Annotated in this window: 67 protein-coding genes, 1 tRNA gene and 1 other RNA gene (1 of these 69 only partly in view); 9 read left to right on the top strand and 60 right to left on the bottom strand. The window is 42.6% G+C overall.

Going from position 1 to position 54976, the window contains the following annotated elements; all coding sequences use genetic code 11:
• The 21 genes from HMPREF9624_RS01225 to HMPREF9624_RS01115 all read right to left on the bottom strand — a co-directional run.
• Positions 1–1136: the 5' portion of a terminase TerL endonuclease subunit gene (locus tag HMPREF9624_RS01225; RefSeq protein WP_009536178.1), read on the bottom strand. It extends 538 nt beyond the left edge of the window; only the first 1136 of its 1674 coding nucleotides appear in the window; its start codon is at positions 1134–1136; its stop codon lies off the left edge, out of view.
• A complete protein-coding gene (locus HMPREF9624_RS01220) occupies positions 1133–1498 on the bottom strand; it encodes a hypothetical protein (protein ID WP_009536177.1) in 366 nt (121 codons plus the stop codon). Before HMPREF9624_RS01220 ends, HMPREF9624_RS01225 begins: the two co-directional genes overlap by 4 nt.
• A gap of 35 nt (positions 1499–1533) precedes the next feature.
• A complete protein-coding gene (locus tag HMPREF9624_RS01215; RefSeq protein WP_009536176.1) occupies positions 1534–1782 on the bottom strand; it encodes a hypothetical protein in 249 nt (82 codons plus the stop codon).
• 14 nt (positions 1783–1796) lie between these two features.
• A complete protein-coding gene (locus HMPREF9624_RS01210; RefSeq protein ID WP_036594515.1) occupies positions 1797–2474 on the bottom strand; it encodes a toxin glutamine deamidase domain-containing protein in 678 nt (225 codons plus the stop codon).
• A gap of 1 nt (position 2475) precedes the next feature.
• Positions 2476–3525, bottom strand: a complete 1050-nt coding sequence (locus HMPREF9624_RS01205; RefSeq protein WP_009536174.1) for a DUF4417 domain-containing protein — start codon at positions 3523–3525, stop codon at positions 2476–2478.
• 76 nt (positions 3526–3601) lie between these two features.
• The gene (locus HMPREF9624_RS01200) at positions 3602–3991 is read right to left on the bottom strand and encodes an HNH endonuclease (RefSeq protein WP_009536173.1); all 390 of its coding nucleotides are present in this window, start codon (positions 3989–3991) and stop codon (positions 3602–3604) included.
• Between the two features lie 82 nt (positions 3992–4073).
• Positions 4074–4520, bottom strand: a complete 447-nt coding sequence (locus HMPREF9624_RS01195; protein ID WP_195891120.1) for a hypothetical protein — start codon at positions 4518–4520, stop codon at positions 4074–4076.
• 213 nt (positions 4521–4733) lie between these two features.
• The gene (locus HMPREF9624_RS01190) at positions 4734–5099 is read right to left on the bottom strand and encodes a hypothetical protein (RefSeq protein WP_009536171.1); all 366 of its coding nucleotides are present in this window, start codon (positions 5097–5099) and stop codon (positions 4734–4736) included.
• A complete protein-coding gene (locus HMPREF9624_RS01185; RefSeq protein WP_009536170.1) occupies positions 5092–5337 on the bottom strand; it encodes a hypothetical protein in 246 nt (81 codons plus the stop codon). The genes HMPREF9624_RS01190 and HMPREF9624_RS01185 overlap by 8 nt, the downstream gene beginning before the upstream one ends.
• Before the next feature lie 12 nt (positions 5338–5349).
• On the bottom strand, positions 5350–5583 hold the full coding sequence (locus tag HMPREF9624_RS01180) for a hypothetical protein (protein WP_009536169.1): 234 nt from the start codon (positions 5581–5583) through the stop codon (positions 5350–5352).
• A gap of 28 nt (positions 5584–5611) precedes the next feature.
• Positions 5612–5860: a hypothetical protein gene (locus HMPREF9624_RS01175; RefSeq protein ID WP_009536168.1), complete on the bottom strand. Its 249-nt coding sequence runs from the start codon at positions 5858–5860 to the stop codon at positions 5612–5614.
• On the bottom strand, positions 5844–6038 hold the full coding sequence (locus tag HMPREF9624_RS01170; protein ID WP_009536167.1) for a hypothetical protein: 195 nt from the start codon (positions 6036–6038) through the stop codon (positions 5844–5846). Before HMPREF9624_RS01170 ends, HMPREF9624_RS01175 begins: the two co-directional genes overlap by 17 nt.
• A gap of 16 nt (positions 6039–6054) precedes the next feature.
• Positions 6055–7299, bottom strand: a complete 1245-nt coding sequence (dcm, locus tag HMPREF9624_RS11355) for a DNA (cytosine-5-)-methyltransferase (RefSeq protein WP_009536166.1) — start codon at positions 7297–7299, stop codon at positions 6055–6057.
• An 85-nt stretch (positions 7300–7384) separates the two neighbouring features.
• Positions 7385–7795: a single-stranded DNA-binding protein gene (locus HMPREF9624_RS01155; RefSeq protein WP_009536165.1), complete on the bottom strand. Its 411-nt coding sequence runs from the start codon at positions 7793–7795 to the stop codon at positions 7385–7387.
• Positions 7796–7798: 3 nt separating this feature from the next.
• Entirely contained in the window at positions 7799–8068 is a 270-nt protein-coding gene (locus tag HMPREF9624_RS01150) for a hypothetical protein (RefSeq protein ID WP_009536164.1), read from the bottom strand.
• Positions 8065–8640, bottom strand: coding sequence for a replicative helicase loader/inhibitor (locus HMPREF9624_RS01145; protein ID WP_009536163.1), 576 nt, complete (start codon positions 8638–8640; stop codon positions 8065–8067). Before HMPREF9624_RS01145 ends, HMPREF9624_RS01150 begins: the two co-directional genes overlap by 4 nt.
• The gene (locus HMPREF9624_RS11350; RefSeq protein ID WP_009536162.1) at positions 8637–9371 is read right to left on the bottom strand and encodes a DUF6291 domain-containing protein; all 735 of its coding nucleotides are present in this window, start codon (positions 9369–9371) and stop codon (positions 8637–8639) included. Before HMPREF9624_RS11350 ends, HMPREF9624_RS01145 begins: the two co-directional genes overlap by 4 nt.
• A gap of 10 nt (positions 9372–9381) precedes the next feature.
• The gene (locus HMPREF9624_RS01135) at positions 9382–9564 is read right to left on the bottom strand and encodes a hypothetical protein (RefSeq protein WP_009536161.1); all 183 of its coding nucleotides are present in this window, start codon (positions 9562–9564) and stop codon (positions 9382–9384) included.
• Positions 9565–9570: 6 nt separating this feature from the next.
• Positions 9571–10092: a hypothetical protein gene (locus HMPREF9624_RS01130; protein WP_009536160.1), complete on the bottom strand. Its 522-nt coding sequence runs from the start codon at positions 10090–10092 to the stop codon at positions 9571–9573.
• A 200-nt stretch (positions 10093–10292) separates the two neighbouring features.
• Positions 10293–10532, bottom strand: a complete 240-nt coding sequence (locus HMPREF9624_RS01125) for a hypothetical protein (RefSeq protein WP_009536159.1) — start codon at positions 10530–10532, stop codon at positions 10293–10295.
• 205 nt (positions 10533–10737) lie between these two features.
• The gene (locus tag HMPREF9624_RS01115) at positions 10738–10941 is read right to left on the bottom strand and encodes a hypothetical protein (protein WP_009536157.1); all 204 of its coding nucleotides are present in this window, start codon (positions 10939–10941) and stop codon (positions 10738–10740) included.
• 112 nt (positions 10942–11053) lie between these two features.
• Here HMPREF9624_RS01115 and HMPREF9624_RS01110 point away from each other — a divergent pair, with 112 nt between their 5' ends.
• The gene (locus tag HMPREF9624_RS01110; protein ID WP_009536156.1) at positions 11054–11269 is read left to right on the top strand and encodes a hypothetical protein; all 216 of its coding nucleotides are present in this window, start codon (positions 11054–11056) and stop codon (positions 11267–11269) included.
• Here the strand turns inward: HMPREF9624_RS01110 and HMPREF9624_RS11685 are convergent.
• The 4 genes from HMPREF9624_RS11685 to HMPREF9624_RS11680 form a co-directional block, all read right to left on the bottom strand.
• A complete protein-coding gene (locus tag HMPREF9624_RS11685; RefSeq protein ID WP_009536155.1) occupies positions 11262–11435 on the bottom strand; it encodes a hypothetical protein in 174 nt (57 codons plus the stop codon). The genes HMPREF9624_RS01110 and HMPREF9624_RS11685 overlap by 8 nt on opposite strands.
• A gap of 136 nt (positions 11436–11571) precedes the next feature.
• Positions 11572–11766: a hypothetical protein gene (locus HMPREF9624_RS01105; protein ID WP_009536154.1), complete on the bottom strand. Its 195-nt coding sequence runs from the start codon at positions 11764–11766 to the stop codon at positions 11572–11574.
• 15 nt (positions 11767–11781) lie between these two features.
• Complete coding sequence (locus HMPREF9624_RS11830; protein ID WP_009536153.1) at positions 11782–11958, bottom strand: hypothetical protein; 177 nt, start codon at positions 11956–11958, stop codon at positions 11782–11784.
• A gap of 243 nt (positions 11959–12201) precedes the next feature.
• Positions 12202–12378: a hypothetical protein gene (locus HMPREF9624_RS11680; RefSeq protein WP_009536151.1), complete on the bottom strand. Its 177-nt coding sequence runs from the start codon at positions 12376–12378 to the stop codon at positions 12202–12204.
• 172 nt (positions 12379–12550) lie between these two features.
• Here HMPREF9624_RS11680 and HMPREF9624_RS01095 point away from each other — a divergent pair, with 172 nt between their 5' ends.
• From HMPREF9624_RS01095 to HMPREF9624_RS01065, 7 genes are all read left to right on the top strand, one after another.
• Positions 12551–12940, top strand: a complete 390-nt coding sequence (locus HMPREF9624_RS01095) for a helix-turn-helix domain-containing protein (protein ID WP_009536150.1) — start codon at positions 12551–12553, stop codon at positions 12938–12940.
• 26 nt (positions 12941–12966) lie between these two features.
• A complete protein-coding gene (locus tag HMPREF9624_RS01090) occupies positions 12967–13356 on the top strand; it encodes a helix-turn-helix domain-containing protein (protein WP_036594667.1) in 390 nt (129 codons plus the stop codon).
• A gap of 392 nt (positions 13357–13748) precedes the next feature.
• The gene (locus tag HMPREF9624_RS01085) at positions 13749–14612 is read left to right on the top strand and encodes an Abi family protein (RefSeq protein ID WP_009536148.1); all 864 of its coding nucleotides are present in this window, start codon (positions 13749–13751) and stop codon (positions 14610–14612) included.
• A 248-nt stretch (positions 14613–14860) separates the two neighbouring features.
• Positions 14861–15046, top strand: coding sequence for a type II toxin-antitoxin system HicA family toxin (locus HMPREF9624_RS01080; RefSeq protein ID WP_009536147.1), 186 nt, complete (start codon positions 14861–14863; stop codon positions 15044–15046).
• Between the two features lie 25 nt (positions 15047–15071).
• Positions 15072–15458, top strand: a complete 387-nt coding sequence (locus tag HMPREF9624_RS01075; protein ID WP_009536146.1) for a type II toxin-antitoxin system HicB family antitoxin — start codon at positions 15072–15074, stop codon at positions 15456–15458.
• Positions 15459–15462: 4 nt separating this feature from the next.
• A complete protein-coding gene (locus HMPREF9624_RS01070; RefSeq protein ID WP_009536145.1) occupies positions 15463–15759 on the top strand; it encodes a type II toxin-antitoxin system HicB family antitoxin in 297 nt (98 codons plus the stop codon).
• A gap of 59 nt (positions 15760–15818) precedes the next feature.
• On the top strand, positions 15819–16844 hold the full coding sequence (locus HMPREF9624_RS01065) for a site-specific integrase (protein ID WP_009536144.1): 1026 nt from the start codon (positions 15819–15821) through the stop codon (positions 16842–16844).
• 145 nt (positions 16845–16989) lie between these two features.
• Here the strand turns inward: HMPREF9624_RS01065 and HMPREF9624_RS11675 are convergent.
• The 10 genes from HMPREF9624_RS11675 to HMPREF9624_RS01020 all read right to left on the bottom strand — a co-directional run bounded on the left by HMPREF9624_RS11675 (position 16990) and on the right by HMPREF9624_RS01020 (position 26439).
• Positions 16990–17074, bottom strand: a tRNA-Ser gene (locus tag HMPREF9624_RS11675).
• 161 nt (positions 17075–17235) lie between these two features.
• Positions 17236–17703 carry a Fe-S cluster assembly sulfur transfer protein SufU gene (gene sufU / locus HMPREF9624_RS01060; RefSeq protein WP_009536143.1) on the bottom strand — a complete coding sequence of 156 codons (468 nt, stop codon included), beginning with the start codon at positions 17701–17703 and terminating at the stop codon, positions 17236–17238.
• Positions 17693–18925: an aminotransferase class V-fold PLP-dependent enzyme gene (locus HMPREF9624_RS01055; protein WP_009536142.1), complete on the bottom strand. Its 1233-nt coding sequence runs from the start codon at positions 18923–18925 to the stop codon at positions 17693–17695. Before HMPREF9624_RS01055 ends, sufU begins: the two co-directional genes overlap by 11 nt.
• The gene (locus HMPREF9624_RS01050; RefSeq protein WP_009536141.1) at positions 18925–19983 is read right to left on the bottom strand and encodes a SufB/SufD family protein; all 1059 of its coding nucleotides are present in this window, start codon (positions 19981–19983) and stop codon (positions 18925–18927) included. The genes HMPREF9624_RS01055 and HMPREF9624_RS01050 overlap by 1 nt, the downstream gene beginning before the upstream one ends.
• A 13-nt stretch (positions 19984–19996) precedes the next feature.
• Complete coding sequence (gene sufB, locus HMPREF9624_RS01045) at positions 19997–21412, bottom strand: Fe-S cluster assembly protein SufB (protein ID WP_009536140.1); 1416 nt, start codon at positions 21410–21412, stop codon at positions 19997–19999.
• A gap of 3 nt (positions 21413–21415) precedes the next feature.
• Complete coding sequence (gene sufC, locus HMPREF9624_RS01040) at positions 21416–22159, bottom strand: Fe-S cluster assembly ATPase SufC (protein WP_009536139.1); 744 nt, start codon at positions 22157–22159, stop codon at positions 21416–21418.
• 385 nt (positions 22160–22544) lie between these two features.
• On the bottom strand, positions 22545–22901 hold the full coding sequence (locus tag HMPREF9624_RS01035; protein WP_009536138.1) for a DUF1667 domain-containing protein: 357 nt from the start codon (positions 22899–22901) through the stop codon (positions 22545–22547).
• Between the two features lie 17 nt (positions 22902–22918).
• Complete coding sequence (gene glpK / locus HMPREF9624_RS01030; RefSeq protein ID WP_009536137.1) at positions 22919–24421, bottom strand: glycerol kinase GlpK; 1503 nt, start codon at positions 24419–24421, stop codon at positions 22919–22921.
• Positions 24422–24437: 16 nt separating this feature from the next.
• On the bottom strand, positions 24438–25511 hold the full coding sequence (locus HMPREF9624_RS01025) for a pyridoxal-phosphate-dependent aminotransferase family protein (protein WP_009536136.1): 1074 nt from the start codon (positions 25509–25511) through the stop codon (positions 24438–24440).
• 28 nt (positions 25512–25539) lie between these two features.
• Complete coding sequence (locus HMPREF9624_RS01020) at positions 25540–26439, bottom strand: radical SAM protein (protein ID WP_009536135.1); 900 nt, start codon at positions 26437–26439, stop codon at positions 25540–25542.
• Positions 26440–26564: 125 nt separating this feature from the next.
• Between HMPREF9624_RS01020 and HMPREF9624_RS01015 the strand changes: the two genes are divergently transcribed.
• The gene (locus HMPREF9624_RS01015) at positions 26565–27050 is read left to right on the top strand and encodes a peptidylprolyl isomerase (RefSeq protein ID WP_009536134.1); all 486 of its coding nucleotides are present in this window, start codon (positions 26565–26567) and stop codon (positions 27048–27050) included.
• 67 nt (positions 27051–27117) lie between these two features.
• On the opposite strand, the gene rnpB is transcribed toward HMPREF9624_RS01015, so the two are convergent.
• From rnpB to HMPREF9624_RS11465, 25 genes are all read right to left on the bottom strand, one after another.
• An RNA gene (gene rnpB / locus HMPREF9624_RS11400) (RNase P RNA component class A) lies at positions 27118–27450 on the bottom strand.
• A 33-nt stretch (positions 27451–27483) separates the two neighbouring features.
• Positions 27484–31368 carry a UvrD-helicase domain-containing protein gene (locus HMPREF9624_RS01010; protein WP_009536133.1) on the bottom strand — a complete coding sequence of 1295 codons (3885 nt, stop codon included), beginning with the start codon at positions 31366–31368 and terminating at the stop codon, positions 27484–27486.
• Entirely contained in the window at positions 31361–35011 is a 3651-nt protein-coding gene (locus HMPREF9624_RS01005) for a PD-(D/E)XK nuclease family protein (RefSeq protein WP_009536132.1), read from the bottom strand. Before HMPREF9624_RS01005 ends, HMPREF9624_RS01010 begins: the two co-directional genes overlap by 8 nt.
• A 38-nt stretch (positions 35012–35049) precedes the next feature.
• Complete coding sequence (locus HMPREF9624_RS01000) at positions 35050–36003, bottom strand: nucleoside hydrolase (protein WP_009536131.1); 954 nt, start codon at positions 36001–36003, stop codon at positions 35050–35052.
• Between the two features lie 2 nt (positions 36004–36005).
• Positions 36006–37121 (bottom strand): ABC transporter ATP-binding protein, encoded by a 1116-nt coding sequence (locus tag HMPREF9624_RS00995; RefSeq protein WP_009536130.1) that lies wholly within the window; start codon positions 37119–37121, stop codon positions 36006–36008.
• Entirely contained in the window at positions 37115–37621 is a 507-nt protein-coding gene (locus tag HMPREF9624_RS11910) for an ABC transporter permease (protein WP_242822601.1), read from the bottom strand. Before HMPREF9624_RS11910 ends, HMPREF9624_RS00995 begins: the two co-directional genes overlap by 7 nt.
• A 293-nt stretch (positions 37622–37914) precedes the next feature.
• Entirely contained in the window at positions 37915–38745 is an 831-nt protein-coding gene (locus tag HMPREF9624_RS00985; protein ID WP_009536128.1) for an ABC transporter permease subunit, read from the bottom strand.
• A 1-nt stretch (position 38746) separates the two neighbouring features.
• Positions 38747–40060: an ABC transporter substrate-binding protein gene (locus tag HMPREF9624_RS00980; RefSeq protein WP_009536127.1), complete on the bottom strand. Its 1314-nt coding sequence runs from the start codon at positions 40058–40060 to the stop codon at positions 38747–38749.
• 25 nt (positions 40061–40085) lie between these two features.
• Entirely contained in the window at positions 40086–40805 is a 720-nt protein-coding gene (locus HMPREF9624_RS00975; protein ID WP_009536126.1) for a TVP38/TMEM64 family protein, read from the bottom strand.
• Positions 40805–41602, bottom strand: a complete 798-nt coding sequence (locus tag HMPREF9624_RS00970; RefSeq protein WP_009536125.1) for a rhodanese-like domain-containing protein — start codon at positions 41600–41602, stop codon at positions 40805–40807. The genes HMPREF9624_RS00975 and HMPREF9624_RS00970 overlap by 1 nt, the downstream gene beginning before the upstream one ends.
• Positions 41603–41760: 158 nt before the next feature.
• The gene (locus HMPREF9624_RS00965) at positions 41761–42846 is read right to left on the bottom strand and encodes a phosphotransferase (protein WP_009536124.1); all 1086 of its coding nucleotides are present in this window, start codon (positions 42844–42846) and stop codon (positions 41761–41763) included.
• Positions 42812–44410 (bottom strand): TIGR04283 family arsenosugar biosynthesis glycosyltransferase, encoded by a 1599-nt coding sequence (locus HMPREF9624_RS00960; protein ID WP_009536123.1) that lies wholly within the window; start codon positions 44408–44410, stop codon positions 42812–42814. Before HMPREF9624_RS00960 ends, HMPREF9624_RS00965 begins: the two co-directional genes overlap by 35 nt.
• 69 nt (positions 44411–44479) lie before the next feature.
• Positions 44480–45451: a (Fe-S)-binding protein gene (locus HMPREF9624_RS00955; protein ID WP_009536122.1), complete on the bottom strand. Its 972-nt coding sequence runs from the start codon at positions 45449–45451 to the stop codon at positions 44480–44482.
• The gene (locus HMPREF9624_RS00950; protein WP_009536121.1) at positions 45448–46167 is read right to left on the bottom strand and encodes a TVP38/TMEM64 family protein; all 720 of its coding nucleotides are present in this window, start codon (positions 46165–46167) and stop codon (positions 45448–45450) included. The genes HMPREF9624_RS00955 and HMPREF9624_RS00950 overlap by 4 nt, the downstream gene beginning before the upstream one ends.
• Complete coding sequence (locus HMPREF9624_RS00945) at positions 46157–46636, bottom strand: hypothetical protein (protein WP_009536120.1); 480 nt, start codon at positions 46634–46636, stop codon at positions 46157–46159. The genes HMPREF9624_RS00950 and HMPREF9624_RS00945 overlap by 11 nt, the downstream gene beginning before the upstream one ends.
• A 66-nt stretch (positions 46637–46702) precedes the next feature.
• Positions 46703–47833 carry a sulfurtransferase gene (locus tag HMPREF9624_RS00940; RefSeq protein WP_009536119.1) on the bottom strand — a complete coding sequence of 377 codons (1131 nt, stop codon included), beginning with the start codon at positions 47831–47833 and terminating at the stop codon, positions 46703–46705.
• A 403-nt stretch (positions 47834–48236) separates the two neighbouring features.
• Positions 48237–48587: a 50S ribosomal protein L20 gene (gene rplT / locus HMPREF9624_RS00935; protein WP_009534473.1), complete on the bottom strand. Its 351-nt coding sequence runs from the start codon at positions 48585–48587 to the stop codon at positions 48237–48239.
• A gap of 25 nt (positions 48588–48612) precedes the next feature.
• Positions 48613–48816, bottom strand: coding sequence for a 50S ribosomal protein L35 (gene rpmI / locus HMPREF9624_RS00930; protein ID WP_009428972.1), 204 nt, complete (start codon positions 48814–48816; stop codon positions 48613–48615).
• A 17-nt stretch (positions 48817–48833) separates the two neighbouring features.
• Positions 48834–49355 (bottom strand): translation initiation factor IF-3, encoded by a 522-nt coding sequence (gene infC, locus HMPREF9624_RS00925; RefSeq protein WP_009429444.1) that lies wholly within the window; start codon positions 49353–49355, stop codon positions 48834–48836.
• Positions 49356–49625: 270 nt separating this feature from the next.
• Positions 49626–50261, bottom strand: coding sequence for a ribosome biogenesis GTP-binding protein YihA/YsxC (yihA, locus tag HMPREF9624_RS00920; RefSeq protein ID WP_009536118.1), 636 nt, complete (start codon positions 50259–50261; stop codon positions 49626–49628).
• A 1-nt stretch (position 50262) separates the two neighbouring features.
• Positions 50263–51579, bottom strand: a complete 1317-nt coding sequence (gene clpX, locus HMPREF9624_RS00915; protein WP_009428977.1) for an ATP-dependent Clp protease ATP-binding subunit ClpX — start codon at positions 51577–51579, stop codon at positions 50263–50265.
• A gap of 3 nt (positions 51580–51582) precedes the next feature.
• Positions 51583–52221 (bottom strand): ATP-dependent Clp endopeptidase proteolytic subunit ClpP, encoded by a 639-nt coding sequence (gene clpP / locus HMPREF9624_RS00910; protein WP_009536117.1) that lies wholly within the window; start codon positions 52219–52221, stop codon positions 51583–51585.
• A gap of 207 nt (positions 52222–52428) precedes the next feature.
• Positions 52429–53763, bottom strand: a complete 1335-nt coding sequence (gene tig / locus HMPREF9624_RS00905; RefSeq protein ID WP_009428012.1) for a trigger factor — start codon at positions 53761–53763, stop codon at positions 52429–52431.
• A gap of 192 nt (positions 53764–53955) precedes the next feature.
• A complete protein-coding gene (locus HMPREF9624_RS00900; protein WP_009536116.1) occupies positions 53956–54435 on the bottom strand; it encodes a CYTH domain-containing protein in 480 nt (159 codons plus the stop codon).
• Positions 54436–54540: 105 nt separating this feature from the next.
• Positions 54541–54976, bottom strand: a 436-nt coding sequence (locus HMPREF9624_RS11465; RefSeq protein ID WP_009536115.1) for a group II intron maturase-specific domain-containing protein, incomplete at its 5' end; no start/stop codon positions are given.

Genomic DNA, 54976 nt, shown 5'->3' with positions numbered 1-54976 from the left:
TCTATCGCAACCATAGAAACAGATGTATTATCATTTGATTCTGATAAATCCAGTCCTAAATAGACCTCTTTACCGGTCCAATCAATAGATTCCACCCTGCAAGCTTGCACATCTTTAACATCTATATAACTTTCCGTCCCTACCCCTTGGTAAATGATATTGCAATGCTTAGTAACGAAATTTTCTCTTGCCTTTGCCGTTGCTATTGCCCTTGTGCGCTTTTTAAGCAAATCCTCCCATATCTCAGGAATTTCCAGGGCTACCGGATTCGCTTGCTTTAGAATTAAGTCATTTGTTTCCCATTCCTTCGTATTGTCCGGTTCATACAGGAGTGAAAACCATGTTTCGTCCTCAACAAGTCCATTTAGAACTTTCTTAGAATAGCTAACCTCCTCCTCAAATGGATTATCTATTGTCGGGTACTTCGTAGAGATAACAAATCCCAACTTGTTCAAGATATTTAGTTGACCAGAACGCATAGCCTCCAAAGGATAGATTGTAGGCAGAGCTCCCACCTCATCCGCACAGAAAGCATTAGGCAGACGCCCATCCATTCTGCTTGTGGAAAAGGAAAGAGGTGTATAAACCGAGCTAAAAGGCTTAAAGCTGATATAATCTCGCAAAAGCTTGAATCGCTTCACGCCTTTATAGATGTACACTTGGGGAGAAGAACGTACAGTCTCCGATATAGCCTCCCTTATCTCTCTTGATAAGCTACCATCCGGTGCCACGCTAAAGAATTTTGAAAACTGCGGTTCAGTGAGAAGCAACAAAATAAAGATTGTTGCCACCGTGTAAGTCTTAAAATTCTTACGACATATCTCCAAAAGCCCGGTTTCATATCGCCTTTTCTCCTCATTCTCACGGTAAACAACGCAAAAAATCGCAATATAAAAAAGCCATTGGTAGCCACAAGTACATTCGTACAGAGACTGCCCGGCTTTTAGACCTTTTGGCATATTTAGGAGTTTCAGAAGTCTGCTCAGTTGTTTTAGCTTCTTTTCACTAATTTTATACTTCTTATCTTTCCCTTCGCATATTCGCATGAAGTCCTTCATCTGGAGCTTCACAAACTTAGGGGTAGTGTTCTCTTTGACTGCCTTCTTGCAGTACAGATACGCTTTGTTTTCTATCATTCATTATCACCACCATTTAACAACTTCATAAGTGGGTCTTCTTCCTCTTCATCATCCTGCTCTTTTCCTAAGTCCTTAATAATCTTCATAAGGGTTTGTACTGTTCTGTTTGCTGAGTCAGTTGTTCGATTGTACTCTGAAACTGCAGGATGCGTGTAAACATTTTCCCGTCCTTTTACATACTCTTTCGTCACCAAAGAACCATCGTCTTTTATGGTGTTCTCCAAGTCACTCAAAATACTAAGTTGCACTTGATATCTCTTAAATGTTGTAAGGAAAAAAAAGTGAGATTGCACTCCACTTTCCTCCGCTATTCGAAGTATTTCTTTTGCTTGTTGCTCTAAATTAAGTTTCTGTCCCATATAATTCTCCATCAAAAAAGCACCCCTGGGGATGCTTAAAGCTTAATCTCTTTTATAAACTTCTCGTCCAGAATCCCTCCGTAACCTATAACATAAGCCGGCATAGAAATTGGTTGTCCTGTCTCCTTCAAAACCACAACTGGAGAGTGATTCCCTCCTACGTGTATGACTCCTTCCGGGAAAGTCTCTGCAAATACATACGCATCTGTATACTCAGTGCACTTTGTTATCGAATGAGTCTTAACACTTTTTGCAATAGCTAAAGCATCTTCGTACTTTATCATTCTACGTCCTCCTTCTACCATTTATCTTTAGTAATTGACTTTTTAGCTCTATCTGAAAATCTTAAATTATCTGTTCTGAAAAAGAATACCTTATCGGTTTGAATGTTTTTGTATAAATTAGTCGCTTCGTACTTACCCCCTATTTGAGAATCTATATACAAGGTCTTACCTTTTACCTGCTCAACATTGAAGACATGTCCCGCACTACCATCTTTCCATACGACGGATACAATTCCACGAGTACCATCTCCATAGGAGCTCATTTTCTTTTCCAATTTTCTTCTTGCAATCTGTGGACTATTGGAACTTACATTCTCAGACTTCATATTCTGAAAAGCCCCTTGCCAATTTCCAAAATGCTTGTCACCTACTGCGAAGGAGTGACTCAAGGTATCACCTTCATAAGTAGGCTGAGCAGTTACATCATATCCTCTACGTCTTCCTTCATAAGCAACAACGCACCTCTGGCAATTTAAGTTAAATTCTTTATACGTTAGAGAATTATCATAGTGTGGATTAGCCCCTTCAGCACTGTCCTCAATACTAAACGGGCGTCCTTTTACTCCTAGCGCATCCTTTAAAGAATCATAATTTTGGAACCCTAGTCCCTTAGAAAACTGGCTTGCTCCGGATGAACCTCCACCTAAGCGCACAGTCCTTAACGAACTTCCTGCACCTCTCCCTCCCATCATTTTACCTCTTTATTTTCCAATTTTCAGTAACTTTATTATTAAAATAGATTGTCTCTCTATCTCCAAAATCAAAAGGAATTTTTCCGCCGTATATAAGGATTGTTTTAGGATTAAGTACCTTCAACATTTCTTTTACACCCTCTAACCAAATCCTCATAGCGTCCTTATTCTGCTTCACTCCTATTGTGCTGATGGATAAGATAGATTCTCTCGGGATTCCCTTAAAACAAAAATCAAAAGTTTCCTTTTCCGCCCACGATATTGTAGGAATAACCGGTATCCCGTTAGATTGGTAATATGCTCCAAGAAGTCTTGATCTATATACATTCCAGACTTTCATAGCTAGTGGCATATCAGAATACAGGCTAAAATCAGGGCTCAATATGCAATCGTACTCCTTGAACATGTCAACATACTTTTCCGGACAGTTCCAAACCCTTTCAAACTGATAATCATCTAAATAGAAATGTATTCCAAGATCTTTTTGCTCCGATGTTCTTGCATAGTTAAAACCTATCAAATCGTCCGGAACAAAATCATTATTATAAATTATTGGCATCTGCCAGTAGTCTTTTGTAAAATCGCATCTACTTTGTAAATCAAGATTATACCCTCGATTTGTTCTTTCCCTCTCATCACCAAAATATCCCTCTTCGCTAATCTCTGTCTTTATCGGTTCCAGTTCAATTTCCGGAACTTCAATACCAAAATCTGTAGCATTAAGACTAATATCTTCTAACTCAATCCTTAGTAAGTCCTCATTCCAAGTAGCTATTTCAGATACGGAGTTATCTGCTATGCGAAATGCCTTTACCTGCTCATCTGAAAGATTATCAGCTCTTATGCATGGTACTTCTGACATTTTCAAAAGCTTTGCGGCTTTTAGACGTGTATGCCCGGCTACAATAACATTGTGTTTATCTATTACTATCGGCACCTGAAAACCAAACTCTTTTATAGAGTTCGCAACATATTGAACAGCCTGGTCATTATTTCTCGGGTTTTTTTCGTACGGTATCAAATCATCTATTTTAAAACTGTGTAGTTCCACAAAATCCCCCTGAAATAATAATTGTTGTGAAGAAAGGTGGGGCGTCGGTGCTTAATTTTTAATAAATTTATTATTGTCAACCCCAGGGGGGTACCCCTTCACCGTGCTCCACCTTGTTAACTAAGCTGTATAACTCCTCTTTACTTATCATATTCTTCTCTGCCATCTCGTGATGGTATCTGCAAAGTGTAATAAGATTCTCATCCTTAAGCTTACCTTCTTCACTAGCAGATATCTTTACTATGTGATGAACTTCTAAGCTGTCTCTAGTAATTACTCTGTCCACCTGCAAACAATACACACATAGATACTTGTCTCTTTCTTTAATCTCCTCTCGCTTCTTCTTCCATGCAGTAGAGTTTCTGAACCTTCTCTGCTCTGTCAGCTTATCCGTCATACGAACATACGGCTTACAAGTTTCTCCTAAGCTGTGAAGTTTACCGCATATAGGGCATAGCTTTTTCATGGCTCCTCCTTCCGGGTATAAAAATTGGAGCCATCCTTTTGTTTGCAAAGGACGGCCCCATATGGATATAAAGGAGGTTTGTTCAGTCAACTTCTCCATTGTTATTGTAATCCGAATTTTCCGAATAAACCGAATTTTCCGAATTATTTTTATTCCTTTCAAAGTATTTGTCATGAATCATTATCCTCACATAGTCTTCTGAAACACTTGAAAGTTTTTTTGCTATCCATTTCCATGACCTATCCTCTGAATACCTGCTGCGGATTACAAACCTAAGCCGGTCATCCTCCAAGGACTCAATCCACCTTTCCGTCTTTTCTACTCTTTTTTTTATCTCAGATAGTCTTGCAAGTCTCTGATTGTAGAGTTTCTGATTGAAACCCTCAAGATGGATGATATGTTTGAATCCCTTCGTATAGTCGTATCCGTAGTCATGGACTGTTTCTCCGCACATCTGTTCTAGTTCATCTGTAAGAAGTTTAATACTGCTTTTTTCTCGACTATACTTCTTGAGCTGTTCTTTAGTCACGCTCACCTCCTGATATTGATTAAAAACCAAAAACTCAACAGCGCTAACCCCGATAATAGGATGCATAGAGAAATCAATAAAGCATAATCATCAAGTGTCATTTCTCCACCTTTCTTACTTGTTAAATTCTAAGTAAAAATTCGAATCGATGTTTAAATATTTTCTAATCCTGCTGCAGTTTTGCTCTTTTCATTTCATCAGCATTCCATTCTATTACTCGTAAATCTTTTCCGTATTATCCGGAATATTTACTATCGGGGTTTCTATGTGTACTATGATTGCTTCCAACCAGTCTAGTTCATCAAGATACCCGGTTAGCTTTTCTATGCTTTCCTCTCTCGTTAGTCCTTCGGTCAGCCCTTCAAGTTCTAGTGCCTCTACAGTTTTAATGGCGTTTTTATCCTCTCGAAAAACCACATTTTCCCCGTATATGCACATCTTCTTTACTTCCGCTTTCCCGAAACTTGCCACCCATTCGCCTGTACAGTCAGCGACTATATCTTGCCCCACTACAGGGATAACGGGTAAATCGGGATGTTCTTCTATCAATCTTAAAAGGTCTTTTATATTCTCATTCATGATTACCCCCATAAAAACTTTCATCCGTCAGTCTGCTATATTGATACACGGCCGAAAGAGAAGGTTCTTCACTCGCCACTGTAACAAATTCAGGAAATCCATATTTATCGTTTTCGCTATATTCTTTTCCCGCTACTCTAAGATTTTTCTTGTGTCCTCGTTCACACGCTTGCGCTTGTTTCTTGTCTTTATATTCCGTTCCGCATAGCTCGCATTGATACGTCTCTATTTTTTTCATTCTTCCACCTCTTTAGTTCTTGCCTGTATTGCGTGAATCCATGATTCCGATTAAGTTATATCTCGCTTTAATTGTTCCATCCGCATTTTCAACATACACATACTTAGGCATTACCATGCCATACACATACTCAAACTTAGTAAGTTTTACATTCTTCTCGTGTAATGCTTCACATCCTTCTGCCTCTTCCTTTGTGGAATATCCAGTTCCACACATTTCGCAAATATATCGCATTCTTTTTTTCATTTACCCCCACCTCGATTCCTTGTTTTTATCAAGGCATTTTGTATAGCTTCGCCAGTCGCCTTTCCTCGCTTATAACCTCAATCAGCTTACTAAGTTCTACCCTTCGCTTTTCAAGCTTCCTGTACTCTTCGCTATCGGATTCGTGGATGTTTCTACGGTCTAAAAGTTCATCCATATAGTCATCCAAGCATTCAACAAGGCATCTTCTGCGGAAGTCGTTGTTCGAAGTGTCAGTTCTCTGCTTCAAATAGTCCTTAAATTCATTGTAGTTTCTCATTGGCTTGCACCTCTTTTCTTCTCCACCAATCAAGAGTCTTTTCTTTGCTCCACTTCCACTCGTCCTCCATGAATAGCGGTTCTCTCAAAGACACTTGCTCAAAAGCCTTCTTCACGGCCTTTGCTTCTTCCTCTGTGAATGGCGTTGACAGCCACTTGAACTCTTGAAAACTTCTCATGTTTCTCCTTCCGCAATCAATTAATTCGGACAAGTTTCTTTAGTATCTCCTCAAGAACATTTACCACAATACTATTTCCTGCCTGCTTATAAAGTTGTGTGTCACTACAAACCGCCCGTGCCTTATCAAAATCACTATCAGTAAATCCCATAAGTCGCCAGCACTCTCTAGGCGTTAATTTCCGCACGCCATGATTCGTAAGCGTTCCAATCTGCGGGGAAGTGGTTATCGTGTGTGCCCGTTCTTTGTCAACCCGTGCCCTGCGCTTGTTTTGATTGATATAGGCTATATCTATAGAATCGCCCTTTTCTGCTACGGCATAGCCTTTCTTTGTGGCTTCCGGAACAATGATTTTTACCTCTTGCCCCCCACCGGTACAAGTTGTTAGAGTTGGACAAAGCGAATCAGTTCCCCATACACGGCTCGATCGTTCATGTTGCGTTTTCCACTTGTCCCCCACAAGCTTCCCTACTTGCTTACAAGTCTTTTCCTGAATGAAATTATCATCCATTCTTATCTTTCCAATCTCTGTAGTAATTGTTTTTGCAATCTCACATTCATCTCTTACGACAGGAGAAAACCGAAACCCATAACCTTTTCCTTTGCACTCTTCAGAGTGGCTTTTTAGATATTCAAATGTTTCCGATTTTAGGAAATACTTTTCCTCTACTTCTTCCTCCAATAAATCTCTGAATTTCTTTTCAAGCGGCATAGGTTCCGGGAAGCTGTACCCCCCCCTATCCTTTCTTACAGATACTGCAAACACTCGTTCTCTTCTCTGTGGAATCCCATAATCAGAAGCTATAAGCACTTTCCACTCAGTCGTATAACCAAGGTCAGAAAGCTTGTCTATCCATCTTTGGAAATCCCCTATAAACTTCTTTGACACAAGATTTTTCACATTCTCCATTATCAAGAACTTAGGCAGCGTACCTTCTTCCTTCGCCACTTCCAAAAGCCTTTCCACCTCATGGAGCAGACCGCTTCTCGTCTCTCCCTTGACTATACCTTTCATATCTCCGGCCAAGGATATATCTTGACAAGGAAAGCCATAAGTCCATAGATCCGCATAGTCCAGTCGTTCTATCTTGCTTATATCCCCGTAGTTCCTCGTTTCTCCGTACATCGCTTCGTATGACTTAATCGCATACTTGTCTATCTCGCTTATCCCAACAATTTCATGCGGGATATTTTGATTGATTAATGCCTTTCGGAATGCTCCGATCCCTGCAAACAATTCATTTACCGTTAATTTTTTCATGCCTCAAAAGGGGAACTATAGTATTGCGGCGCCAACCCTGCCCCTTTCTTTTTGAACTATCAACTATTGGTTTACACTTGTTAAATTAGTTAAACGGTAGTCCGTCATCTTCCAGTCCGTCGGGAATCGACATAAAGCCGTTCTCATCCGTGGTGATGGATTTTGAAGGTGCATTTCCTGCACTCTCGCAGAAAGAGTGATGATTTACGATTACATCCGTTGTGTAAACCTTTTTTCCATCTTTGTCGTCATAGCTTCCTGTTTGAATGCGCCCCTCTAAAGCGATCTTATTCCCCTTATGGAGATACTTTTCAGCAAATTCTGCAGTATTTCCAAAGGCCACGCAACGAATGAAATCAGCAGCCTGCTGCCCTTCTGCTCTCCTCGGTCTATCTACAGCAAGGGTATATCTTGCCACAGCCATAGGCTTTTCTCCTTGCGTGTACCTAACCTCCGGATCCGCAGTAAGTCTGCCAATTAAACAAATATGATTCATGTACTACCTCCAATTTTTTTGAAATATCTGCATGAATTCCTCATGACTATATTTACTTTCAAATGCTTCTTGTGCCAGTGCCTCCAGTTCCCTGTCATATCTTCCCTTGTCATGCAACAGCATGTGGCAAGAAACACATAAGTGCACCGTTAAACCGTATTTATCTGCAAGCCATCTATATGGGCCATGCAAGCAATGATGGACATGTTCCGGCCCGTATTTCTGGCAGATAAAGCATCTCTTGTCATCTTCTCCCGGAATTATGCTTTTCATCTTGCCTCCAGTTCACACATAGGTCTCGTTTCAAGCGCTCTTTTCTCAGATATGGCTTTATCTATCAAGGCTTTGATTTCGCTTGGAATCTTTGAATCCTCACGTTCACGCTCCTTGTAGGTGTTGTACGCCTTTATAAAATTCGACTGTTCCACAGTCTCCACAACCTCAACTTTCAGCTGTCCCATTTCCCGGAGATTGCTTGCACTCCCTATCGCCCTTTGGCAAGCCTTTGGCAATTTTTCAAACTCTTCTTCGGCGTTGTACGCACTGTTTTGCATGGCCTTTCTGACTACGCTCCAGGCTTCCATGCCATTGAGCTCGTACACAGGCGGACTGCTAATCTTCAGGATGTTGTCAACTATCTGCCCGGGAGAAGGTGGAAAACCTTTCGTATCGCTCGACAAATACACCTTAAGCCCTGCCGAAGCTTGCTCGTATGTATAGTCTGACATGACCATAATCCATGCGGATATCATGTTTTCAAGGTCCTGCGTTGTGTATTTTTGAAATGGCGAAGGATACGTCGCTTTTACGACATAAATCAGTTTCGCAACCTCTGCCTTTGTCATGATGCACTACCTCCCTCGATGATTCCAAGCAAATAATCATTCGTGTCTATTGGCTTTGCCCTCGGTGCAGCACGGTTATCTCGTTTCTCCCACGTTCGGACTGCTGCCTTCCAGTCCTTCATAGGCGCATTCCCTACCTTCCAGCCTTTTGAGGCATAAAAATCCACGAAGGTTTCAGCATCCACGCCATTCCCCCTCTCAAAGCAGTATTCGCGAACCTCGTCGACAGAGGGAGTGGAGGAGCGTTTACGCGCCTCTCTCTTTTTTGGTACCGTAGGTACCTCCTCTACCTCTTCCTTATCCTCTTCCTCTTCCTCTATAGCCATTTTTGCCATTTCGTTTTTTTCCTCGGTATGGCGAAAATAGCACTTGCCATTTTTGCCATCTTCAGAATGACACTTGCCATTTTTGCCATTCTCTGAATCATCTGTATTTTCTTCTGTTTGGCACTTGCCATTGTCCTGCCATCTACTTTCTGCTCCCTTTTTCCCGTTTTTGGCTTTTGCTTCACACTTTTCCTTGTAGCTTGCTTCATCCTTTTGAAACTGCATTAGCACCATTTCAAACACGCCCTTAATCAACGGATTCTCTATCGTGTATTCTTTTCCGCTCTGGTAACAACAAATCGCATAAAACAACTCCCCAAGCTGTTCCTTTGGCAGGTTCTCAAACAAAGGATTCCAGCCCCTATAAAGCATATAAGATTCTTTTTCTATCGTTGTTATTGCCATTTGCTACCCCCTAGCATTTCTTCGCTTTATCCTTGATATAATTTAAAGTCAAAATTTCATTTTCACTTAGTTTAAGTTTTGGCCCTAGACCGTTTTCCCATCGCCTAAACTCGTACTCCAGTTTCTTTATGGTTAAATAGTCGAGTCCGGCTATGATTCCTTTGAATGCTTCCTCAAAGTTTTCGATTTTCAATGATTTCTACCTCTTCCTTTCCAATTCAGCAATGAGCGCTCTCATTTCCTCCGAAGGCGGCGTTTCTAACCCCATTTCTTTCATCTCGGATATTACTCCGTCAAGTAAGCTGGCAAACTCCGCACTGTTATATGTGCTTGAACCGAAGTAACAAAGCATTTGTATCATTGGGTTTCCGTCTACTGTTGTTTCTCCTACTATTTTTGTCTCCCTCCACTGAGCTCTGACCGCCTCTACCACCTCCGGCCTAACAAGGATATGAGTGAATTTTCCATACCTCTCAATCATAAGGAGGTAAACTTCCCAAGCGTCTTGATGCAGCACCTTTGCAATGTCTCCGATACAAGCCCAAAGACAAGCATTTGCATCAAGGCTACGGTGTCTTCTGTGCTTGGAAAAATTTATATCTAAATCCTTATCAATGTACTTTTCTAAGTCCTCTGGATCTGCTTGTATCTCGAAGGATATAACCGGATATTTTGCTCTGAACGGGACTTGTACATTTGTTAACCTTCCTCTTGCTTTCACGTGCTTTACTGCGCCTCCTCTTCTCATCATAATTTAATAAGTCTATGTAATAGACTAGCAATACTCCGAGAATCATGCTTAATAACATACATTCAACAAGAGTCGTGGCGGGAATTGCTTCACAATCTAACGCAGATACAACTGTCATAAAGAAAAATATATTTATACCTAACAGCCCTCTTGAAACTATCTTCATCGTCCTATGCCTTCCTAAACACCTTTCCTATTGTCTCAATTGGGAACTGAAAACGGTCAAATATAATGCTTAGATCTTTCAGCGTGTACGTTCCATACTTTCTTTTATAAACAAGCCCCCGCTCGGACACTCCAAGCCAGCCGGCCATATCTCGGTTTGTTATCCTGAACTCGGCTTTCCGCTTTCTTACTTCTCTATCAAGCATTTCAGCCTGGTAATTTTTATCCAGCTTTACAAGTGGCATAAAGCACCTCCGTTTCTCTTTATCAAACTCTTCCGGTACATAAATCTAGGAAAAAACATCTTAGCGGTTTGTTCCGGAGTGATCCCCATACATTTAGACACAATCGTAATTTGTCCAAGATTTAGGGTATTATTATCAAGTTTTTTCTGGTATTCTTGCGGGCTAAGTCGTAAGGCCTTCGCAATCTCGAATATTGAATATTGCATCACTCATAGTCCTCCTCTTCCCGTCTTCTTTCGCTTTTTAGTTCTTCCTCGAAGTCTTCTTCTCTCCACTTTTCTTCAAGAGCATTGCAGTAAAGCGCTTCCACCTCTCCTGCAATCAATGTCCTAACCAGTATTCCTTGCTCCTTTGCTTCGTTTGAGAAGTGCGTAAAGGCTGACTGACTAATGTCTATGTAAACTCTCATTTTTTTACTCTCCTAGATATAAAATCTCTTTATTGTTCTTTCCTCCCGGAACGCTTTATAGTCGTTTTATAGCTATTGCCGTAGCTAAATACATAAGAAAGGAGGAAGAACGATGGATATAACCATTCATTTGACAGACGGTAACAGCATTGAAATTCACAAAATTTACCGAATCACGCAGCTAAAAGGTATCAATGAGCGTGAATCAACCACTCTAGGTACCACCGAAAAAAGTTTTGAATTTCTGCCCTGTCAAAGTTATTGCTTTTATGGTGATAAAACCGTTTATGTACTAACTGAGAAAATTTCGTATTTAGAAACTATCTAAAACTAACCTTACTCTTAAAAAGCTTGATGCTTATGGAAATCTCAGCATTAAGCTTTCTTTCTTTAGCCTCCCTTTCTGCCTCATGAAGTGTTTCAAAAAGTGTGGAAAATTCTCTCGTTTCCGTCCAATCTTCAATGCATATCTTATAATTTCTGTGTTCTTCCATTTTCATTTTCCTTTCTTTATCCTGCTGCCAAACTTGCTTCTCTCTTCCTGTCCGTGCTATACTAGGCACGAACTAAATATTTTGGTTTAAGTTTGAGGGGTTACTGATCTTGCACATCGGTAACTCCATTTTCTTTTTAGATTTCACCTTCACCCCCTCTGCCCTCTCTTAGTGCAGTGTTAAAGTCGAGGATTTCCTCTTCATACTCCTGCATGTAATGGTTCCATACGGCTAGGGATATAGTCTCTTCTACTGACTTCTCAAAGTCCCCACCCAAACTCTTGTAAAAGCCATATATTTCATCATCAATCTTGATAGTTACTTCTTTCACGCTATGTCCTCCTTTTTAGTAGTCTTCCATCTGCACTTCTACTTTTTTGAATTCACAAGCTGATAAGAATTTAAGTCTTGAAAGCGCGGCGCTGATTCTGCTTTCTGCTTCTTCCCAAGCACTTGATGTTTTGTCGGAACGGATGGCATCGTACTCGACTTCTATAGTCGCTTTAACTTTGTAGTGAGTCATTTTGTTTCTCCTTTTCTATCTTTTCTCTCCGAATAGCAGCATTACAAAGTTCATCCGCCATGCATTGAAATAAAGCAGCTTCACTAAATAGTGTTTCCGCTGTTTCGATTCGGTCCACTTCTGTAATACTAGAAATTCTATCCTTACAGCTCGCGGATCCCTTTTCTTCTGAATCAAGGTACTTTAGGTGTTCCATAACGAGCACCCACGCCTTGCTTTGTAGCTTATTGAACTTTTCCGGGGTCATTGTTGCTCCTCTTCCCCCTCATCTGCTTGTTCCTTTTCAGCTTCTTCCGCTTTCTTCTTGTAACCTTCTCCGTAGCCGAGCAGGTAAGCTTTGCTTTCTCTGTCCATTTTCGGGAGGATTTCTTTAAATGTTTTCAGTATGTCCTTCTCTGTTGCCGAAACTGTAGAATCCATTTTTGCTATCACCTTCTTTCTCATGTAACGATTACGCTTTATTTTGCGTTTATATCGCAATATTAAGCTGTATAAACGCATTTGTCAATAACTTTTTGCGTTTATAACGCATTTTATTCTTGACGATTTATTTCCCCTCTTATATACTCATGCGTAGAAAGAAGGTGTGGTTATGAAGATTAGCGATAGAGTAAGAGAATTAAGAATAGCGAAAAATCTAACGCAACAAGAGTTTGCAGATGCATTGAAAATTAAAAGAAGCACAATCTCTAATTATGATATTGGAAGGTCTGAACCTTCGGAGTCAGTCATTTCCCTTATCTGTAGAACATTCTCCGTATCGGAAACATGGCTCCGTACAGGGGAAGGGGAAATGTTCTCTGATACAGCAAGAGAAGAACAGATTGCCGCCTTTATGGGCGATGTGTTAGCCGCAGAAACGGAAGATTTTAGAAAACGCTTTATATCCATGTTGTCCTCTCTTTCCGTTGACGAATGGAGATTTATAGAAGAAAAGGCAAAAGAATTATTTGCAAAAGAGCAAGAAAAAAGACAGGACTAATGCCTGCCTGGGAAGTGGTTTCGAGCATGGGATTTAAAGATAGACTTAAAAAGTTAAGAAAAGCAGAAAAACTTACACAGCAAGAATTTGCAGATAGATTAAAAATAAGTAGAAACAATATCGCTGGATATGAAACGGGAAGAACTGAACCTAGTGGCTCCGCTATCTCCCTAATATGTAGAATATTTTCCGTATCAGAAACATGGCTCCGCACTGGCGAGGGTAGTATGTATACCGAAGATCGTGAAGAAAAATGGGTTGTAGCTTTTATGAGTGACGCTCTATCCCTAGAATCCAATGATTTTAGAAAACGATTTATCTCAACACTTGCAGAACTTAATTCAGATGAGTGGGGCTTACTCGAGAAAGTAGTGAAAATCTTTGCCGCAAAAGAGCAAGAAAAAAGACGGGACTAATGCCCGCCTAGGAAGTGGAGAATGAATATATAGATCCTTCTTAATTCACCCTCTGACAGCCCACTGAGTAAAGCAATGATTTCATCCTTCATAACCTCTCCCCTGCTGCACAACTAAGATAGCGATAATCATATTATAGAACGTTTGTTCTTGTGTTTAAATAGGGCTAAGCTATAAAATTTTTCTATAGGGGTGAACGATTCGTTCAGGCCTCAGGAAATAGTACGTCGGACTGGACAAAAGGAACTAATAGGAAGTAGAATTGCATAATACGGTAACTATATTTCACAAAAATGTAGATATTAATTGACACAGGCATAGGTAGGTGGTAAATTATCACGTGACAGTACCTCCCACACCTCTTCGCAATGTGTCCCAAGGGAGGCCATTTTTTGTTTAAAAGTATAAAGCCCGCAAAAGAATTCCAAGAGCAAATAGATATTTTAAAGTCAAGAAATATTATTCCAGATGATTCCACAATATCTTTTCTAACAAATGTCAATTACTACAGAATCTCTGGGTATATATTTCCTTTTTTAAACACTAACTCAAACCTATGTGATAACGAATTGCAATTCTCCACTGTTGCCTCAATATATGAATTTGATTCTGAAATGCGATCCATTTTACAAAAAACACTTGAAAAAATAGAAGTAAGTATGAGAACAAGAATTGCACATTATTTTTCGTTGAAATACTCTCCGCTAGGATATTTAAACAATCAAAATTTTAGCGAAAAGTTTGACCACGAAACTTTTCTAAAAGAAATTGAAAAATGCAAGCAGAATAACAGCAGATCCCCGGTTGTTATACACCACTTCCGTAACTACGGAAAAGACTTACCTTTTTGGGTTATCGTTGACTACTTCTCTTTTGGTACGTTATCACAGTTTTACTCCGGAATGAAAACAGAAGATAAAAAAGAGCTAAATACCACCTTAATCCATCTCCATTATGAGAAATTAAGCGGGTGGCTACGTTGCGCAACCGATTTGCGAAACCGATGCGCGCACTATTCGCGATTATACAATTGGAAGTTTTCATCGCTTCCCAGCTATCCAAATGGTGACAACACTGCTAATGATCGTCGACTTTTCACACAGATTTACACATTAAAGTTGCTTTATCCTATCCCGGAAGAATGGAATAATTCTGTAGGGCACCATATTGTTACACTCATTAAAAAGTATAAGAATGATATAAAACTCAAACATATTGGATTTCCAATCGATTGGGAAAAACGCTTGTTAAACTAAGAGTACTGTTTTCTTGTATTGTAATTTATACGTTTTTAGCCGATAATATAGGCACAGGCAGAAATGCGCTGTATACTCATGCAATCGAATTAGCGTTTAAGCGAACTGTAAGCTCGCCGACCATGAGTCCATAACAACACCCCTAGAAGTAGTCGCCTGATCAGCGACGAAACTAGGGGTATTTTTTTATTTCTCTTGACATACGTATATTGCACGTGTATAATATGTATTAAGAGAGGAGAAAGAAAATGAAAGTTTCAGAACTAAGTAAACTCTTGAAGAAAAATGGTTGCTACCTAGTAGAGCATGGCAAAGAGCATGACGAATGGTACAGCGAAATCACAGGGAAAAGCTTCAGACTACCGAGGCACCAATCGAAAGAGATAGCAACCGGAACGCTAAACAGAATTTTAAAGGATGCGGGGCTGAGATAGCCCCTCTTCCGGAAGGAGAAAATATATGAAATACGTTTATCCTGCAGTTTTTACCCCAGAAGACAACGGACAGTTTTCCGTAAACTTCCCCGACTTGGAAAGCTGCTACACTTGTGGAGACGATTTAGGAGACGCCCTCTATATGGCAGAAGATGTTTTGGCCATGACACTAGTTAGCTATGAAGATAAAGGCTTGGCCATTCCGGCACCGTCTAAAAGTCTTTCTTTAGAAGCAGGAGAATTCCAAAACTTTATCTCCTGTGATACAGAAAGATATAGAAAGCAGAATTTGAATAAGGCTATAAAGAAAACCCTTACTATTCCGGAGTGGCTAAATGAGAAAGCTCTGGCACAAGGCATAAACTTCTCCCAGGTACTGCAGGAGGCTTTACTGGAGAAAGTAGGAGGATAAAAACATGAAATACATTTATCCGGCAATATTTCATAAGGACGACAGCGGAAGATTCTCGGTTTTATTCCCTGATTTTGATGTGGCCACCTGCGGAGACGATCTGGACGATGCTATAGCTATGGCTGAGGACTGCCTTGCTTTACAGCCCAAAGGCTTAAGAGAAGACGGAGAAGCTTTCCCTGTGCCCTCTCCTCTCGACAAAATAGATCCTGCTGCCTACTTAAGCGATTTAGGTGTTAACGCTCCATCTATTCGTCTCATCGATGTCGACCTTAATGATTATAACTTGAAAGATAAGTAGACAGGGACCTTACATCAACCTTTTATTTAGTTTGCCAATTTTTAAGCAGGAGGGATACTATGGCCATAGAAAAATTGAAAAGCGGTCACTATAGAATCCGCTTCACCATAAACAGAAAGAAGTACTCTATCACTACGGATCGGAAACCCACAAAGCAGGAAGAGGCTCGCCTAATCCAGGAATATAGTGATGAGATTAAAAAGAATAACAAGGGAAAGAAAGAAGGCTCATTTCTTGACTTTGCAAATGAATATATTGATTCTAAAGAAAAAGTCCTCTCTGCCAGTACGGTACGAGGGTATAAAGCCACACTAAAAGGCATTCCGGATTCTTTCACGGGTTTACCATTCTATGAGATAGAGCAACACGATATAACAAAGGTCATAAATAACATGGTGGATAAAGCTAAGCCTAAGACGATTTACAACAGGCATGGGCTCATTGTTTCCGTGCTTAAGGAATTCCGGCCCGAATTTGTAGTGAGAACCAAATTACCTAGAAAAGAGAGAACCGATATCTATACTCCATCTGAAGCGGAGGTACAGGCGTTATTTGCTGAAATAGACAGGGTTCCTAAATACCGGAAACACTGGGTACCTTTGTATCTTGCCACAATGGGTCTCAGACGGTCTGAGATTGGAGCTTTGACTATCGATGATTTATCAGACGATAATATCATCACAATAAATAAGGCAAAAGTTCAAACCTCTGACGGCGATTGGATCATTCAGAAATTTACAAAGACTGAAAAGAGTAATCGTAAGGTTCCCATTCCTACAGAGCTTGCTAAAAGGATTCGAGAACAAGGCCACATCTACGAGGGACACCTTAAACGCCCCTATGAGGTCATGTTACGAGTTGAGGCTAACCTTGGTCTACCTCGGTTCGGAATACATCGCTTACGGTCATTTTTTGCATCTAAGGCACATACGCTAGGCATACCCGACTCTATTATTCTTACATTAGGTGGTTGGAAATCTGATAGCGTGATGAAAAATATTTACAGAAAAGCGCTGGATGAAGACCTAAAATCCAACTCTAAAAAGTATTTAAAGCACATCGGAAAAGCTCTGAAAAAAGCATAGAAATTCGTGGTCACTTTCGTGGTCACCACATATACAATTTTACTGCTTTATAGGGAAGTACTACTGCTTGAAATAAAAGCTTGTAGACATGCAGAAAGTCTAGGTTTTTAAGCCGATTGGCTTAAATCCTAGACTTCCAAAATAGCGACGAGGATGGGACTTGAACCCACAACCCACGTACGTGAGCACCAACTTTCCAGGCTGGCCGACTACCATTATCACACCTCGTCAAAAACAGCTTGCTTAGCTTAACACAAGATTCTCTAAAAAGCAAGCAGTTTATTATAAAATCAAACTGTCCTAAATTGAAAAATCAAACAGGTCTGTGTCACTGGCTTCATCTTGAGGTAAAAAACAAGTTAATCACTTATAAATGAATCAAACTATGGTTTTAATCAAACTTTCCGCTATACTTGTCAATCTTTCCTTCGGCAGCGTCCTGAAAAATTTCATCCATGGTTCGCCATGCCAAAACCGCACACTTCACACGGGCCGGCATATGGGAAATATCCTCGAGAATCCCCGCCTCTTCCAGCTCTTCCTTCTCTTCTTCCGTGATCTTTCCCCGAATCATCCGAAGGAAAATCTCGGAAAGACGAAGAGCCTCATCCTTCTTCTTTCCGATAATCAGGTCACACATGATGTCACTGCTCGCTTGAGAAATGGCACAACCGTCTCCGTCAAAACTGGCTTCCACAATTTTTTCATCCTGATCAAGTTTCAAGTAAAGAACAATATCGTCACCACAGCTCGGATTCACTCCTTCCAGCGAAAAATCCGCACCCTCCATCTTATATTTATGGAGGGGCCGAATATTATGCTCCGTTAAGATCTCGTTGTAATAGGTGTTATTCGCCATATCCCATTGCTCCTCTGATTGTCTTTAAAGTAGCCAAAAAGGCATCTACATCCTCTTTGGTATTGTATAAACCAAGGCTCACCCTACTGGTACTTGGCGTCCCCAAGAATTTCATAAGAGGCTGAGCACAGTGGTGTCCGGCGCGGATACAAACCTTATGAGAATCCATAATCTCCGCGATATCATGAGGATGCACCCCATCAACCGTAAAGGTCATGATTCCGTGGTGATTTTCGCCCTTCTCGGATCCCAAAATGTGCACATGCGGAATTTCCCGCATCCCTTCCATAAGATAGACCGAGAGTTCTTTTTCTCTTTCTTCAATAAAGGAAAATCCCAGCTTTTCCACATAGTGAATCGCCGCGGCGAGGCCTACCGCTCCGCCAACATTTACAGTGCCGGCTTCAAATTTATGGGGAAGTTCCGCCCAAGTGGCGTCTTCCTTCGTAACATATTCAATCATCTCTCCGCCAAAGAGGAAAGGTGGCATCTTTTCCAGCAATTCTTTCTTTCCGTAAACTGCACCGATGCCCATCGGCCCGTAAACCTTATGACCGGAAAAGGCCAAAAAGTCCACATCCATCTCTTGCACATCCACTTTTCTGTGCGGCACGGACTGAGCGCCGTCACAAACAAAAATAGCATTTTTCTCATGCGTAAGCTTTACAAAAGTCTCGATATCCTGACGGTTCCCAAGAACATTGGAAACCTCCGCCATCGCTACAATCTTCACCTTATCGTTCAGTGCCTGTTTAAAGCTTTCCAGTGTAATGAGCCCCTCTTCATTCGGCTCCAGGAAGGTGAGCTTAGCCCCTTTTTCTTTTGCAACCTGCTGCCAGGGAATCAGGTTACTGTGGTGCTCCATGATGGTAATCAGGACCTCGTCCCCCTCTTTCAGAAATGCGCGTCCATAACTTTGTGCCACTAAATTCAAGCCTTCTGAAGCATTTCGTACAAAAATAATTTCCTCCGGACTTTTGGCATTTAGAAATTTCTGCACGCTTACTCTTGCCCTCTCATAGGCTTCAGTAGCCTTAAGGGAAAGCTCGTAGAGTCCTCGTAAAGGATTGGCATTTTCCGTCTCGTAATACTGCTTCATTGCCTCCATCACACAGTGCGGTTTCTGCGTAGTGGCAGCATTGTCCAGATAAAAGAATCTTCCACTCTGAAAAATAGGAAAATCCCTCTTTATCTCTTCAATCTTTTTTTCTCTATCTTCCATCATTCCTCCTCACTCCTCATTCCCCGAAGTTCTTCTTCTATATACTCTTCTACTCTTTTATCCATAATACTGTGAATCGCATTTTCCATACGGGCTTCCGCAACCAGCTCATAAGCCGCTTCCAAAGAAAGACCGCGGCTTTGCATATAGAAAAGACTCTCTTCATCAAGTCTTCCGATACTTGCCCCGTGATTTCCTTCCACATCATCCTCATCGCAAAGAATAACGGGAATCGTCTGATTCACTACAGAGTCATCCATAAGAAGCACATTTTCCTGTTCCGTACCGGAAGCGCCCTTTGCTCCGTGCTTTAGGTCAATCGTACCGCGGAAGATCTTCACCGCATCTTCCCGCAGCACACCGTCAGCCACGATATTGGAAATCGTCTTTTTCCCCCTGTGATTCACAACGAGATTGAAATCCGCTTTTTCTTTTTGAGAGAGCACATAATCCAGATGCAGTTCCGCCTCGGACTTATCTCCGTTTAAATCAATCTGATAGGAAATATGATGGCTCTTTCCTGAAAGAAGAAGGGAAGTCAGTTTCAGCTTCGCTTTTTCCTCCAAAACAAAGGAGAAATCCTGCAAGTGTGCAAAATCCTTCGCATTCTTTACAGCAACAACAAGGTCCAACTTGGCATTTTTCTTAAGCAAGAACTTTTCCTGCAAAAAAGCCATATTCTTGGACTCTTCCAAGGATTCAATCGCCAAAAAGAGCTTCAGTCTTGCCCCTTCTTCTACCGTAAAACAGTAGGCGGAGTGCTCCACCGCATTTTCTCCGTTTTGAAAATGCATACGAATATAGTCAGGGCTCTCCACGCCTTCTCTTAACACAAAGGACTGTACGGGAAGTCTTTCCTCCCGGAAAAAATCGTCCAGTGCCGTACTCATGCTACCGGAAAAGTCATTCTCTTTCTCTATTCTTTCCGGAAGCTTTCCTTCTACAGACGGCTGATAGGCAGTAAGTTCTCCCGGTATTTCAAGCTTTGCCTCGTTCATTTTCAACCAGCGGAAGGTAGGCACAGGCATTTTATTGATTATAAATTGATTCTCTTTCATCCTATCCTCCTTCCTAGCCGATGGCTCCAACCATTTCCAAACGAATCAAATTGTTCATTTCCACCGCATACTCTAAGGGAAGCTCCTTGGAAACCGAGTCCGCAAAGCCGCTTACGATAAGGGACTTCGCCTCCTCTTCCGAGATTCCTCTGCTCATCAGGTAGAAAACCGCATCGTCGGAAATTCTTCCAATCTTCGCCTCGTGTCCTACGTCGGCTTTGTTGGTACGCACATCGATAGCCGGTACGGTATCGGAACGGGACTCGTCATCCAGCATCAAGGACTGACAGGAAACGGCAGACTTCGCATTCTTTGCCTGATTCTGAATCACCACAGCGGAGCGATAAGTGGAAATGCCGCCCCCCTTCGAAATCGAACGGGTATTGATAAAGGAGCTGGTGTCTTTACCGATATGCACCATCTTTGCTCCGGTATCCAGGTTCTGTCCCTTTCCGGCAAAGGTTACCCCCGTAAACTGGGAACGTGCATTGTCTCCCTTTAAAATCGTCATCGGGTAGAGATAGGAAACATGAGAACCGAAAGAGCCGGAAACCCATTCCATAATCCCGTTCTCCTCTACCTTTGCTCTCTTTGTATTCAGGTTATACATATTCTTGGACCAGTTCTCGATGGTGGAATAACGAAGCTTTGCATTTTTCCCGACAAAGAGCTCCACGCAACCTGCATGAAGATTGGCCACATTATATTTCGGTGCGGAGCAGCCTTCAATAAAATGAAGCTGTGCACCCTCGTCCACAATAATCAGGGTATGCTCAAACTGACCTGCTCCCTTCGCATTTAAGCGGAAATAGGACTGCAGGGGAATTTCCACATTGACTCCCTTCGGAACATAAACGAAGGATCCGCCCGACCAAACCGCCCCGTGAAGCGCGGCAAACTTATGATCTGTCGGTGGCACCAGTTTCATGAAGTGCTCTTCAATCATTTTCCCGTAAGGACCGTGAAGCGCAGACTCGATATCGGTATAGATAACCCCCTGTCTTGCCACCTCTTCCTGCAGATTATGATAAACCAGCTCGGAGTCATACTGCGCACCAACGCCGGCAAGACTCTTTCTTTCCGCTTCCGGAATCCCGAGCTTCTCGAAGGTATTCTTGATATCTTCCGGCACCTCTTCCCAGGTCTGAGACATTTCCGTATTCGGTTTCACATAAGTTACGATATTGTCTACATTGAGGCCTGAAATATCCGGTCCCCAGTTCGGCATTTCCGCCTTATGGTAAATCTCTAAGGATTTTAAACGAAAATCCCGCATCCACTCAGGATCGTTTTTCTTCTCGGAAATCTCAAGAACGATATCCTCGGTCAATCCCTCTTTTATCTTATAGAATTCTCCTTCTTTTTCCTCATAGCGAAAATCATAGAGGGAGCGATCAATGTCTTCTACTATTGCTCTGTCTTTTGCCATACTTTAACCCTCTAAGAAGGACTCAAAGCCCTCATCATTAATTTTATTGACAAGACTTCCGTCCCCGGTAGCCTTGATTCTTCCGTTTATGATAACATGCGTCTTGTCTACATTAAGCGCTTCCAGGATTCTGGTGGAGTGTGTAATGATAAGAAGCGCACCGTCCATGTTTTTCTGATATGCCTTTATGCCTTCAGACACCGTACGAACCGCATCCACGTCAAGACCGGAATCGGTTTCATCGAGAATGGCGAGCTCCGGCTTTAGCATAAGAAGCTGTAAAATCTCGGCTTTCTTCTTCTCTCCACCCGAAAATCCGACATTTAAGTCTCTTTCCGCATAACTATGGTCCATTCCCAAGATATCCATGGAGGCTTTCAGCTCCTTACGGAAGTCCCAAAGACGGATTCTCTTTCCGAATCTTTCTTCCATAGCGGAACGGATAAAGTTACCGAGGCTCACGCCCGGTACCTCCAAGGGGTTTTGGAAGGAAAGGAAAATCCCTCTCTTCGCCCTCTTATCTACCGGCTCTGCCGTAATATTCTCTCCGTTAAAAAAAAGATTGCCCCCTGTAATGGTATAGCGGGGGTTTCCCATAATGGCATTTCCAAGTGTAGATTTTCCTGCCCCGTTCGGTCCCATTAAAACATGGGTTTCTCCTTTATTTATAGTTAAATTAATCGCATCGAGTATTGCCTTTTCCTCTACGGAAACAGATAAATTTTTGACGTCCAGCAAATCTGCCATAATTCCTCCATCTACTATACCGCCCTCTCTTAAGCGATATGAATATTCCATAATCCACTAAGCAGAAAGTTGAGTATTATTTATTGTAATTTCTCTCCCTCTCTTACATTTCACGCATTATAAAGCAGTAGCTTTGTTGTGACAATAGTATTCCTAGTAATTTTATAGGATTATAGAAAAAAAACATGGAGTCGAAAAAAATACACTTTTCCACACTGTATGGCTCGGAATCGGGGCACGCTCTCGCTAACCTCGCCACGTAGGGGATACTAAGCGAAAAACTGCATTTCATTTGTTTTTCGCAAGTACCCACGGGCTCAGATTGCCCCTTTTCAGAGCCATACAGTATGAAAATCTACAGATATATTTTTCGACTCCAAGCTTTTTATGACACAGTCTTCAGGGAAATCAAGTGCACTCCTGTATTTAAAAAGTTTTCCACAAGGACATCTCCGATCCGGATGGGCTTTGGGATGCGGAAGTTTTTACAGAATTCTTCGGCTTCAGCAAATTTCTCTTTGGGAATCAATCCTTCGGTTCGTACGGGAAGGAGTTCTTTATCCCCGATTATTTTGATTTCTCCGAAAAATTTCTTTTCCTTTGCTAGGGCTTCCTCTATAGCCGCTTCCTTTCCTCTGTGGCAGGAATTGCCGTAAACGGCAAAAACCTCATGATCGTCATGTTCCACACTGACAAAGCAATGTCTTCTGCACACTGTGCAGGTAGTATTGGTTACTTGCATTTTATCTCGTCTCTCCCTTATCCTAATCTATCTCCATTTACACCGGTCAAGCTGGCCTTTAAAGCATTTTCCCACTCCAAAAGTTTCTTTTCCCTCTCCTCACGAAGGATTTTCGGGAAGAACTCCATCTCCACATGATGCCTTTCCTCCAGACTCTTCATCGATGGATAAAAACCGCAATAAAGACCTGCAAGATACGCCGCCCCCAAGGCTGTGGTTTCAACACAGGACGGACGAATAACCGAGGCCTGCATGATATCCGCCTGGAATTGCATAAGGAAGTTATTTCCGGAAGCACCTCCATCCACCCTAAGGCTTCTCAGTCTTTGTCCGGTATCCTGCTCCATGGCATTTAAGAGGTCTCTGCTCTGAAAGGCAATTGATTCCAAGGCTGCCCGAATAATATGGTTTTTATTCACTCCCCGGGTAAGACCGGTAATGGAGCCTCTTGCCTCCGGGTCCCAATATGGTGCTCCCAATCCTGTAAAAGCAGGTACGATATAGCACCCATGTGTATCTTCCACCTTCGTGGCAAAATATTCCGAATCTCGGGAATCATCCAGAAGATGCAATTCATCCCTTAACCACTGAATCACGGCTCCTGCAACGTAGACAGAGCCCTCTAATGCATAGTAAACCTTATCGTTAATGCCCCAGGCAATGGTACTGAGCAGGCCATGATGAGAAGGAACGCAGTCTTCTCCTGTATTCATAAGCATAAAGCAACCTGTGCCATAGGTATTTTTCACATCCCCTTTTTGGAAGCAGCATTGTCCGAAAAGAGCAGCCTGTTGGTCTCCTGCCACTCCGCAAATTGGAATTTTTCTTCCGAAATATTCTTCGTCCGTCTCCCCGAAAAAGGAAGAAGAAGGGCGAACCTCCGGAAGCATACACTTAGGAATCCGGAAAAGCTCGCAAAGCTCCGCATCCCATTCAAGGCTATGTATATTAAATAAAAGCGTTCTGCTCGCATTACTATAATCGGTAGCAAAACATTTCCTTTTGCTTAAATTAAATATCAGCCAGGTATCCACCGTTCCAAAGCAGAGTTCTCCCTTTTCCGCCCTTTCCCGGGCCCCTTTTACATGATCCAGAATCCAGGAAAGCTTGGTTGCGGAAAAATAAGGATCAAAAACCAAACCCGTTTTTTCCTTAATAAGTTGTATGACGGAGGGATTTTCCTTTGTCATTTTCTCAATCATTTCCGTTGTTCGTCTACACTGCCAAACAATGGCCGGATAAATAGGCAGACCTGTTTCCCGATCCCAAACCAGAGTCGTTTCTCTCTGGTTCGTAATGCCGATAGCCTTGATTTCGGAAGAAGCAACTCCGGACTTCTCCACTGCTTCTCTGGCAGCCGCAAGTTGTGCCTGCCAAATTTCATTTCCATGATGCTCTACATAGCCCGCCTTCGGATAGTACTGCGGAAATTCCTTTTGTGCGGTCGCAACGGACTGTCCCTCCTCATTAAAAAGGATTGCTCTTGTACTCGTTGTTCCCGCGTCCAGTGCCAGTATCATCTTATTTTCCTTTCCACTATAATAGCCCGCGCAACTTTAAATCTTGGAAGGCCTTCACCAAAGTGCTGTTATCCTCATGGCTCAATGCTCCGATATGCCCTACACGGAAAAGATAGTCTCTTAACTCTCCTCCATTCGGGCAAACCCAAATTCCGTACTCTTCTTTCAAGCGAAGAACAATTTCATAGGCATTGGCGGAAAGCGGATGCAAAGGAGTTACCGCATTGGCAGGACTTTCTGAGATAAGCATAAATGGCAGTCCCTTTATTTTCTCCCGAAAATCCTTTGCCTGGAGGGCTACTCTTTCCACTTCTTTATCTACACCGCCCAGTCTCTCAATCTCCTTAAGTCTTACATTAATCTGCAGTAGAATTCCGACCGCCGGAGTAAAGGGTGTCTGCCCTCTCTCCTGATCTTTCAGCATGGACTTTAAATTAAAGTACATACTTCTTGTTTTCAGACAATTCACTCTCTCTACCGCTTTTTCAGAAAAAACGATAATAGAAATCCCCGGAGGACAGGCCAGAACCTTTTGCGAACCGGTAATCATGATATCCGCCTTAAGCTTTTCCATGTCGAAAGAATCCGCTAAAAAAGAGGAAACGCAATCGCAGACAAAAAATAAATGATTCTTCTCGCAAAATTCACCAAGCATTTCGACATCATATAAAACCCCTGTAGAGGTTTCATCTACATTGACAAGAAGTCCCGTGAAATCCTGTCCGTCATATTCATAAAGCTTTTCTTTTCGCAGCTTTTTTCCATATTCAAGTGCAATCGAAACATAGGGAATTTCATGGATTTCACAAAGATCGGCAAAACGCTGTCCAAAGTTCCCTCCATTAATGACTAATAGTTTATCCCTCTTGGTAAAACAGTTCATTATGACAGCTTCCATAGAACCTGTACTGGAGCAAGTCATAAAGACAGCCCGAGCATTTCTTCCTGCCTTACTGTACTTCAGGATGTATTTTTCATTTTCCAGCATAATTTCGGAGAACTCTGCCGTCCTGAAATAGGGCAGCTGTTCCGTTCCGATAGAGAGAACCTCCTCTGATGCCGTCACCGGGCCTACTGTAAAATTAATCATTTAGTTTTTTCTCCTTAAAAGCTAAATTCTAAACACAAAAATCCGGTATAAAGCTTTCTTTTGCACTTTCTCCCTCTTGAATGAAAGCCTTTTCTATTCCCAAAGAAAGGGCATAATCCACAAGCCTTTGATATTCTTTTCCGAAGACCTTCCTGTTTATTTCCGGGAAACAATCTAATGCTCCAAAAGGAGTATACTGTGAAAGAAGACTATATAGTATATGATTTCCATATCGACAAAAACTATATTTTAATATCCGTTTTCCCTGATAAACCTGTCCCGGAAGAAGTAAATGTCGTAATATCACTCCTTTTTTTAATAATCCGTCCCGATAACAGAGCTCCGGACATTGTCGAATGACTTCTTCCAAAGCTTCCTTTGCGATTTCCGGATAATTTTTTGCTTTTGAATAGCGCTCAGCCAGACTCCCCTCCCAGTATTTGAAATCCATGAGGTAAATGTCAACCAGCCCTTCCAATGCTTTTAGAGTCCGAGCGCTTTGATAGCCCGAAGAGTTCCAAACAAAGGGCAGTGAGAAGCCTTTCTCACGAGCAAGAACCATAGCTTCTCGAACCCCCGGACTGTAATGCTCCGGTGTCACAAAATTGATATTATGACATCCTTCTGCTTCCAGTTGATAAAATAATTCCACCAGTTCTTCTACACCGAGTTCTTTCCCCGACTCTTTTCGAGAAAGCATTTGGTTTTGACAATATACACAGGAGAGCCCGCAGGAGGAAAAAAAAATGGTTCCGCTCCCCTTTGTTCCGCTAAGGCAAGGTTCCTCCCAAAAATGTGCTGCAGCACGCCCGATGTGCATACTTGTTCCGGCCTTACAAAAGCCCCTTTGTCCCTCTTCTCTATTTACTTTGCATGCTCTTCCACAGAGTTCGCAAGAGCGGTAAGAAAAGCCACAAGCTTCATCCATTAATTCTCTTTACTCCCCTTATCCATCTAAATCCAAGCTTTCCCATGAGTCTTTCTTGTGTATTAGCTTGAAAGCTGTTACAATCCCCTTGTTATCATTATCGTGTAAATAAAAGGAGAACTAAAATGGCTAATCCTATTGTACGAATTACCATGGATAGTGGCAAGACTATTCGCTTAGAATTATATCCTGAAATTGCTCCCGTTACGGTGGAAAATTTTCTGGATTTGGTAAAAAAAGGCTTTTATAACGGCCTGACCTTTCACCGCATTATCCCGGGCTTTATGATTCAGGGCGGTGACCCTTCCGGAAACGGCACAGGCGGTCCCGGATATAAAATCAAAGGAGAATTTCGCTCTAACGGCGTAAAAAATGACCTTAAACATGAACGTGGAGTAATTTCCATGGCAAGAGCCTTTGATCCGAACTCTGCAGGCTCCCAATTCTTCATTATGCATGAGGATGCTCCTCACTTGGATGGGGAATATGCCGCCTTTGGGAAGGTGATTGAAGGGCTCGATACGGTTGACGAAATCGCTTCCGTAGAAACAGGTTTTCAAGATGCTCCGGTCAATAAAGTAATTATGGAAAAAGTCGAGATTGAAGAATAAAAATAAGCCATTCTGCACTTTGCCTACGGCCGTAATAGCTAAGAAAAAAAGCCCCCTCGAAAGAGGGGGCTAAAGTATTGCTATAAGCCGGGTTATGTTTAAAATGGTCATCTATCTAGGACTTATGTCGCCACAAGCCTCAAGCGGTCTACCCGAGAGCAGACGAGCAGCCTTATGCCCTCTGTTGACCTTGCTTCGGATGGGGTTTACATAGCATTCTCCGTTACCGGAGAACCGGTGATCTCTTACATCGCCTTTTCACCCTTACCGTAAAAACGGCGGTTATTTTCTGTTGCACTTTCCTGTGAGTCGCCTCAACCTGACGTTATCAGGCATCCTGCTCTGTGAAGCCCGGACTTTCCTCTCCCGGTTTCCCGGCAGCGACCATTCACAATACTTTAAGGCTCTAGTTTACTCTAGGATGCCCCCTCCGTCAATCCGGAATTCTCGCCATATCCTCCCGGGGCAAAAGCTCCACTTCCTTCCCAAGATAAAAAGAATAGAGCACTCTTCTCTTTACCTTTTTTCCGAGAATGGCTTCCAGGGCATCGCTGTAGAGCATAATTTGCTTTCGATACCTTTCTTTCAACTCTTCTTCGCTCTTAACACGGTCCGTCTTATAGTCCACAAGAATAATTCCGTCATCCTCCACAATAAAAGCATCGATAATTCCCTGTAAAAGCACTTCATCCTCTTCCGCCCTTTCCGGAAATAAAGAATGATAAGGTAGTGCCCTCATAAAATGCTTCTCCCGGAAAAGTCGTTTTTCCCGATACGCTTTTTTAAAACATTCTCCAAGGCTTGAGGAAAGAAAAGTCTGAAACTGCTCTTTGTTTAAAAGACTCAGTTCTTCCTCGCCTAAGATAGCGGGAAGTTGTTCCAAGCCTTTAGTGTAGTCAAAAAGGGCAAGTGCATGGTGAAAACTGTCTCCGATTTTCGCCCCGAGACCCTTCTCTCTTTTTTCCGTATTTCTTTCATACACTTGCCGATTTTTTCCACTTTTTTCCGCCTCGCTAAGCCCTTCGCTTTCTCCTCCCGTTTCACCCTCTTTATCCCCTTGTTCCTTTACTGCCTCAATCGCCTGCTTCTTTAAGAGGGAGACGGCATACTTCGGATAGAGATGCGTACTTTCCTCATGTGGATATCGGTAAGAAAAATCCTTATCCCACTCCTCTTCTTCCACGGTTTTTTCGCATTTTTCCGCTAAATAAGAATATAGCGTGTCTTTAAAGGAAAACTTTTCTCCTTCCTCTTTCTCTTTCTTTTCAGAAAGGGCTTCTCTTGTAAATGTACGCAGTTTCACGAGCGGGTTTTCCAAACTCTCAGTAAAGCTTCTTGAAAAGGCCAGCATAATAAAATCCAAATAAGAATTCGCCCTTTTTATCTCTTCCGTCTTAATGTCTTCGTTCACCGGGTGCTTTTCCAGATAAGAAGCAAGGTTTTTTATCACTCCCGTCATAATGAGCTTTTCTTCCGCTCTTGTCATCGCAACGTAGAGCAATCTAAGCTCCTCCGCCTGATTTTCTTCCTCCATTTTTTCCTTTATGGCGCTAAGCTGTAAAGAAGGGTATTTAATCCTTGTTTCCTGATCGAGATAGGGCGATGCCATACCGAGCTCTTCATCGAGCAGGATGGACTCTCGTAAATCCTGCTTGTTGAAATTTTTTTGTATGGAAGAAAGAAAAACCACCTTGAATTGCAAGCCCTTCGACTGATGAATGGACATAATACGAAGAAGGTCATCATTTTCCGAATAAATATTCGCCTCTCCCTCGTCATACTCCTTCTGCTTTGCCTTTTCGATATAACGAATGAAATAGAACAGCCCGCTGAAGCTCCCCTTTTCAAACTGCAGAGCATCCTCAATCAGTTGGTCGAGGTTTGCCCTTCTCTTCTCTCCCATGGGAAGCGCCGAAACGTAAAGATAGTAAGAAGTTTCCTCATAAAGAAGGGTTAAAAGCTCATGAACGCGAAGATTTCGGGAAAGCCTTCTATAGCGCTCCAGTTTCATGCAAAAATCCTTCCATTTCTCAAAGAGCGCTTGGTCAAGCGGCGGTTGTACCTGCAATGGATTCTCTTTTTCACTGCATATATTTTCACCGGAAATAGTTTCACTGCGTGTATTTCCACTCCATAGATTTTTGCCGGTAATAGTTTCACTGGGTTTATTTCCACTACATACATTTTCACTACCGATATTTCCATCGGCAATAGCCTCCAAAGAAATGCAGAGTGCCTCGGAAAGGCTTCCGTACGCGATTTTTAAGCTGCAAAGCTCCTCATCCGTAAAGTGAAACATAGCTGAATGAAGAACGGCGGCAAGCGGAATATCCTGCTTCGGGTTATCGATAATGGAAAGCATGGCAAGAACCGTCTCCACCTCAACCTGCGAGTAGTAACCGTCCGAACTCACCGCAAAGCTCGGGATTCCCTCCTCGGAAAAGATGTCCACCATCTCTTTTGCCACTTTCTTCGGGGAGCGAAGCAGAATAACCATGTCCTTATACTGTATATTCTTTTTATGCAATTCCTTCACACGGGAAGCAATCATACGGCACTCTAACTGCAGGTCGGTCTCCTTCTCTAAGCCGGCCTCTCCGCCCTTTTCTCCTTGCTTTTCCTCCTTCTTGCCTTTCGCCTTTTCTTCCTCTGTTTGTTCCCCTTTCTTTTTTTCGGGCTTGTTCTCTTCCTTTTCCAAAAGGAGAAGCTCTGTCTGAGAGTCCGTATCTTCCTTTTCTTCTCTCCCCTGAAAAAGACTGCTGTCCCTATCATACTCGATTCCGCCGAGTTCCTTTTTCATGATACGGAAAAAACAGGCATTTACCGCATCGATAACGCCTTTTAAGGAACGGAAATTCTTCTGCAAAAAGATTTTGGGATAGCTTTCATCATAATATTTCCGAAGGAAGAGCTCCGGTCTTGCCATACGAAAGCGGTAAATACTCTGTTTTACATCTCCGACCTGAAAGACATTCCCCTCCGAAAAGCGTTCTTTGGATAAGGCAGACACAAGATATTCCTGCACCATATTGGAATCCTGATACTCATCTACGAGAATCTCCGTATATTCCTGTGCCAATTCGTCCGCAAGGGCGCTGAAGTGAAGCGCACCGTCTTTTTCCGTATAGAGAAGTTTTAGCGCAAAATGTTCAAGATCCGAAAAATCCAGAATATTTCGTTCCAGCTTTTCTTTTTGATAACGCGCATGGAACAGAAGGGTAAGACGGATTGCCTCCTGCAATAAAGTTTTTCCCTCTGTTTCCGCCTTTTCTTCTATCTCCTCAGGAATCAGAATATAGTTTTTCTGCCATTTCTGTACGAGCGCCTTTACCGCGTTTCTTCTACCTTTAACCTCCTCTTTTCTCTCCGCCCTGGAATTCTTTATGCGGCTAAAGGAAATCGTCTGTATTTCTTCAATTGTACGGCGAAGAATAGCCCCTGCCTCCTCTGATTTCTCTAAAATCTCCTCTGCTTTCTCTAAAAGCTTCGCTGCTTCTCCGCCACTTTCGCTCTCTTTCCTTTCCAAAATCTCTTCCGTATTTTCTTTTTGAGAAGACCGGATTGCCTTTACTCTTAAAAGGCTTTGATAATCTTCCTCCACCGTCACAAGATACTCGGAAGGCCCCCCCTCTTCTGAACAAATCCGGATAGCCTCCCTAAGCGTTTCTATCGCTTCCTCCACTCGCTTCCTGATGCTCGCGAGGAGATAGTTTTTCCAAGCACTGCTGCTGTTCTCGGAAAGCGTCTTCAGATACTTTTCCGGAAAGGGACTGGCAATAGCAAGGTAATACAGCTTTAAAATAATCTCCTGTATTCCCTTATCCTGTTTTCCCGTGGAATAGCGGTCTACAAAAGAAAGAAAGCTTTCCTCCTTCTTACCGTATTCCTCTTCTAAAAGCTCTTCTACAATATCTTCTTGCAGGAGTGCAAGCTCATTTTTCTCTCCGATACGGAAATTCGGTTCAATCTTAAGACTCGTGTAGTTTTCCTGTATCAGTCTCTTGCAAAAGGCATCAATGGTACTGATATTTGCATTCGGAAGTTCCGCTATTTCTCGTTCAATATGCGGATCCCTGCTTTCTAAAAAGGCTTCCTTTAGGCGTGCCTTGATTCTTTCCTTCATTTCTGACGCGGCAGCTTCCGTAAAGGTCATAAGCACCACGGAAGAGAGGCTCAGCGGATGCTCTTTATCAAGGAGACGGTCAATAACATGCTCTACCAGTACTGCGGTTTTTCCGGAACCGGCTGCAGCGGAAACCAATAAGTTCCCTTTTCTGTGGGAAATGACTTCACTTTGTTCCTTTGTCCATTTACTCATCGCCATCCTCCTTTCTCGTCTCGATGTTCTTCGCATCTTTCGCACGGATTAGCGTTTTTTCTTCCCCCGTATCGCTCTCCTCTATTTCTTCCTCTGTCTTCTTCAGAATCTCTTCCCAGAGTTCTTCGTCTGTTCGAGAATCGGGACTCCGGTATCGGAAGTTCGGGATATCCTCATCAAAACCGCAGATACTGTGATAAGGGCAGTAGCTGCAAGAAGTAATATCCCCCTCTTTTCTTATCGGGGAAATGCCTTTCTCTCCCTCTTTAATGCGTTTAGCGCCTTCAAGCATTTCCTTCTTGGCAAATGCCAAAAGAGCTTCCAACTTTTCGGAAGAAACAGCCGCTCCTTTTTCCTCAACCTCGCCGTTTTTACACTGCACGGGAAGTAGAAGGCTTTCCTCTTCCCTCTTTTCCAGATGCGAAAGACTCTCTTCGGAGAAATTCACAAGCCCGGACGGTTTAAACGCCTTTAAACGCTCCTTATCGGGATCACTGTCCTTATCATAAGGAATGACGGGGTTCTCCATGGTAAAATAGAAAAGCGCCGAAGGAAGCACTTCCCGATTCGGATTTTTCTCTTTTTCCCTTTGCAGAACATAATCCATATAAAGCGGAAGCTGTAAATCCAGTCCTGCGAAAAGATTTTTCAAAGAAAACGCTTTCTTTCCGCTCTTATAATCGATGACCTTCAAAAAGAGCGTTTTCCGATCCTCTGACAGATATTCGTCCACCCGGTCTATTCTTCCCCGAAGCTGCAGTCCCTCCTCTTCCATTTTGAACTCTTCTTCCACAGCTTTCGGCCTGAAATCTCCGCCCAAAAGCTGCTTTCCGAGCGCCCAAAGGATTCTTCTTCCATTTTTCTGAAGCTTCATCCGTAAATATTCATTTCTTCCGCCGGAAAGGAAGAGACTGAATTCCGGATCCTGCCAAAGTTCCTCTAAAACCTCGTTTAAAATTTCTTCCAGCTTTTCTCCGAAAGCCTCCTCCATATCCTTCCTTCTCATCAGCTTCTTGAAGAAAAGCTCCAGCATTCTGTGATAGAGATTTCCGATAGTAAAGGCCTGTACTTCACTTGTTTTTCTATCCTTAAGATTCAGGCCATATTGCAGAAAATGGGCATACGGGCAGGAATAAAAGACTTCCATCCGACTTACAGAGCCCTTCAGGATTTCTCCATAGAGTGCCAGACTCATCTCCTTCGAGATACGCTCTTCCGTATTTTCAAAGAAAATCCCCTTCAGTATTCGCTCCACTGCCTCGCGATATTCTTCCCTGTTCCATAAATACTGTAAGAGCCGAAAACTCTCTGTTTTAAAGCGATGAAGAATCTCTTCTTTCTGTAAGAAAAGGCTATTTCCTGTGCATTGTTTAGGAAGTTCTTCAACTAACTCTTCCAAGGCTCTCTTTCCATTATAAATCGGAAGTTTTTCCTTGCCGGAATAGATGATTTTCAAGTCCGGGAAAAGCGGAAAGAGCTCTTTCAGATAGGGTGAAGCTTTTCCGCTTTTTCCGTTTCGAAGCGTTCTCGGGTACGACAAATAGAGCCTTTCTTTCGGCGTAAGAAAAGCCTTATACACATAATATTTCTCAATATAACTTTCCTCCCAGGAAAGCGGAGAAAGCCGGTATCCGCTCTCCCGTAAAAATTCTCTTTCTTTTTCCGTGAAAATAATCTTCTTCCCCATTCCTTTCGGAAGAAATTCCGAGCTTAATCCCAAGAATAAAAAGGCCTTCGGATTGTGAAAACGGGAGCGCCGTAAATCTCCGACCACAACTTGATCCAGTGTTGCCGGTATCTGTCTTAATTTTTCCAGAGAAAATGCAAGATCAAAGAGCTTTCCGAAAGATTTTTTCGAAATGGAAATTTCGCCGAGACTTTCCCTCATTTTTTCCATCATTTCCAAAATGATTCCTATGCTCTTTTCAAAGCTCTCCTCCCTGTTTTCCATGCCTTCTTCCGAGAGAAAGGAAAGTGATTCTAAAAGCCTGTTTTCCAAATCCGTTTTTTCCAGAAGTTCGGACAAACTGTCTATCCTGTCCTTAAGAACTAAACCTTTCTCCGCACTTTTCCTGTTTCTCTCATAAAAAGTGAAGAGGCAGGTTAAATCCCAATACGCCTGATAATCCTCTACTTTCTTTTTATACGTTCTCTCTTCTTTTTCTTCCTCTGTCTCGTCTTCCTCCGGTTTTAGTAAGGAAGAAAAGGCCGGAAGCCCTTTCAATCCTCTTTCTCTTGCAATATTTTCCCATCGGTCCACCAGCTCTTCTTCCCCGGCTCCCCGATAAGGAAAGGCACGAAGATAGCGAAATACCGTATCAAAAAGGAAGCCCTTTTCGAGGACCAAAAGAGCACTCCGAAGCACCTTCCCGTAAGGAGAATCCATAAGCTTGATATCCTCCTCCAGAAAAAAGGGAATTTCCAAATCCTTCCATTTTCTAAATAAAATGTCCCGATAGCTTTCCGAATCCGGAACAATCACAGCAATATCCCGATAGCGATAGCCCTCATCCTTTACGAGAGCGCGAATCTCTACTGCCGCTTCCTCCACCTCTCTTAGAATATTCGGGCATTCGCGAAGCGTAATCCCGAAAGGTCGAATCTGCTTCTCTTTTTGCTCCTCTTCTTGCTCCGTCTTTTCGAAGGATTTAACGTCCCTTTTTTCCTGCCCTCTGCTGGCTCTCTCTACTTCCGCCTTTCCATACGCATAGTCATCGCAGATTTTCTGAAGCGCCGGTATTTTTTCAAAGCGAGGATAGACCTCACCCTCTTTCCGTCTCTCTCCGCTAATGCTGTCATAAAGATTTACATTAATCGCAGGGAGGACTTTTACGTTCAGTTTTAAGGCAAGCTCCTCTACTTCCTTTACTGCATCCTTTGTCAGGTAAAAAAGAGAAGACATATCTCCCTTCTCATAGAGATTTCCCTCTTCCCGACTGCGAATTTCCAGAGAAATCAGGATGTTATTCTCTCCTTCCATAAGGATTTCAAGACATCTGAGCTCGGAAACGGTAAAACCGGTAAAGCCGTCCAAAAGAAAAGTCGCATTTTTGTAATTCGGATCCTGTAAAACCTGCTCTAAAGCAAGGTCTTGAATCCCTTCCTCGGTATATTTCCCGTGTTCCAAAAGCCAGTTTAAAAAGCCCGCATAAAGAAGCGCCATATCATGGAGCTTTGCTCCTGTCAGCTTTTTAACGGACTTAAGCGCGCAGTTGCTTAGATTCTCCGGGCTTATCCCATATTGCATACATTCCGAAATAAGAGACTTCGCTTCCTCGAGAAACCCCGGTTTATCGATTTCTCCCTGAAAATAATGCAGATTTCGATTGTATTTTTCCGCCACGAGGGAAAGCACCATGACTTTTCCCATCTCATCGAGAGCCTTCGGCACCGGTTTGTTCCTATGTGAAAAACTGGCGTAATAGAGCCTTTGGAAGCTCAGCACATCGAGATTTATGATTCCTTTTCCCTTATTGTTTTCATGCATTACAATTCTTTTCTGCATGGCAAGGGTATCCTGCTCCGGAACGAGGTAGTAGACATTGTGATTTAAATCTTTTCCTGCCTCTTCCAAGGCCTTCCGAATACAAAACTCCGTCTTACCCGACCCGCTTGCCCCGAAAACGAATTGTAATGTAGACATACTGTGCTCCTTCTATGTTAAAATCTTAAGCTTCTTTGCTAAGCAAAGGCCTCCAGCATCTTCCGCTTTACTTCCTCTTTTTCCCTAATTTCTCCAAAGTAAAGTTCTCTTCCTAAGTCTTTTTCTTCCGAACAGCCTGTTTTCAGACTCTCTTCCAAGTATCCTCTTTTCAAATTCTCTTCCGTAATAAGAATCTTTTTCTTTTTTCTAAAAAAAAGTTCCGGATAAAAATAATAGAGGACGGTCGTCATATCCCAGTTGTAAAATCCTTTGATACCGTACTCCCTGTCGTTATAGGCGAACCAATCACTCTCCTTTTTTAAAATATATTGGCCAAGGCTTGAATTTTCAAGTCTCTCTTTGAAATCGGAATAAGAGGTCATAACGGCAAGGCTGGCATTTCCCGTAATGATATGGAGATTCTCTCCGTTTTGCAAAACGAGGGTAGATGCCTTATAGTCTACGGAGAAATTGAGCTCCTTCATTTCCTTCTTTTCAAAAATGAGCGGTGCGGTAATTCCTCCCATAAAGTACATTCCTTTAATTAGACTAAAAAATTCCGGATCCAAAACAAAGGCTCCTGCAATATTCGTTAGAGAGCCGGTCACAATCAAATCAATTTCATGAGGATACTCTCTGGCAAGCTTTACAAGATTCCGGGAGCTTTCCGAGTCCCAGTCTTCCGGCTTTAAGCCTCCAAGCCATAAGGGAATATCCTCTCTATTTCTTTCCCTAAGCATCGTCCTTGTGTTTTCATAAACGACCTTGGTTCGGTTGTTTCCAAAGCTGGCACTGACGGCCAGAAGCTCGATGTCCTCTCTTCCGAGAAGATAGAGGAGACATAGTCCGTCATCCATATCACAGCCCGGGATTCCCATGGTGTTGTCGCAGTCGAAAATGATTTTTCGCTTATTTTCGTTTTGCCTTGCTCTATTTTGCATTTCCGTTTTTTCTGTTTCTGTCTTTTCGGTTTTTATCTTTTTTGTTTCCACCTTTAGTCCTCCAAAAGTTCTTCTTTAGAAAATAGAATAACTCCCTTTTCCGCTTGCAGTACCATCCTATACGGAACTTGCTCTATTTCCTGCGGTCTGTCCGATAAATTGTGAAGAACAAGACCGTTTTCATTTTCCCAAAAAACTCTCCAGCTGTCTCCAATACACTGGGAGCTTATCGGATAGAAAAGAGAGGCGCTGCTATAAGCTTGCGCTTTTTCCCTTGAATCGATTGCTTCTTCCGGAAAATGCATCTCTTCCGCATCTGATTTTTGCAGAGCTCCCGATGCCTTCTGAAACTTGAGCTGTCTCTCCCTTAGGAAAAGAGAATACTCTCCGTCCGGTTTTTCCGTCACAAAAGAAAGAAAATCCGTTTTAAATTCTCCTTTTTCCACCCTTCCGGGAAGGAAGTTGGCTTCCCCCATAAATTTTGCCGCATAGACGGTTTTCGGGGCATAGAATAGCTCTTCCCCTCTTCCGCATTGCAGAATTTCTCCCTCTTTCATTAAAGCAATGCGGTCGGAAAGGCGCAGGGCTTCCTCATGGTCATGGGTGACAAGCAAAACGGAAAGGCCTCTCTTCTCCCGCAAATGAAGAATAAGCTCTCCCATTTCCTTTCGAAGATTCGGGTCCAAAGACGAAAACGGCTCATCGAGGAGAAGCAGTTCCGCATTCTGGGCAAGTGCTCTCGCAATGGCCACCCTCTGCTTCTGCCCTCCGGAAAGACTTTCTATCGTTCTCTTTGAAAAACCTTCAAGACTAACAAGAGAAAGAAGCTCTTCTACTATTTTCCGTTCTTCCGTCTTGTTCTTTTTTTGAAAATGCAGAGGAAAGGCAATATTTTCTCCAACCGTAAGGTGCGGAAATAAACGAAGGTCCTGAAAGACCACCGTACAATCTCTTTTTTCGGGAGGAAGCGCAGTCAGATCTCTTCCGTTCAGAAAAACGCTCCCCGAAGAACTCGGAATGAGCCCCAGTACAGCTTTAATCAAGGTACTCTTCCCACAGCCGCTGACACCGAGAAGACTAAAGATTTCGCCTTTTTTTATTTCTAAGGAGCAGTCTTTTACAATAGGGCTTCCTTCCAAGTACACATTCAGATTTTCTATTTTCAACATACTTTTTCCCTCCTTTTTAAGCCTCGCAAAAGCATTTCCATAAGAAGAAAGAGCAGGAAACTGCTCAGTAAAAAGAGCAGTCCGTAAACACTTGCAAGATTTCTTTCTCCGCTCTGAATAAAGGGCACCATAATAAGACTTAAAGTCTTCAGCTTCCCTCCGCCAAGAAGCACCGTTAAGATGTACTGGCTCATGGAAAGAATAAAGGACATCATAAATGCGGGAATGAGGTAAGGAAAGAGCAAGGGAATTGTCACCTTAAACAGCAAATAGAAGCCGCTTGCCCCGAATACTCTTCCCTGCTCCTCCAAACGTTTGATGTTATTTCGCATTCCCTCCGTAAGATAAGTTGTTGCATACGGCAGGCTGTACAGCACGTGCGATAAAAAGACTGAAAGGTAGGCATTTTTAAAGGGAAGGCGCAGGAAAAGAATCTGTGCGCCCATGGCAAAAACCGAAGACGGAATCATAAAAGGAAGGAATATACAAAAAGAAAGCAAACTACTCTCTTTGTGTTCACTTTGCCATTTTGCGGTGCAATAGGCAGCCATTATAGTGCATAAAGACACCATGACGGAAAAAAATATGCTGAAGAGGCAATTAAAAAATAGAGCCTTTCTTTGAAAGAGTATACTCCGAATCGCTCTTAAAGAATAGTTTCCGGGAAGTATCCCGGGCCAGGTGTAACGCTCGGAGAAGCTCAGTAAAAGAAGGACCAGAAAAGGAAAAACAATTGAAAACAGAAACAGCATACGTATAAGCTGATACGCCGGATCTTTCTTTACTAGCATAGTTATCCTTTCTTCTTCGGTAAAAAGCGGAAATAAAAGAAGGAAAGCAGGAGCGAAAAAAGAAGCATGATTCCATTATAGCTTAGTGCAGTCGGACGATTCATAAACCCCCTTTGCAGTTCCTGATAGGCCAGGACGCTGAGTGCCCTCTCCGTTGTATTCCCAAGAAGATAGGGAAGATCAAAGCTTCCGAAGGAGAAGGAGAAAATAATAAAAAAAGCCGCAAGATACTGCCGAATCGATAAAGGCAGCGTAATAAAAAAGAAGCTGTATAAGGGACTCGCTCCCATGGTTCTCGCGGCTTCTCCCAACTTTCCGTCTACCGAATAGGCAAGCGGTAAAGCGAAAAAAAGCATAAAGGGTAATTCCTTCCAGATGTAACCAAGGATTACCCCTACTCCAAAACGGTCATAGACGAACTCCGGAAAAGCACTTTGGTCGGAAATCAGTTTTAACGCATAAAAAATCCTTGCCATAAATCCGTTTTGCGAAAGGAAAAAGAGCAGAAAAAGCGCTACCAAGCTATGCGGCATAATAATCGCAAGCTGCAATATCGACTTTAAGCTGTCCCAATTTTCCGAAAAATGTAAAATCAGAAAAGAACAAAGAATCGCAAGAAGGAGCGTAAAAAGGGAGGATAAAAAGGAAATCCGTAATGTATAGAAAATAGAGGGGAGCGTATCCCCTCTAGTAAAAATCTCCTTATAATGCGCTATACTAACATGTCCCTCAACAGTAAAGCTATCCCAAAGCCCCAAAAACAAAGCCAGTAAGAAGAGCCATGTAAAGAAAAGCTGCGGCAAGAGATAAAGAAAGGAGAAATTCTTTTTCATTTTACTTTCCTGCAACTTCTTCCTGCCAGATTTCCTCGATAATCGGAACCAGCCCCGCAGGCATTTCCGGAAGTCGCTTACTTAAAAGCTCACTCTGCGGAAGAACGCCCTCTCCGAGATCCACCTTGGAGAATTCGTCCTGCACCTCTTTAGAAAGCTTGGCATTGTCGAGCACCGGAATGGTCTTTAAGGTCTTATAGCGGTTTAACTGTACTTCCGGAGCCATCATCGCATTGATTGCCACTTCTGCGGCAGCTCTGTGCTTTGCATTCTTGGAAATAGCAATGTAGTTCGTGTTTCCGATTGTTCCCTTGTCGAAAAGGAAGGTCTTCGTATCGGGGGAGAAGCTGCCGTCCTGAATGCCGTTTGCCACGATGTATGCGGAATAGCTCATGCCCATGATGAGTTCTCCGTCGGAATACATATTCATCATCGTCGGTGCAGACTCCGGATAGGTCTTTCCTTCCTTCCAAAGGTAAGGAGCAAGCTCCTTCAAGTACTCCATTGCCGGCTTAACAAGTTCTCTTACCGCTTCCTTATCTTCCTTAACAGTCTGGAACTGCTCTACTCCCACAATATCATAGATTACATTACGGACAAAGGCGGAACCGGTAAAGTCGGGAAGTGCCGGATAGGTAATCTTTCCGGGATGTGCTTTCGCGAATTCCAAAAGCTCCGCGGTATTCTTCGGGAACTCTCCAACCTTGCTGTCTCCGTATAAAACAAGCTGTGCCTTACCGTAGGGTGCTTCATAGCCGTCAATCGGATAAGAGAAGTCCGTCTTGGTTTCCGGATCATCCTGATTGATATACTCCTTAAAGTTCGGCAAATCCGCTGTAAACGGACCATAAAGATAATCGTTTTCCTTTGCCGTCTTAAAGTTCTCTCCGTTAATCCAGATCATGTCAATATCGGATTCTGCAGTGCCGACCTTCTTCTCTGCGGAAAGCTGGGTCAAAATATCTTCAATCCCCATGGGAACACGATTCAGGGTGATGTCATAATTCTTCTTCAAATACTCTGCATAAAAGCCGTCCAACCACTGGTTTAAATGGTCATCTCCGCCCCAACCGTAGAAATTTACAGTCTGCCCCTTGGCTTCCTCTACAAGCTTATCAAAGGCTTCCGAACCGCTTTCTTCCGCCTTCTCCTCTGCCTTCTCTTCCGCCTTACTCTCTCCTACTGCTTTTGTTTCCTCCGCCTTCGCCGTAGTAGTGGAAGTTTCCGCTTTCTTTCCGCCACAAGCGGATAAAGCGAGCACTCCTGCCATAGCCATTGCTGTAAGGCGAGAAATCATTCGTACATCCTTTTTCATACTCTTTCTACTCCTTATTCTTTATTTATCCTATATTTTGATTCTGTTTTTCCTTACTCTTCTGTCTTTCCGTATAAAGCTGCTTAGCGAGGCCGATCAGAAAGGCCAGTGCAAAGAGAATTAATAGTCCGGTGACAAGAAGCTTTGCTCCTCCTGTCAAAAATCCTCCTACATAGGAATAAACCAGGGTTGCCGGAAGCTGCCCAAGACCTGTTGCCACCCAGAATCCCAAGAAGGATACGGAGCTTAAGCCTGCGGCATAACTTACAATATCAAAGGAAATAAAGGGAAGCAGTCTGGCGATTAAAATACTTTGCTTACCATGCCTCTCAAAAAATTCGTCAATGTTCTTTAATGCTCCCTTGGAGGTCAGCTTCTCTACCGGCTCTCTTCCCAAAGTCCTTGCAATAAAGAAGCAAAGTGCAGCACCGACCATGGCACTGCTCCAGGAAAGTAAAGCTCCCTTCCAAAAGCCGAACAGTGCAGCATTCGCAAAGGTAATTAAAAAGGCGGGAAGCGGTGCTACAACGGACTGTAAAACCATGAGCAGGAAGGAAATAGCCGCAGCATAGGGCCCGTAAGAGGCCACAAAGTCCTTAAGCTTTTGAAAGTCTCCCGTGGCGAAAACACGGAAGACTTCCTTCAAGAAATCTCTAAACGGTGCATATAAAAAGTATAGAGCCGCGACTACAATCACTCCAATAAACAGAAGAATCCTGTCTCTAAGGAAAGATTTTTTAGTCATTACTTATCTCCCTTGGAAAAATCGTACTCGATTTCCTTGGTGCCGTCTAAGCAGTTCCATACATTGGTATAACCCTTGCTTGCAATATACTCTGCGGCTACAGCGGAGCGGTTACCGGAATAGCAATGGGTAATGATTAAGGCGTTTTTGTCATCCGGAAGAATTGCGTCGATGGTTGCCGGATCATCGGCATTGACATTGACAGCAGTAGCAAAGTGTCCCGCCTCATAGTCCTTAGCCTCTCTTGCATCCACTACAAGGGCGTCCTTTGCCTGCTCCATAAGTTCAGAACCACGGATGTTTCCAAAAGTCTTTAAATCATAAGAGAACTTCTTTACACCTTCTCCGTTAAACACCTTGGTAAAACCGTTGGAAACAAGAATCTCCGCAGCTTCTCCTGACTTCTTTCCGGAATTACAGTATACAATAACATTCTTATCTTTCCAGTCTTCAATTCTGGAAACATTGTCCTTAAAAGTATCAATCGGCATATTGATTGCAAAGTTGATATGTCCTGCAGCATACTCTTCAGGACTACGAACATCAACAATCATATAGTTCTCTTTTTCCTTCTTATCTTCTACAATCTTCTTAATGGCATCGCCCTTCATTTCTTTTACTTCCGCTTTGCCGCTGTCCGTCTTCTCCTCTTTTGTCTCTTCTGCCTTCTCACTTCCCTCGGAAGCTGCTGAAGTCTCCTGCTTAGTCTCCGTCTTTGTGCTGCCGCCGTTTCCGCAGGCAGTAAGAGAAATTCCCATAGCAAGGAATGCTACTAATGCCAAACTTTTCTTTTTCATAATGTCCTCCTTATTGTGTCTAAATTGCATACAACAGTTCTGTATTTTATCATATATTTTAAAAAATAAGAACAATTATTCCTTTTATTACAGATTATGATTTAAAATAATCGTCTCTATTCATCGAAAAGATTGATAAATAGGAATCCCGATCAATTTTATGTCCGAGACTCCCGAAACAATTCTTCCACAGAAGATAAAAACGGATCCGTAAGATACTCTTTGATTTTACGGAAGGTATCTTCATTTTGAATATCTCGTCCTTTTTGATATTCGGCGTAGGCATAGGCACACCAGGAAAGCCCTCTTATGCAATTAAAGAGGATAAAGAGCTCGGTCTTCTCTTCTATACCGGAAAAGTTCCTTCTTCCTGCCAAAGCTTCCTTATAAGCATGAAAGAACAGATCTCTATCCTTTTCATAAAGAATACAATCCGTCTTCCAAAAGCTGGTAGTCGGAGCGAGGAAATGTCCGAGATCCTGTGCAAAATGCGCATAAAGCGGTTTTTCCCAGTCGATAAGATGACTGCTTATATCCGTCTCTGATTTTTCCTCAAAGTTTTTTTCTTCATCCTGAATCAAAAAATTTCCGGAATTTAATTCGGTATTAATGATACAAAAATCTTTGGAAGAAAGGGTTTTGGCATATTTTTCTTCGAGATTCACGACTTTTTCCCAAAGAGCATGACAACGCTCATAAACGGAATCCTCCTTAAATGGGCTTAGCTCATAGCTTCTTAATAAGGATGCCGATTCTGACAGCATCGCATACAGAGGATTTTCCGGAGAAAGGAGTCGAAGTTCTCCCCAATCCTTTTCTCTCTCATACTTCGTACAGTGGATATCCGCAAGGATTTGCCCTGCAACGGAAAGATCCGTTTCATAGCGAAGCGCCCTACCCTCCAAAAAATCCATAAGAAGAATGCCCTTATCGCCCTTTTCCTCTACATAATAGACCTTGGGAACTCTCCCACTTTTTTCGAGAAGCGAAAGAGCATGTGCCTCGTAGGAAATCTGCTTTTTTAGATGCATTTGCGAGCCGTGATTGACTCGTAAAACATATCTTTTTCCGCTTTCCGGATGGGTAAAGACAAAGTTTTCGTTGTACTCGCCCCTTGCCAAAAACTCGTATTCCTCTGTGACTTCCATAGGAAGATGCAAAGCCTCTCTATAGGCTCTCTCCAAAATTCTCTCCAGTAAATCCGGCTCTTTATCGAATGTCTCTATATTCTTTTGCAAGTGCATCGATTTCCTCTCCCTTTCTGTATCTTGCCCGAAGGCGATTCATTTTCCACATAATAAGTAGCTTATGAAAAAAGCTTCCGCTAAATCGCCTTTCGCTGGTAATCAATCTCTTCTTGCAAAGCCCCATGGGAATTCCCCGGCTTTTTAAGTTTAGTGAAAACTGATAATCCTCCATTAAGGGAAGATCCGGAAAGCCGCCCATTTGAAAAAAAAGCTCTCTTCCTAGGAAAATCCCTTGGTCACCAAACATCACCTTCCTGTCATAAACTCTGTGATTACTGATGAAGCTGCAAATGGTCATAAGGGGAGAAGACGGTTTAAAACGAATACCGAAGCATGCCACCGGTGTTTTTCGTAGAGCTTCTCGGATTTCTTCCAAAAAGCCCTTCGGTAAAATGGAGTCGCAGTGCAGGAAGAATAAAATATCCCCGCTTGCCTCCTTTGCCGCGCTATTCATCTGCTTCGCTCTCCCTTTCGGGCAAGACACGACCTTGTACTCTCCGGAAAAATGATTTTCCCCGCCGTCAGCAAAAAGAATCTCCGCCTGCTTCTTATATGGACGAAGTTGCTCTTCCATTTTAGAAAGCGTATCTCCCTCCTTATAGCAGGGAATGATAATGGAAATCTTCGCCTGTCTTAGAATTTCTCTCCCGATAAAGGAGTCCTGCAGAGCTTTGTTATAGGGAATGATCTGTCTATAGGCCGCGATATCTTCCCTGTCATCAATGTCTCTTCTTTTCTTTAAGAGGAGAAGTGGAATGCCGGTAGCATAGAGAGCCGTTTTTGTGTATTCGAAAATATCGACTTCCTGCTTTTCCGTTTCCGCAGATTCCGACTTCTCTATACTATTCTGCTCCATATTTTCTTTTCTTCCATTTCTTTTCTTGCCGGGGGAAAATATCTTATCCAGGTCGGACTTCTCTACCCTGCTCTGTAAACCGATTCCGTAATATCCTCCGTCAAGGCTCTCCCCCAGTGCATTTTTACCGGATCGCCCTGCAGAAAAGACTTTACAAAAGCCATCTTCGGAGAGAAACGGGATATCCGCTCCGACAAGATAAGAAAAGCTGTAGCCCTCTTGAAAAGTATAGAGAAAAGCATTTTCCATTTTCCTGAAAATGTCTTCTCCCTCCTGCGGAACGAACTCGGCATCGGGAAAGAGCTTTCTGAGTATCTTCATTTCTGCAATACCTTCGTTTCTTCCCTCTTGTTCTTTATTACTTTCTTTTTTCCCCGAGTCAAATGCGCCCTCTACTATTTCATTAGCAGTAGCGGAGGAGAAAAAGAGAAAGAGCTTGACCTCTTTCTCCTTTCGATGGAAGTTCCGATAGAGCTTCGCAAAATCTTGGAGCAAAGCAAGGTGTATATCCCTTGCTCCTTTCTCCTGAAGATACGGAATCAATCTGGTCTTCGTCTTCCCGGCAATCGGAAGCCTCGTAAAGAGTATAAGAGCCTGCTTCGATGTTTGGGGCTTAGCAAAAAGCGCTTTTAGAGCGTGCAATATCTTATTCTCAACAGGTGACGCAGTCGGAGCCTTAGACATCTTGTTTACTTTCGTTAGCATTTTCTTTGCTCCTTTCGACTTCTCATCTCCATCTATGTCTCCACTCTTTTTTCTCTTGTCTTTATCCCCTTAATAAAACTTGTGCTTAAGCCGGTTCCAAAAGGAGTGACTGTAATCCGCTTTTTCTCCTGTTTCCAGAATAAGGGGCAGAAAATGCTCGCTCTCTCCAAATCTTGCAAACTGCCCAATACAGGTTGCACAGTAGCTGATGAGCTTCTTCTCCTTCGGCCGACTTTCCGCCATTTCCCTGGAAAGCATAGGTTCCTGAATGAAGGCACAACCTCCCATACCGCAGCACTGCAAATTTTTCTTTTCGGAAAGCTCTCCCGAAAGAAAAGGAGAAAGCTTCGGAAGCCATCGTTTATCCTCTCTGTCGGGACAGGGGAAAAAGCATTCGTACTCTTCCGTAGATAGCTTTTTTCCAATATTTAATGCAGAAAGCTTCTCATAAATAGTGGTTATTTTTACATTGAGCTTATTCCCAAAGTGATAAAAACAGTTTGGGCAAACAAGTATAATTTCTTCAATTCCACGTCTTTTAAAATCCTGATTTAGCCGTGTGAAGATTGCTTCCGCTTCCTTCGTAAGACCCAGCTCTTCAATCGGTTTCCCGCAGCAATCGTAGTAGGGTTCAATCCCCTCCTTCTGTAGCAGTGCAACCAGCTTATCTAAGGTTTTCGGATAATAGGCCGGAAAATTGCAGCCGGGAAAAAGAACAGTTTTACAGCCCTTCGCCTTTCTATGATTTTGAAAAAGATAGTTCTTTTTTTCCAAAAGAATACCGCTGTAGCCCCTTTTTTTTAAGCCGTACTTGCCTTCTTTCACCTCTTCCTTTCGGTAGTCGAGAATAATGCCCCTTCCGTCAATCCCCTTCGGGCAAACCCGGGTACATTCTCCGCAAAGATAGCAGTGATAGGCAAGTGCTTTCAGCTTCTCGCTGTCTCCTATACAAATATCGTATTTTGTTAAAAACTTGCACTTCCTCTTACAGGCATTGCAATGGATGCATTCTTCCACTCTTTTATGAATTTCCTTCTTCATTTTTCTTTTTCCTTGCTATAATTTCTTTCTCTATTTTTCGCTACCTTGCTACCATTTTCTACTACATTTTTCTTTTTGAAGAGAAAAGAAGCCAGAAGAAGCAATACTAAAATCCCGAGCGAAATCCCGAAGTAAAGCATGGGATTCTTCTTCTCCGTAAGACCGGCAAAGGCTACGGTATACATTGCCGTCCCCGGAATCATAAAAAGGAAGCTCGATATGAAATAAAGAGAAAAGGGGATATCCGTGATACCGTAAGCATAGTTCTGCAGGTTAAAGGGAAAAACCGGTATGGTTCTCGTCAAAAAGAGGAGAAGTAAGAGATTCCGCTTCTCACCCGAAAAAAAATATTTCTTTATGTAAGGATTCTTCTCCAGTTTAGGCTTAATGGCATCATGGAGAAAGTATCTACCCATAAGAAAAGAGATTCCTGCGGAAATGCTGGCGGAAAGAGCGCAGAGTATCGTTCCCCAAAAAGCATGAAAGACTGTCCCCGCGATAAGTGCATAAGTAATTCCGGGCAGAGCCAAAAAAGCTCCTGCTAGGGCACAAAGCACGACATAGATAAGCGCGGAAAAAATAAAATTTTCCTCCGCTTTGTCCTGCAAGAAACGAAGAACATTTCCCTGAAAAATCTCTTTTACCGGAAGAAAAAATAAGGCGAGTAAAAAGAGAAGAAGGAAAAAAAGAAAAATCCAAAGCTTTTTATTTTTCATGCCGAGTCCCCTTCCTTAAATATGTCGAGAGGAATAGCACGGAAAAAATCTGCATAAGGACATGCACAATAAGGCTTGCCGTATATTCTCTTCCGGGAGATCCCACAAGAGAAAAAAAGTAAAGAAAAGAATACAGGATAAGCACTGCACTGTAAGAAACGGGGAAAAGCGGAAAAGCCTCTTTTTCTCCCCTCTCTCTTAAAATTTTTCCCTTGAAACAGAAGAAAAGTCTCTTTATAATAAGAAAAAGGGCTAAAGTAAGAAGCAGTAAAATCACTAAAACACTCCACTGTAAGAGGGAAAAGTATCCCAGCTCTTTTCCGCTCCATTTCTCTCGAAAGTAGACCATATAGCGCGCCATGCCCATTTTTCGCATTGTAAAATAGCGAAGAATGTAAAGCGCAAGAAGCATGAGTATTGTTCCCAATAGGAAAATCTTTTGTATGATTAACAGTACTATTTTTCTCATTTTCATCCTTATAAAATAGCACAGAAAGTCTTAAACTGCCTCTACTTTCTGTGCTATCTCGTCTGTTTATTTCTTTGCCGCCTTATCCGTAGGAAGATCCTTAACCTGCACTTCCTTATAATCGGAAGAGCCCGGCTCACCAAGCTGAACCTTGTTCTCCGGATCCATCTGCCACTGGAACCAACCGCCATCATAGAGGTAGGCATTCTTAAAGCCGTTCTCGTGGGCAATCAGGAAGGGAACGGAAGCTCTCCAACCTGTACCGCAGTAGAAAGCGATATCGTTTTTCTCAAGAGAAAGTCCGCTTTCCCCAAGATATTCTTCGAGCTTTGCAAGGTCAACTACCGTACCGTCCGCATTGTTATAGGATCCGTCATCGGTATCGTGTCCCCATACAGCACCTAAAGGCTCACCGGCTCTATCAATATAGGAATAACCGGAAGTCTTTCCTAAAAACTCATCCTTGGAACGAATGCTGACAAGTTTAAACTTTGCATCGTCCTTCATCTTCTCTTTTACTTCATCAATGCTAAGAACATACTCGGGATGTGCCGGAATCTTTACGCCGAAATCTTCATTCGTTGCAACGGGCTCATTGACCTGTTTCTCTGTCTCAAAACCTGCCTTAACCCATGCGTCGATACCTCCGCTTAAATTCTTCACATCTTCTACACCGGCCCAGAGAAGAACAGCTGCCAGTCTGTCATCAGCCGTATTTTCCGGCGTATTTCCATAGGTCACAACAACAGTATCTTTCGTGATGCCATAGTTCTTTAAGAGTTTCTCAATCTCTTCCGGACTACGGAAGTTCCATGTCTTTTCTTCCTCGATATCGTCCGTATTGACGTGAAAAGCTCCGGGAATATGCGCCTTATTGTAATCTTTATCCGCGTCCACAGGACCCCAAGCAGCTTCTAAAACCTTCACATCTTTTCCGGAATCCAGTAAAGCTTTAACATAATCGGCAGAAACATAGACAGTCTCCTCCTTTACAGAAGAAATATCCACAGCTTCTTTCTCTCCAGCCTTTTCCGTTTCCTTTGCCTTCTCCGTCTCCTGTGCTTTCTCACTTGTCGCTTCTGTAGTCTTCTCACTACTTACAGCACTTGTCTCCGCCTTTTTTGCATTACTGCAGGCAGAAAATGCAGTTGCTAACAGTGTGGCAGAAAGAAGTATCTTTCCATAGTTCTTCTTCATCTTAACCCCCCTCTTTTCTCCTAACTTCTCTTGTTTTCCTATAACTTATCTTGTCTTCTAAAAAAGAAAACAAGACAGTTCAAAACAACCCTGCCATTATAAAAACTTTTAAACAAGAACGCAAGAAATAGAATTATTGTGTTTTTTCATAAAATGTTACATTTATTTGAATACACTATCTATTCCGGAACTAATCCACTTTATCTAAAGCTATTCTAAGATATCGGATTCTCGGTATGGTATGCCTGTCTTGCGAAATCAAAATAATGCATACTCTCTCTCAATTTTACTAAAAAAAGATACCGAGAACCATGTCCCGGCATCTTATTCTTACTTACAATAAATCTCCTGTTAAGCGAAGAAGAACTCGTTCTTCACTGTCACAGATAGACAGTCATTTTTCTTATAATTTAGCCTTTGCGCTGTCGCACAATGCCTTAAATCCTTCCGGATCGGCAATAGCAACTTCGGAAAGCATCTTTCTGTTCATCTCGATGCCTGCGCTCTTTAATCCAAACATGAGCTTCGAGTAGGAAAGACCGTTTAATCTTGCTGCAGCATTGATTCTGGCAATCCAGAGCTGTCTGAACTGTCTCTTTCTTTCCTTACGTCCCTTGTAAGCCTCTGTAAGAGCACGCATAACACTCTGCTTAGCAATTCTATACTGCTTGGATCTTGCGCCTCTATAGCCCTTAGCTAATTTTAATACACGATTATGCTTTTTCTTTGCGTTTAAACCACCTTTAATTCTCATTTCATCCTCCTATTCTACTCACACTTTACAGATAAGGAAGAATCTTCTTCATTACCTTTTCGTTGGTATGGTCAACTACGATGTCTTTTCTCAAGTTTCTCTTTCTCTTCGTAGACTTCTTGGTAAGGATATGAGACTTAAATGCCTTATTTCTTACTAACTTGCCTGTACCGGTTAACTTAAAGCGCTTCTTTGCAGCTCTCTTTGTTTTCAGCTTTAACTTTGCCATATTTGCCTCCTGTGAATTTACTTTTTAGGGCTTAAAACCACTGCCATATTTCTTCCTTCAACCTTAGCAGACTTATCTACAATCGCGATGTCGGAAAGCTTCTCTCCAAAATCATCCAGGATATACTTGGACTGATTCATTCTGGACATCTCTCTTCCACGGAAACGCAGAGCAATCTTTACCTTGTTTCCCTTTTCCAAGAACTTCCGAGCTGCAGCAAGCTTCGTATTCAAATCATTGGTATCAATGTTCGGTGTCATACGAATCTCTTTCAACTCTGTAGTATGCTGGTTCTTTCTGGCCTCTTTTTCCTTGCGCAAAAGTTCATAACGATACTTTCCGTAGTCCGCAATACGAACTACAGGAGGGGTTGCCGTCGCCGCAATCTTAATGAGGTCTAAATCCGCATCGTGTGCCAACTGCTGTGCTTCTCGAACAGGCATAACACCAAGCTGTTCTCCTTCAGCCCCGATAACTCTGACTTCTTTGTCCCTTATCTGCTCGTTAATTTCCAATTCCGCATTCTTTTTAGCTGCCATAAGCTCCTCTCTGTACTAAAATCTCCGGTTTCCGGTGAACGAGATATCGCACTCCCGTACGATAATCCTGTGAAATCTTTCACTCACCTTAGTGCTCTGCTATAAATAGCATTTCCACAAAAAATATGGTGGATTGAAAGCCAATCCACCATTGAAAATATACAGAGTAAATAATCAATTTAAACCCGGGTCAGCTTTCTGCCGAGGTGAGGTGGATACCTACTTTCCTGTCATAAGACTGTGTAATTCTAGCAAGAAAAGCATCTCTTGTCAATTCTTTTCTTGCTCTTTTTCTGCAATTTCTTTCTCAGCCTCTTCTGTTTCCAATATCTTTTCTACCAGGTCGAGAAATTCTATTCTTCCCTCTTTCGTTTCCGAAGAAAACGGAATCATCATGCATTCTTTACTTGCTCCAAGCTTTGCCCGAATCTCTTTTAAAGCCTTTGCCCGCTCGGAACGCTTCAGTTTATCCATCTTGGTGATTACTACTATTGGTTCATAACCGGTAGTGGAAAGAATCCAGGAAAACATCTGTAAATCTTTTTCATTCGGAATCCGCCTTGCATCCAGAAGGAGAACGACTTCTTCAATATCTTCTCCGCTTTCCAAGTAACGACGAATCATTCTGTCCCACTTTTCCTGTTCAACAGGACCGGTCTTCGCATATCCATAGCCGGGAAGATCAACCAGATAAAAGCTGTCGTTCACATTATAAAAATTAATGGTTCTGGTTTTTCCGGGAGTAGAAGAGGTTCTGGCAAAAGACTTTCTTTCCACCAGGGCATTGATAAAAGATGATTTTCCCACATTAGAACGCCCTGCAAGAACAAATTCCGGTCTCCCTGTCTTCGGTAAAGTCGACTTCACTCCACAGACAAAGGGAAGCTCAACAGAACGGATTACCATATTATCCTCTTTTCTTAGACGCCTTTTTCTCTTTTAAGCTTTCCTTATTGCTTGCCTGAAAGAGTTCATAGCGTTCTCTGCGCTTTGTTTCATCCTTTGTAATCAGCGGTTTTGCTCCATCTTCCACAACGTCTTTCGTGATTTCCACATCACAAATTGCTTCATCAGAAGGAATGTCATACATGATTTCCGTCATCATACCTTCCATGATGGAACGAAGTCCTCTTGCTCCGGTTTTCCGCTGTACCGCCTTTTCTGCAATGGCGGAAATAGCATCATCGCTAAAATGAAGATCTACCCCATCCATCTCAAAGAGCTTTTGATACTGCTTCACCAAAGCATTCTTCGGAGTAGTTAGGATACGCTTCAAGCTGTCCACATCATGACTGGAAAGCTCCACGTCCACGGGAACTCGACCGATAAATTCCGGTATCAGACCAAATTTGGTAAGATCTTCCGGCTGAACCTGCTTTAAAATATCGTCATAATTATTTCTGTTTTTCTCTACAATCTCCGCGCCAAAGCCAATCGATCCGGACGCAATTCTCTTCTCAATGATGTGCTCCAATCCATCAAAAGCACCGCCGCAAATAAAGAGAATGTTCGTAGTATCAATCTGAATAAGCTCCTGCTGAGGATGCTTTCTCCCTCCCTGAGGAGGAACAGAAGCAACGGTTCCCTCCAAAATCTTAAGGAGAGCCTGTTGCACACCCTCACCGGAAACATCTCGGGTAATGGAAACATTTTCCGACTTCTTCGTAATCTTATCAATTTCATCGATGTAAATGATTCCGATTTCCGCACGGGCAACATCATAGTCCGCAGCCTGAATCAGCTTTAAAAGGATATTTTCAACATCCTCTCCCACATAGCCGGCTTCGGTCAAAGCTGTTGCATCGGCAATGGCAAAGGGAACGCCCAAAATCTTGGCCAAAGTCTGTGCAAGATAGGTTTTTCCCGTTCCGGTCGGTCCAATCATCAGAATATTGGACTTTTGTACATCAATATCCCTAACCTTAGACATGATTCGCTTATAGTGATTGTAAACGGCAACGGAAAGAACCTTCTTGGCCTCCTCCTGTCCAATCACATATTCATCCAAAAATTCTTTGATTTCTCTGGGCTTCAGGAGGTGTAAATCCGAAATTTCTCCTCCCGATGCTTCTCCCCCCATTTCTTCATCAAAGATTTCCTGGCAAAGCTCGACACACTCATCGCAAATATAGGTATTGTTCAAGCCGGCAATCATTTTCCTGACTTGTTTGGACGATTTCCCGCAAAAGGAACATCTTACTTTATCATCCGGTTTCATAGCCATATCTTATTTTTTCTCCTTGGAATCTTCATTCTTACTGCGCTTCTCAAAAATATGATCCACGAGGCCGTACTCCAAAGCCTGCTCCGCAGTCATCCAGTAATCTCTTTCCGTATCCGCCAGCACCTTTTCAAACGGCTGTTTACAGTTTTCTGCGAGAATTTTCGCTAAGTTCTTCTTGGTTCTTAAAATCCATTCCGCAGTAATTTGAATCTCAGTAGCCTGTCCTTGGGCACCTCCGGAGGGCTGATGAATCATAACCTCCGCATTGGGAAGAATCATTCTCTTTCCCTTTGTCCCGCCCGCAAGAAGAAACGCACCCATAGATGCGGCCATACCGACACAGATGGTCGAAACATCACACTTGATGTACTGCATAGTGTCATAGATTCCCATTCCTGCCGTAACGGAACCTCCCGGAGAATTAATATAGAGGGAAATATCCTTATCCGGATCCTCTGACTCCAAGAAAAGAAGCTGAGCAATCACAAGAGATGCAGTATCACTGTTCACCTCATCTCCCAGAAAAACAATACGCTCATTCAGCAGTCTGGAGAAAATATCATAAGAACGCTCTCCTCTGCTGGTAGACTGAATGACATAGGGTATCGTAGTTATATTTTGTGGAAATGTATATTCTTTCATTTTTACCTCCTTATAGTGTACCTGTCTTATCTTAGCACAGAAAAAATAATCCCCCTATAAACCCATAGTTTAAGAAAAAGACAGTCGAAAAATTCCCGACTGTCTTTTCCCGCCCACCGTAAAGTGCATGGACGTATGTTCATAATAAGCATCGTGAACAAGGCACACATTACTTCTTTTTTAGTTAAGTTCAAAAGAAAAGCAAAATTATGCCTCTTCTTTCTCAGCCTTTTCTTCTTTCTTGGACTTCTTTTCCGGTTTTACAAGCTTTGCCTTGGAAACCAAAGCGTCAATTGTCGCTTGAATATTCAATTCTCTTTTGATGGATTCCTTCTGCGAATCAGTGATTGTCTTAACAAAATCCTCTTTTTTCATACGATATTGATCACTGATTCTCTGCAGTTCTTCCTCAAGCTTCTCCTCCGAAACCTCAATGCCTTCCTTCTTCTGAATTGCATCGAGAACCAAAGAATTCTTGATGTTTGCAATAGCGGATTCTCTCATCTGTTCCTTTAACGCAGCCGGAGTCAATCCTGTAATCTGCATATACTGCTCCATAGGAATTCCCTGCTGTTCCATACGTCTTCCGTAATCATAGAACATCTGATCCAACTGCGTAGCCACCATAGGCTCGGGAAGCTCAACTGTAGCATTCTCCACCACCTTGGCAATGACGTTATTTTCCACTTCGGATGTAGCTCTCTTTTCCTTTTCTTCCTTAATCTGCTTCTTTAAATCCTTCTTGAACTCGTCTAAGGTTTCAAACTCGGAAACCTCAGCCGCAAACTCGTCATCCGCCTTCGGAACCTGCTTTTCCTTTACCAGCTTAACCGTTACTTTGAAGACAGCTTCTTTACCAGCAAGCTCCTTTGCACCGTAGTTTTCCGGGAAGGTAACCTTTACATCTACGCTTTCTCCGGCCTTCACCCCGATGAGCTGATCTTCAAATCCGGGAATAAAAGTACCGGAACCGATGGTAAGAGGATAATCCTCGCCTCTTCCTCCGGCAAATTCCTTACCGTTAACGGAACCTACAAAATCGATGGTGGCAATGTCGTTCTTCTTGATAGCACGATCGACATCAATCATTCTTGCATTCTTTTCCAACTCTTTGTTTAATCTCTCCGTTACTTCCTTTGCGGAAACGGAAACATCCGCCTTCTCAGCCTCTACACCGAAATATTCACCGAGTTTTACCTCCGGGCGAACGGCAACGGTTGCCGTAAATACCAAATCCTTACCTTCCGCAATTTCAGAAATTTCAATTTCAGGACGGGATACAATGTCTAAGCCGGACTCTTTTGCCGCCTCGGGATAACGACGGTCTAAAACCTCATTTAAAGCTGTATCATAGAAAACCTGCGCACCATAGGTCTTTTCAATCATCTTCCTTGTAGCTTTTCCCTTACGAAATCCCGGAACATTATAACGAGACTTTGTTCTCTGATAAGCCTTCTCTACTGCCTCTTCAAATTCCTGTGCCGCTACCGTAACGGTAAGCTTAGCCATACTCTTCTCAAGATTTTCTACTTTTACGCTCATTGCGCATACCTCCAAACAAATTTTCTTTTATAACGAGCAGTTCGCTTAATCCGCGTCCAAATTCTCGTTCTGCCGGACTCCGCCACCGGCAGAGCTTTCGAGGGACAAGTATAGCATTTTCACTGCATTCTTGCAAGAAAAAGAGGAAAAATCCTGCATCTCGTCAGGAATTTAATCATAACTTTTCCGCTTCTATTGAAAAGCCAAATCCGCATTGCTGTATCCGGCTTCTCCTGTCAGTTCTCGTGAAAACCAAGAGGGAGGATGAAAAGCTAGTGCTTCCTCTCCGGACGGAAATTCTACTTCAGCATACATTAATCCTTTTAAATCAGCTTTGAAAATATCCCATTCTATACAATACTTTCCGTATGGAATCCGATATCTACGCTTTTCAATGAGCCTTCCCTCTATTTTCCCTCTCAGCATAAAATAGGCTTCTTCTGTGAGAGGAAGATTATACTCCTCTCTTTCCAATAAACCCTTTCCCTTATAGCAAAGGATAAACTCTGTACGCCCATCCTTGTACTTTGCTTTTCGAATGCGAACAACAGGATTTCTGCACAAGTACCCCTGTTCCATATCCGAATAATCTAATTCATCTTTCCGGATAGTCTGCTCCTTACTTAAACTTTCTTCTGTAACAAGCCACTTCCTCTCAATTTCCACTCCCATATTTTCCCTCTTTAATAAATCAGCTGAAAGCCACACTATAATCGAGTAGGGGGAATTTAATCCCCCTCTCACACCACCAGTACGTGCCGTTCGGCATACGGCGGTTCAACATAACTTCAAGGCATGACGCTTATTATAATATTCGAGACAACTTATTAGTCCTGCTTTCGCAAGCACTTCCTCAGAGATTGCTCTTACAACACACGTCTTCGTGACAACCCATTGGTAGCGGTCACCACAGTATGAGGTTAGCCTCGCAAGGTCCTTGCCTATTCCCAGTTTCTGCAAGCCCCACTGTCGCTTCTTTGGTACTTTCCACCGCTTCCAAATAATAACCCGAAGCCTTGTCCGTAAATGTGCGTCAATCGCTGTCATCGCTGTTTTCATGGAGCCAAGGGCATAATAGTTAATCCATCCTCTTGTTACCTGATTGATTTTCTCTATCTTCTCCCTTACTTTTCCAGGCGTTTTCCTACAGGTCAGTTCTTTTAGCCTGCGCTTTATTTTTACAATCGAGTCTTGGTGCGCTCTACATTTCCAT

Source organism: Oribacterium asaccharolyticum ACB7 (genome assembly GCF_000238075.1).
In the GTDB taxonomy this organism is placed as follows: Bacteria; Bacillota; Clostridia; order Lachnospirales; family Lachnospiraceae; genus Oribacterium; species Oribacterium asaccharolyticum.
This window is presented reverse-complemented; position numbering and strand designations above follow the sequence as displayed.

Bases quoted from the DNA above. Each gene is read 5' to 3' on its own strand.
- rpmI (WP_009428972.1), bottom strand. From the start codon at position 48,816: ATGGCAAAGTTAAAGCTGAAAACAAAGAGAGCTGCAAAGAAGCGCTTT.
- HMPREF9624_RS01065 (WP_009536144.1), top strand. From the start codon at position 15,819: ATGGCCATAGAAAAATTGAAAAGCGGTCACTATAGAATCCGCTTCACC.
- HMPREF9624_RS00995 (WP_009536130.1), bottom strand. From the start codon at position 37,121: ATGTTGAAAATAGAAAATCTGAATGTGTACTTGGAAGGAAGCCCTATT.
- HMPREF9624_RS01025 (WP_009536136.1), bottom strand. From the start codon at position 25,511: ATGATTAATTTTACAGTAGGCCCGGTGACGGCATCAGAGGAGGTTCTC.
- HMPREF9624_RS00950 (WP_009536121.1), bottom strand. From the start codon at position 46,167: ATGAAAAATAAAAAGCTTTGGATTTTTCTTTTTTTCCTTCTTCTCTTT.
- HMPREF9624_RS01155 (WP_009536165.1), bottom strand. From the start codon at position 7,795: ATGAATCATATTTGTTTAATTGGCAGACTTACTGCGGATCCGGAGGTT.
- HMPREF9624_RS01175 (WP_009536168.1), bottom strand. From the start codon at position 5,860: ATGAGAAACTACAATGAATTTAAGGACTATTTGAAGCAGAGAACTGAC.
- HMPREF9624_RS01095 (WP_009536150.1), top strand. From the start codon at position 12,551: ATGAAGATTAGCGATAGAGTAAGAGAATTAAGAATAGCGAAAAATCTA.
- HMPREF9624_RS01080 (WP_009536147.1), top strand. From the start codon at position 14,861: ATGAAAGTTTCAGAACTAAGTAAACTCTTGAAGAAAAATGGTTGCTAC.
- HMPREF9624_RS01070 (WP_009536145.1), top strand. From the start codon at position 15,463: ATGAAATACATTTATCCGGCAATATTTCATAAGGACGACAGCGGAAGA.
- HMPREF9624_RS01110 (WP_009536156.1), top strand. From the start codon at position 11,054: ATGGATATAACCATTCATTTGACAGACGGTAACAGCATTGAAATTCAC.
- HMPREF9624_RS01210 (WP_036594515.1), bottom strand. From the start codon at position 2,474: ATGATGGGAGGGAGAGGTGCAGGAAGTTCGTTAAGGACTGTGCGCTTA.
- HMPREF9624_RS00955 (WP_009536122.1), bottom strand. From the start codon at position 45,451: ATGAAGAAGGAAATTCATAAAAGAGTGGAAGAATGCATCCATTGCAAT.
- HMPREF9624_RS01035 (WP_009536138.1), bottom strand. From the start codon at position 22,901: ATGCAAGTAACCAATACTACCTGCACAGTGTGCAGAAGACATTGCTTT.
- HMPREF9624_RS00980 (WP_009536127.1), bottom strand. From the start codon at position 40,060: ATGAAAAAGGATGTACGAATGATTTCTCGCCTTACAGCAATGGCTATG.
- infC (WP_009429444.1), bottom strand. From the start codon at position 49,355: ATGGCAGCTAAAAAGAATGCGGAATTGGAAATTAACGAGCAGATAAGG.
- dcm (WP_009536166.1), bottom strand. From the start codon at position 7,299: ATGAAAAAATTAACGGTAAATGAATTGTTTGCAGGGATCGGAGCATTC.
- HMPREF9624_RS01075 (WP_009536146.1), top strand. From the start codon at position 15,072: ATGAAATACGTTTATCCTGCAGTTTTTACCCCAGAAGACAACGGACAG.
- HMPREF9624_RS01050 (WP_009536141.1), bottom strand. From the start codon at position 19,983: ATGAAAGAGAATCAATTTATAATCAATAAAATGCCTGTGCCTACCTTC.
- sufB (WP_009536140.1), bottom strand. From the start codon at position 21,412: ATGGCAAAAGACAGAGCAATAGTAGAAGACATTGATCGCTCCCTCTAT.
- HMPREF9624_RS00970 (WP_009536125.1), bottom strand. From the start codon at position 41,602: ATGAAAAAGAAAAGTTTGGCATTAGTAGCATTCCTTGCTATGGGAATT.
- HMPREF9624_RS00960 (WP_009536123.1), bottom strand. From the start codon at position 44,410: ATGCTAACGAAAGTAAACAAGATGTCTAAGGCTCCGACTGCGTCACCT.
- HMPREF9624_RS00975 (WP_009536126.1), bottom strand. From the start codon at position 40,805: ATGACTAAAAAATCTTTCCTTAGAGACAGGATTCTTCTGTTTATTGGA.
- HMPREF9624_RS01145 (WP_009536163.1), bottom strand. From the start codon at position 8,640: ATGACAAAGGCAGAGGTTGCGAAACTGATTTATGTCGTAAAAGCGACG.
- HMPREF9624_RS01005 (WP_009536132.1), bottom strand. From the start codon at position 35,011: ATGTCTACATTACAATTCGTTTTCGGGGCAAGCGGGTCGGGTAAGACG.
- HMPREF9624_RS01020 (WP_009536135.1), bottom strand. From the start codon at position 26,439: ATGGATGAAGCTTGTGGCTTTTCTTACCGCTCTTGCGAACTCTGTGGA.
- rplT (WP_009534473.1), bottom strand. From the start codon at position 48,587: ATGAGAATTAAAGGTGGTTTAAACGCAAAGAAAAAGCATAATCGTGTA.
- HMPREF9624_RS01180 (WP_009536169.1), bottom strand. From the start codon at position 5,583: ATGAAAAAAAGAATGCGATATATTTGCGAAATGTGTGGAACTGGATAT.
- HMPREF9624_RS01185 (WP_009536170.1), bottom strand. From the start codon at position 5,337: ATGAAAAAAATAGAGACGTATCAATGCGAGCTATGCGGAACGGAATAT.
- HMPREF9624_RS11685 (WP_009536155.1), bottom strand. From the start codon at position 11,435: ATGGAAGAACACAGAAATTATAAGATATGCATTGAAGATTGGACGGAA.
- HMPREF9624_RS01190 (WP_009536171.1), bottom strand. From the start codon at position 5,099: ATGAATGAGAATATAAAAGACCTTTTAAGATTGATAGAAGAACATCCC.
- yihA (WP_009536118.1), bottom strand. From the start codon at position 50,261: ATGGTAATCCGTTCTGTTGAGCTTCCCTTTGTCTGTGGAGTGAAGTCG.
- HMPREF9624_RS01055 (WP_009536142.1), bottom strand. From the start codon at position 18,925: ATGGAAGATAGAGAAAAAAAGATTGAAGAGATAAAGAGGGATTTTCCT.
- HMPREF9624_RS01015 (WP_009536134.1), top strand. From the start codon at position 26,565: ATGGCTAATCCTATTGTACGAATTACCATGGATAGTGGCAAGACTATT.
- HMPREF9624_RS11350 (WP_009536162.1), bottom strand. From the start codon at position 9,371: ATGGCAATAACAACGATAGAAAAAGAATCTTATATGCTTTATAGGGGC.
- HMPREF9624_RS01115 (WP_009536157.1), bottom strand. From the start codon at position 10,941: ATGAGAGTTTACATAGACATTAGTCAGTCAGCCTTTACGCACTTCTCA.
- HMPREF9624_RS00945 (WP_009536120.1), bottom strand. From the start codon at position 46,636: ATGAGAAAAATAGTACTGTTAATCATACAAAAGATTTTCCTATTGGGA.
- clpX (WP_009428977.1), bottom strand. From the start codon at position 51,579: ATGGCTATGAAACCGGATGATAAAGTAAGATGTTCCTTTTGCGGGAAA.
- HMPREF9624_RS01220 (WP_009536177.1), bottom strand. From the start codon at position 1,498: ATGGGACAGAAACTTAATTTAGAGCAACAAGCAAAAGAAATACTTCGA.
- sufC (WP_009536139.1), bottom strand. From the start codon at position 22,159: ATGGCAGATTTGCTGGACGTCAAAAATTTATCTGTTTCCGTAGAGGAA.
- HMPREF9624_RS00985 (WP_009536128.1), bottom strand. From the start codon at position 38,745: ATGAAAAAGAATTTCTCCTTTCTTTATCTCTTGCCGCAGCTTTTCTTT.
- HMPREF9624_RS01170 (WP_009536167.1), bottom strand. From the start codon at position 6,038: ATGAGAAGTTTTCAAGAGTTCAAGTGGCTGTCAACGCCATTCACAGAG.
- HMPREF9624_RS01150 (WP_009536164.1), bottom strand. From the start codon at position 8,068: ATGAAAAGCATAATTCCGGGAGAAGATGACAAGAGATGCTTTATCTGC.
- HMPREF9624_RS11680 (WP_009536151.1), bottom strand. From the start codon at position 12,378: ATGGATTCTACAGTTTCGGCAACAGAGAAGGACATACTGAAAACATTT.
- HMPREF9624_RS01215 (WP_009536176.1), bottom strand. From the start codon at position 1,782: ATGATAAAGTACGAAGATGCTTTAGCTATTGCAAAAAGTGTTAAGACT.
- HMPREF9624_RS01090 (WP_036594667.1), top strand. From the start codon at position 12,967: ATGGGATTTAAAGATAGACTTAAAAAGTTAAGAAAAGCAGAAAAACTT.
- HMPREF9624_RS00965 (WP_009536124.1), bottom strand. From the start codon at position 42,846: ATGCACTTGCAAAAGAATATAGAGACATTCGATAAAGAGCCGGATTTA.
- HMPREF9624_RS11830 (WP_009536153.1), bottom strand. From the start codon at position 11,958: ATGACTCACTACAAAGTTAAAGCGACTATAGAAGTCGAGTACGATGCC.
- tig (WP_009428012.1), bottom strand. From the start codon at position 53,763: ATGAGCGTAAAAGTAGAAAATCTTGAGAAGAGTATGGCTAAGCTTACC.
- HMPREF9624_RS01010 (WP_009536133.1), bottom strand. From the start codon at position 31,368: ATGAGTAAATGGACAAAGGAACAAAGTGAAGTCATTTCCCACAGAAAA.
- HMPREF9624_RS00940 (WP_009536119.1), bottom strand. From the start codon at position 47,833: ATGAAGAAGAACTATGGAAAGATACTTCTTTCTGCCACACTGTTAGCA.
- clpP (WP_009536117.1), bottom strand. From the start codon at position 52,221: ATGAAAGAATATACATTTCCACAAAATATAACTACGATACCCTATGTC.
- HMPREF9624_RS00900 (WP_009536116.1), bottom strand. From the start codon at position 54,435: ATGGGAGTGGAAATTGAGAGGAAGTGGCTTGTTACAGAAGAAAGTTTA.
- glpK (WP_009536137.1), bottom strand. From the start codon at position 24,421: ATGATACTGGCACTGGACGCGGGAACAACGAGTACAAGAGCAATCCTT.
- sufU (WP_009536143.1), bottom strand. From the start codon at position 17,703: ATGGCGAATAACACCTATTACAACGAGATCTTAACGGAGCATAATATT.
- HMPREF9624_RS01125 (WP_009536159.1), bottom strand. From the start codon at position 10,532: ATGCCACTTGTAAAGCTGGATAAAAATTACCAGGCTGAAATGCTTGAT.
- HMPREF9624_RS01200 (WP_009536173.1), bottom strand. From the start codon at position 3,991: ATGAAAAAGCTATGCCCTATATGCGGTAAACTTCACAGCTTAGGAGAA.